The 55,326-nt window shown below is 61.8% G+C and carries 56 protein-coding genes (2 of these 56 only partly in view); 29 read left to right on the top strand and 27 right to left on the bottom strand.

All coding sequences use genetic code 11. The annotated features are described in order from the left end of the window. Both ACSSVC_RS31825 and ACSSVC_RS31820 read right to left on the bottom strand, forming a co-directional pair. A protein-coding gene (locus ACSSVC_RS31825) for a C13 family peptidase (RefSeq protein WP_346635661.1) crosses the window boundary here: on the bottom strand, nt 1-57 show its start. 1,662 nt of this gene lie to the left of the window's left edge; 57 of the gene's 1,719 nt are visible here — the first part of the coding sequence; the start codon lies at nt 55-57; the stop codon falls past the left edge of the window. Between the two features lie 103 nt (nt 58-160). Continuing rightward, nucleotides 161-616, bottom strand: coding sequence for a MaoC family dehydratase (locus ACSSVC_RS31820; protein WP_346635662.1), 456 nt, complete (start codon nt 614-616; stop codon nt 161-163). A gap of 179 nt (nt 617-795) precedes the next feature. Here ACSSVC_RS31820 and ACSSVC_RS31815 point away from each other — a divergent pair, with 179 nt between their 5' ends. From ACSSVC_RS31815 to ACSSVC_RS31805, 3 genes are read left to right on the top strand one after another with little or no spacing between them, the layout of a single operon-like run. Continuing rightward, the gene (locus ACSSVC_RS31815) at nt 796-1,158 is read left to right on the top strand and encodes a CidA/LrgA family protein (RefSeq protein ID WP_346635663.1); all 363 of its coding nucleotides are present in this window, start codon (nt 796-798) and stop codon (nt 1,156-1,158) included. After that, nucleotides 1,155-1,871 (top strand): LrgB family protein, encoded by a 717-nt coding sequence (locus tag ACSSVC_RS31810; protein WP_346635664.1) that lies wholly within the window; start codon nt 1,155-1,157, stop codon nt 1,869-1,871. The genes ACSSVC_RS31815 and ACSSVC_RS31810 overlap by 4 nt, the downstream gene beginning before the upstream one ends. A 10-nt stretch (nt 1,872-1,881) precedes the next feature. Further along, nucleotides 1,882-2,472, top strand: coding sequence for an LON peptidase substrate-binding domain-containing protein (locus ACSSVC_RS31805; protein ID WP_346635665.1), 591 nt, complete (start codon nt 1,882-1,884; stop codon nt 2,470-2,472). 43 nt (nt 2,473-2,515) lie between these two features. On the opposite strand, the gene ACSSVC_RS31800 is transcribed toward ACSSVC_RS31805, so the two are convergent. Both ACSSVC_RS31800 and ACSSVC_RS31795 read right to left on the bottom strand, forming a co-directional pair. Continuing rightward, nucleotides 2,516-3,832 (bottom strand): bifunctional DedA family/phosphatase PAP2 family protein, encoded by a 1,317-nt coding sequence (locus tag ACSSVC_RS31800; RefSeq protein WP_346635666.1) that lies wholly within the window; start codon nt 3,830-3,832, stop codon nt 2,516-2,518. Nucleotides 3,833-3,878: 46 nt separating this feature from the next. Beyond that, nucleotides 3,879-4,565: a DNA-3-methyladenine glycosylase gene (locus tag ACSSVC_RS31795; RefSeq protein ID WP_346635667.1), complete on the bottom strand. Its 687-nt coding sequence runs from the start codon at nt 4,563-4,565 to the stop codon at nt 3,879-3,881. A 175-nt stretch (nt 4,566-4,740) separates the two neighbouring features. Between ACSSVC_RS31795 and ACSSVC_RS31790 the strand changes: the two genes are divergently transcribed. The 13 genes from ACSSVC_RS31790 to ACSSVC_RS31730 all read left to right on the top strand — a co-directional run bounded on the left by ACSSVC_RS31790 (nt 4,741) and on the right by ACSSVC_RS31730 (nt 17,155). Further along, nucleotides 4,741-6,006, top strand: coding sequence for a glutamate-5-semialdehyde dehydrogenase (locus ACSSVC_RS31790; RefSeq protein ID WP_446440396.1), 1,266 nt, complete (start codon nt 4,741-4,743; stop codon nt 6,004-6,006). After that, on the top strand, nt 6,006-6,650 hold the full coding sequence (nadD, locus tag ACSSVC_RS31785; RefSeq protein WP_092309649.1) for a nicotinate-nucleotide adenylyltransferase: 645 nt from the start codon (nt 6,006-6,008) through the stop codon (nt 6,648-6,650). Before ACSSVC_RS31790 ends, nadD begins: the two co-directional genes overlap by 1 nt. Before the next feature lie 60 nt (nt 6,651-6,710). Beyond that, on the top strand, nt 6,711-7,133 hold the full coding sequence (rsfS, locus tag ACSSVC_RS31780) for a ribosome silencing factor (protein ID WP_404937739.1): 423 nt from the start codon (nt 6,711-6,713) through the stop codon (nt 7,131-7,133). Between the two features lie 9 nt (nt 7,134-7,142). After that, nucleotides 7,143-7,610 (top strand): 23S rRNA (pseudouridine(1915)-N(3))-methyltransferase RlmH, encoded by a 468-nt coding sequence (gene rlmH, locus ACSSVC_RS31775; protein ID WP_011063671.1) that lies wholly within the window; start codon nt 7,143-7,145, stop codon nt 7,608-7,610. A gap of 12 nt (nt 7,611-7,622) precedes the next feature. Continuing rightward, nucleotides 7,623-9,518 (top strand): penicillin-binding protein 2, encoded by a 1,896-nt coding sequence (gene mrdA / locus ACSSVC_RS31770; RefSeq protein ID WP_346635669.1) that lies wholly within the window; start codon nt 7,623-7,625, stop codon nt 9,516-9,518. Between the two features lie 31 nt (nt 9,519-9,549). After that, nucleotides 9,550-10,653 (top strand): rod shape-determining protein RodA, encoded by a 1,104-nt coding sequence (gene rodA, locus ACSSVC_RS31765; RefSeq protein WP_492612598.1) that lies wholly within the window; start codon nt 9,550-9,552, stop codon nt 10,651-10,653. A gap of 5 nt (nt 10,654-10,658) precedes the next feature. Beyond that, nucleotides 10,659-11,681, top strand: a complete 1,023-nt coding sequence (gene mltB, locus ACSSVC_RS31760; protein ID WP_185073441.1) for a lytic murein transglycosylase B — start codon at nt 10,659-10,661, stop codon at nt 11,679-11,681. Continuing rightward, the gene (locus ACSSVC_RS31755) at nt 11,681-12,682 is read left to right on the top strand and encodes a septal ring lytic transglycosylase RlpA family protein (protein ID WP_492611868.1); all 1,002 of its coding nucleotides are present in this window, start codon (nt 11,681-11,683) and stop codon (nt 12,680-12,682) included. Before mltB ends, ACSSVC_RS31755 begins: the two co-directional genes overlap by 1 nt. 177 nt (nt 12,683-12,859) lie before the next feature. Continuing rightward, nucleotides 12,860-14,017 carry a D-alanyl-D-alanine carboxypeptidase family protein gene (locus tag ACSSVC_RS31750; RefSeq protein ID WP_025129298.1) on the top strand — a complete coding sequence of 386 codons (1,158 nt, stop codon included), beginning with the start codon at nt 12,860-12,862 and terminating at the stop codon, nt 14,015-14,017. A gap of 81 nt (nt 14,018-14,098) precedes the next feature. After that, nucleotides 14,099-14,374, top strand: coding sequence for a DUF493 domain-containing protein (locus ACSSVC_RS31745; RefSeq protein ID WP_025129297.1), 276 nt, complete (start codon nt 14,099-14,101; stop codon nt 14,372-14,374). Continuing rightward, nucleotides 14,374-15,021, top strand: a complete 648-nt coding sequence (gene lipB / locus ACSSVC_RS31740; protein WP_123724387.1) for a lipoyl(octanoyl) transferase LipB — start codon at nt 14,374-14,376, stop codon at nt 15,019-15,021. Before ACSSVC_RS31745 ends, lipB begins: the two co-directional genes overlap by 1 nt. A 1-nt stretch (nt 15,022) precedes the next feature. Then, nucleotides 15,023-16,045 (top strand): lipoyl synthase, encoded by a 1,023-nt coding sequence (gene lipA / locus ACSSVC_RS31735; RefSeq protein ID WP_102865352.1) that lies wholly within the window; start codon nt 15,023-15,025, stop codon nt 16,043-16,045. A gap of 162 nt (nt 16,046-16,207) precedes the next feature. Then, the gene (locus tag ACSSVC_RS31730) at nt 16,208-17,155 is read left to right on the top strand and encodes a S66 peptidase family protein (protein WP_492611867.1); all 948 of its coding nucleotides are present in this window, start codon (nt 16,208-16,210) and stop codon (nt 17,153-17,155) included. Between the two features lie 43 nt (nt 17,156-17,198). Here the strand turns inward: ACSSVC_RS31730 and ACSSVC_RS31725 are convergent, their stop codons facing one another. The 5 genes from ACSSVC_RS31725 to leuS all read right to left on the bottom strand — a co-directional run bounded on the left by ACSSVC_RS31725 (nt 17,199) and on the right by leuS (nt 23,223). Continuing rightward, nucleotides 17,199-18,521, bottom strand: a complete 1,323-nt coding sequence (locus ACSSVC_RS31725) for a lytic murein transglycosylase (protein WP_446440397.1) — start codon at nt 18,519-18,521, stop codon at nt 17,199-17,201. Between the two features lie 63 nt (nt 18,522-18,584). Next, nucleotides 18,585-18,746: an alternative ribosome rescue factor ArfA gene (gene arfA, locus ACSSVC_RS31720; protein ID WP_007927093.1), complete on the bottom strand. Its 162-nt coding sequence runs from the start codon at nt 18,744-18,746 to the stop codon at nt 18,585-18,587. 98 nt (nt 18,747-18,844) lie between these two features. Beyond that, nucleotides 18,845-19,882 carry a DNA polymerase III subunit delta gene (gene holA, locus ACSSVC_RS31715; protein WP_115581007.1) on the bottom strand — a complete coding sequence of 346 codons (1,038 nt, stop codon included), beginning with the start codon at nt 19,880-19,882 and terminating at the stop codon, nt 18,845-18,847. A 39-nt stretch (nt 19,883-19,921) separates the two neighbouring features. Next, nucleotides 19,922-20,527: an LPS-assembly lipoprotein LptE gene (locus ACSSVC_RS31710; RefSeq protein WP_346635673.1), complete on the bottom strand. Its 606-nt coding sequence runs from the start codon at nt 20,525-20,527 to the stop codon at nt 19,922-19,924. 89 nt (nt 20,528-20,616) lie between these two features. Beyond that, nucleotides 20,617-23,223: a leucine--tRNA ligase gene (gene leuS / locus ACSSVC_RS31705; protein WP_492611866.1), complete on the bottom strand. Its 2,607-nt coding sequence runs from the start codon at nt 23,221-23,223 to the stop codon at nt 20,617-20,619. A gap of 260 nt (nt 23,224-23,483) precedes the next feature. Between leuS and ACSSVC_RS31700 the strand changes: the two genes are divergently transcribed. After that, entirely contained in the window at nt 23,484-23,804 is a 321-nt protein-coding gene (locus tag ACSSVC_RS31700; protein WP_346635675.1) for a hypothetical protein, read from the top strand. A gap of 125 nt (nt 23,805-23,929) precedes the next feature. After that, on the top strand, nt 23,930-24,691 hold the full coding sequence (locus ACSSVC_RS31695) for a YdcF family protein (protein ID WP_346635676.1): 762 nt from the start codon (nt 23,930-23,932) through the stop codon (nt 24,689-24,691). Nucleotides 24,692-24,736: 45 nt separating this feature from the next. Here ACSSVC_RS31695 and lnt read toward each other — a convergent pair whose 3' ends face one another. From lnt to miaB, 5 genes are all read right to left on the bottom strand, one after another. Continuing rightward, entirely contained in the window at nt 24,737-26,260 is a 1,524-nt protein-coding gene (gene lnt, locus ACSSVC_RS31690) for an apolipoprotein N-acyltransferase (RefSeq protein WP_404940110.1), read from the bottom strand. A 190-nt stretch (nt 26,261-26,450) separates the two neighbouring features. After that, complete coding sequence (locus tag ACSSVC_RS31685; protein WP_011063653.1) at nt 26,451-27,290, bottom strand: CorC family transporter; 840 nt, start codon at nt 27,288-27,290, stop codon at nt 26,451-26,453. A 45-nt stretch (nt 27,291-27,335) separates the two neighbouring features. Next, nucleotides 27,336-27,794: an rRNA maturation RNase YbeY gene (ybeY, locus tag ACSSVC_RS31680; protein WP_102865360.1), complete on the bottom strand. Its 459-nt coding sequence runs from the start codon at nt 27,792-27,794 to the stop codon at nt 27,336-27,338. Then, on the bottom strand, nt 27,787-28,806 hold the full coding sequence (locus ACSSVC_RS31675; protein ID WP_346635677.1) for a PhoH family protein: 1,020 nt from the start codon (nt 28,804-28,806) through the stop codon (nt 27,787-27,789). Before ACSSVC_RS31675 ends, ybeY begins: the two co-directional genes overlap by 8 nt. 200 nt (nt 28,807-29,006) lie before the next feature. Beyond that, nucleotides 29,007-30,335, bottom strand: coding sequence for a tRNA (N6-isopentenyl adenosine(37)-C2)-methylthiotransferase MiaB (gene miaB, locus ACSSVC_RS31670; RefSeq protein ID WP_221810687.1), 1,329 nt, complete (start codon nt 30,333-30,335; stop codon nt 29,007-29,009). Between the two features lie 134 nt (nt 30,336-30,469). Between miaB and ACSSVC_RS31665 the strand changes: the two genes are divergently transcribed. Then, entirely contained in the window at nt 30,470-30,796 is a 327-nt protein-coding gene (locus ACSSVC_RS31665; RefSeq protein ID WP_007927079.1) for a DUF1820 family protein, read from the top strand. Nucleotides 30,797-30,843: 47 nt separating this feature from the next. On the opposite strand, the gene ACSSVC_RS31660 is transcribed toward ACSSVC_RS31665, so the two are convergent. From ACSSVC_RS31660 to ACSSVC_RS31645, 4 genes are all read right to left on the bottom strand, one after another. Next, a complete protein-coding gene (locus tag ACSSVC_RS31660; protein ID WP_253127814.1) occupies nt 30,844-31,398 on the bottom strand; it encodes a tetratricopeptide repeat protein in 555 nt (184 codons plus the stop codon). A 220-nt stretch (nt 31,399-31,618) separates the two neighbouring features. Continuing rightward, complete coding sequence (gene hemL / locus ACSSVC_RS31655) at nt 31,619-32,902, bottom strand: glutamate-1-semialdehyde 2,1-aminomutase (protein WP_492611865.1); 1,284 nt, start codon at nt 32,900-32,902, stop codon at nt 31,619-31,621. 32 nt (nt 32,903-32,934) lie between these two features. After that, the gene (gene thiE / locus ACSSVC_RS31650; protein WP_346635679.1) at nt 32,935-33,558 is read right to left on the bottom strand and encodes a thiamine phosphate synthase; all 624 of its coding nucleotides are present in this window, start codon (nt 33,556-33,558) and stop codon (nt 32,935-32,937) included. Between the two features lie 18 nt (nt 33,559-33,576). Beyond that, the gene (locus ACSSVC_RS31645; RefSeq protein ID WP_042941299.1) at nt 33,577-34,374 is read right to left on the bottom strand and encodes a hydroxymethylpyrimidine/phosphomethylpyrimidine kinase; all 798 of its coding nucleotides are present in this window, start codon (nt 34,372-34,374) and stop codon (nt 33,577-33,579) included. Between the two features lie 290 nt (nt 34,375-34,664). Here ACSSVC_RS31645 and ACSSVC_RS31640 point away from each other — a divergent pair, with 290 nt between their 5' ends. The 4 genes from ACSSVC_RS31640 (at nt 34,665) to ACSSVC_RS31625 (ending at nt 41,078) form a co-directional block, all read left to right on the top strand. Further along, nucleotides 34,665-37,031 carry a hybrid sensor histidine kinase/response regulator gene (locus ACSSVC_RS31640; protein WP_492611864.1) on the top strand — a complete coding sequence of 789 codons (2,367 nt, stop codon included), beginning with the start codon at nt 34,665-34,667 and terminating at the stop codon, nt 37,029-37,031. A 74-nt stretch (nt 37,032-37,105) separates the two neighbouring features. After that, on the top strand, nt 37,106-38,758 hold the full coding sequence (locus ACSSVC_RS31635) for an acyl-CoA dehydrogenase family protein (protein WP_446440401.1): 1,653 nt from the start codon (nt 37,106-37,108) through the stop codon (nt 38,756-38,758). Nucleotides 38,759-38,892: 134 nt separating this feature from the next. Next, nucleotides 38,893-40,365, top strand: a complete 1,473-nt coding sequence (amn, locus tag ACSSVC_RS31630; protein WP_346635681.1) for an AMP nucleosidase — start codon at nt 38,893-38,895, stop codon at nt 40,363-40,365. A 146-nt stretch (nt 40,366-40,511) separates the two neighbouring features. Continuing rightward, complete coding sequence (locus ACSSVC_RS31625) at nt 40,512-41,078, top strand: pseudouridine synthase (protein WP_492612597.1); 567 nt, start codon at nt 40,512-40,514, stop codon at nt 41,076-41,078. Here ACSSVC_RS31625 and ACSSVC_RS31620 read toward each other — a convergent pair. After that, nucleotides 41,073-41,282 (bottom strand): DUF2788 domain-containing protein, encoded by a 210-nt coding sequence (locus ACSSVC_RS31620; RefSeq protein ID WP_003228500.1) that lies wholly within the window; start codon nt 41,280-41,282, stop codon nt 41,073-41,075. The genes ACSSVC_RS31625 and ACSSVC_RS31620 overlap by 6 nt on opposite strands. Nucleotides 41,283-41,386: 104 nt before the next feature. After that, on the bottom strand, nt 41,387-41,866 hold the full coding sequence (locus ACSSVC_RS31615; RefSeq protein ID WP_102865370.1) for an Lrp/AsnC family transcriptional regulator: 480 nt from the start codon (nt 41,864-41,866) through the stop codon (nt 41,387-41,389). A gap of 413 nt (nt 41,867-42,279) precedes the next feature. Here ACSSVC_RS31615 and ACSSVC_RS31610 point away from each other — a divergent pair, with 413 nt between their 5' ends. After that, a complete protein-coding gene (locus tag ACSSVC_RS31610) occupies nt 42,280-43,365 on the top strand; it encodes a DUF6515 family protein (RefSeq protein ID WP_346635682.1) in 1,086 nt (361 codons plus the stop codon). Here ACSSVC_RS31610 and ACSSVC_RS31605 read toward each other — a convergent pair. Together ACSSVC_RS31605 and ACSSVC_RS31600 are read right to left on the bottom strand one after the other, a co-directional pair. Next, the gene (locus tag ACSSVC_RS31605) at nt 43,359-44,255 is read right to left on the bottom strand and encodes a cation diffusion facilitator family transporter (RefSeq protein ID WP_346635683.1); all 897 of its coding nucleotides are present in this window, start codon (nt 44,253-44,255) and stop codon (nt 43,359-43,361) included. The two genes, ACSSVC_RS31610 and ACSSVC_RS31605, sit on opposite strands and share 7 nt — an antisense overlap. A gap of 27 nt (nt 44,256-44,282) precedes the next feature. Beyond that, nucleotides 44,283-44,702, bottom strand: a complete 420-nt coding sequence (locus ACSSVC_RS31600; RefSeq protein WP_102865373.1) for a polyribonucleotide nucleotidyltransferase — start codon at nt 44,700-44,702, stop codon at nt 44,283-44,285. 130 nt (nt 44,703-44,832) lie between these two features. Between ACSSVC_RS31600 and hrpB the strand changes: the two genes are divergently transcribed. Next, nucleotides 44,833-47,352 carry an ATP-dependent helicase HrpB gene (gene hrpB, locus ACSSVC_RS31595; RefSeq protein ID WP_492611863.1) on the top strand — a complete coding sequence of 840 codons (2,520 nt, stop codon included), beginning with the start codon at nt 44,833-44,835 and terminating at the stop codon, nt 47,350-47,352. 7 nt (nt 47,353-47,359) lie between these two features. Here the strand turns inward: hrpB and ACSSVC_RS31590 are convergent, their stop codons facing one another. Beyond that, nucleotides 47,360-48,436 (bottom strand): endonuclease/exonuclease/phosphatase family protein, encoded by a 1,077-nt coding sequence (locus ACSSVC_RS31590; protein WP_492611862.1) that lies wholly within the window; start codon nt 48,434-48,436, stop codon nt 47,360-47,362. Between the two features lie 87 nt (nt 48,437-48,523). Continuing rightward, entirely contained in the window at nt 48,524-49,186 is a 663-nt protein-coding gene (locus tag ACSSVC_RS31585; RefSeq protein ID WP_346635686.1) for a DUF7847 domain-containing protein, read from the bottom strand. A gap of 180 nt (nt 49,187-49,366) precedes the next feature. Between ACSSVC_RS31585 and ACSSVC_RS31580 the strand changes: the two genes are divergently transcribed. The 3 genes from ACSSVC_RS31580 to ACSSVC_RS31570 all read left to right on the top strand — a co-directional run bounded on the left by ACSSVC_RS31580 (nt 49,367) and on the right by ACSSVC_RS31570 (nt 51,396). Further along, nucleotides 49,367-50,140 carry a DUF2076 domain-containing protein gene (locus ACSSVC_RS31580; protein ID WP_492611861.1) on the top strand — a complete coding sequence of 258 codons (774 nt, stop codon included), beginning with the start codon at nt 49,367-49,369 and terminating at the stop codon, nt 50,138-50,140. 137 nt (nt 50,141-50,277) lie between these two features. Continuing rightward, nucleotides 50,278-50,757, top strand: a complete 480-nt coding sequence (locus ACSSVC_RS31575) for a LabA-like NYN domain-containing protein (protein WP_102882313.1) — start codon at nt 50,278-50,280, stop codon at nt 50,755-50,757. Between the two features lie 27 nt (nt 50,758-50,784). Further along, complete coding sequence (locus ACSSVC_RS31570) at nt 50,785-51,396, top strand: 3'-5' exonuclease (RefSeq protein WP_110596235.1); 612 nt, start codon at nt 50,785-50,787, stop codon at nt 51,394-51,396. 14 nt (nt 51,397-51,410) lie between these two features. Here ACSSVC_RS31570 and ACSSVC_RS31565 read toward each other — a convergent pair whose 3' ends face one another. Beyond that, entirely contained in the window at nt 51,411-51,863 is a 453-nt protein-coding gene (locus ACSSVC_RS31565) for an Lrp/AsnC family transcriptional regulator (RefSeq protein WP_346635688.1), read from the bottom strand. A 161-nt stretch (nt 51,864-52,024) separates the two neighbouring features. Here ACSSVC_RS31565 and yedA point away from each other — a divergent pair, with 161 nt between their 5' ends. Next, a complete protein-coding gene (yedA, locus tag ACSSVC_RS31560; RefSeq protein WP_404937730.1) occupies nt 52,025-52,933 on the top strand; it encodes a drug/metabolite exporter YedA in 909 nt (302 codons plus the stop codon). On the opposite strand, the gene ACSSVC_RS31555 is transcribed toward yedA, so the two are convergent. Together ACSSVC_RS31555 and ACSSVC_RS31550 are read right to left on the bottom strand one after the other, a co-directional pair. Continuing rightward, nucleotides 52,934-53,989 (bottom strand): alpha/beta hydrolase family protein, encoded by a 1,056-nt coding sequence (locus tag ACSSVC_RS31555; RefSeq protein ID WP_346635690.1) that lies wholly within the window; start codon nt 53,987-53,989, stop codon nt 52,934-52,936. It lies immediately after the preceding gene. 177 nt (nt 53,990-54,166) lie between these two features. Further along, nucleotides 54,167-55,326 carry the 3' end of a discoidin domain-containing protein gene (locus ACSSVC_RS31550; RefSeq protein WP_346635691.1) on the bottom strand. Its footprint extends 1,987 nt past the window's final position, so the window shows 1,160 of its 3,147 coding nt (coding positions 1,988-3,147); its start codon lies off the right edge, out of view; the stop codon is at nt 54,167-54,169.

Below are 55,326 nucleotides of genomic sequence, written 5' to 3'. Positions count from 1 at the left end.
GCCGTCTCCGCAAGCGCTGAGCAAGAGGGTCAAGACCAGGGGTACAAGTGGGCGCATAACGGGTTCCGGATAATTAGGGGACCGAGTATGCCGCAGCGGTGTGACTTATATATAGAGAGGTTGAGCGAAACAGCGTGAGCTGTTTCGCATCAGGGGCATTTCAGACGAAGCAGAGCGACAGCGGTTCAGCGATATAGGCAGGTTTTTCCTCGCCGTCGATCTCCAGGGTGGCAGTGGCCTTGAGCAGCCACTGGCCGGGTTTCTTCTCGGTGACGTCGGTCAGCTCGACCTTGAGACGCACCTTGGAGTCGACTTTCACCGGCTGGATGAAGCGCACGCTGTCCAGGCCATAGTTGACCACCATCTTCAGGCCTTCGGGCAGCACGAGGATGTCTTCCATCAGTTTGGGGATCAGCGACAGGGTCAGGAACCCGTGGGCGATGGTGGTGCCGAACGGGGTTTTCGCGGCCTTGGCCGGGTCCACGTGAATGAACTGGAAGTCGCCAGTGGCTTCGGCAAACAGGTTGATACGCTCCTGGTCAATGGTGAGCCACGCGGAACGTCCGAGTTCCTTCCCGACATAATCTTTGAGCTCTGCAACAGGAACATAGGGCATTGAGACTCTCCTTGGTTCAACGATTTTTTTAGTGTTAGACCCAGTGCTTTGTGGTCTGAAGTATCCACTTTAGATCATCATGGCGATCCTTCCCGGTAAACATCCATGCTTTTGGCGAATGCCGGTTCATAGCGCCTGCGTGCTTATAATGCGCCACGGGATCTGGCTGGAGAGGCGGTATGTTGTTACGCGGTTTGACATGGTTGGTGCTGTTCCAATTGCTCGGCACGGCGCTCAATCATCTGCTGTTACCCGTACTGCCAGGGCCGATCATCGGCCTGTTGCTGCTGCTGGTTTTTCTGGTGGTGCGTGGCGAAGTGGGCGAGCCGCTGAACCTGGCGGCCAGCAGTCTGTTGCGTTACCTGCCACTGCTGTTGGTGCCGCCTGCCGTCGGGGTGATGGTTTATGCCCGGGATATCGCCGCGGACTTCTGGGCAATCACCGGAGCGCTGGTGCTGTCGCTGGTGATCTCCATGGCTTTTGTCGGCGTGCTGATGCAGCGCCTGGTCAAGCGCCAGTCCCGCCGGGAGGACAGCCAATGAATGTCGATTGGCAGGGCGCCTGGGCGGCGGTGATTCACCATCCGCTGTTCGGTATCGGCATCACCCTGGGTGCCTATCAACTGGTGTTGGCAGCTTTTGAGAAAACTCGCTGGATGTTCCTGCAGCCGGTACTGGTGTCCATGCTGCTGGTGATTGGTGTGTTGCTTGGCTGTGGCTTGAGTTATGCCGAGTATCGCAAGAGCACCGAGATTCTGAGCATTCTGCTGGGCCCGGCCACTGTGGCCCTGGCAGTGCCCTTGTACCTCAACCTGCGGCGCATCCGCCAATTGTTCTGGCCGATATTGACTACGCTGGTGGTGGGCGGGGTGCTGGCCACCAGTCTGGGGGTGCTGTTGGGATGGTGGTTCGGTGCTGAGCACATGATCCTCATGACCATGGCGCCCAAGTCGGTGACCTCGCCGATCGCCATGCTGGTGGCCGAGCAGATTGGTGGCGTCGCGGCCCTGGCTGCGGTGTTCGTGCTGATTACCGGAGTGATCGGGGCGATTTTCGGCCCGAGCATCCTCAACCGCCTGGGCGTTCATGGGCCTGAGGCGCGAGGCATGGCCTTGGGCATGACCGCTCATGCGGTGGGCACCTCGGTGGCCTTGCAGGAGAGTGAGGAGTGCGGCGCCTTCGCGGCGCTGGCCATGAGTCTGATGGGCGTGGCCACGGCGGTACTGCTGCCGTTGGCGGTGTCTTTGCTGGTTTAAGGATTGATGTATGAGCCTAGCGCTGTTTCCCCTGAATACCGTGCTGTTCCCTGACTGCATCCTCGATCTGCAGATTTTCGAGGCGCGCTACCTGGACATGATTGGCCGCTGCATGAAGCAGGGCTGCGGCTTCGGGGTGGTGTGCATCCTGGAGGGTGAGGAGGTCGGTAGTGCCGCGTCGGGCTATGCCCTGGTGGGCTGCGAGGCACTGATTACCGACTTTCACCAGCAGGACAATGGGCTCCTGGGAATCAGGGTCAAGGGTGGTCGGCGTTTCCGCGTGCTCGAGAGCGAAGTGCAGAAAGACCAACTGACGGTGGCCCAGGTCCAGTGGCTGCCGGAGGCTGCGGAGCAACCACTGCAGGATGAGGACGCAGACCTGATCGCGCTGCTCAAGGCCCTGGCCGAGCATCCGATGGTGGAGGCCCTGGACATGGGCAGCGAGGCGGCGGGGCAGTTGTCCCTGGCTAATCAACTGGCCTACCTGCTGCCTTTTTCCGAACAGGACAAGATCGACCTGCTGCAACTGGATGACCCGCAGCAGCGTCTCGATGCCATCCAGCAACTGCTGGATGAGCTGCAAGGCGAACTCTTCGCCTGAGCCCTGAACCTCTAGCGGCGGCTACAGCTTGCCGCTTGCACTCTTAATAGGCATATCGCAGCAGGGCGTGAGGCAGATGCCGTGTCGCCATGAACCCGCACATCAACAGCATGACCGGCAGTAGCAGCCACCAGACCTTGGCCGACATCGGCTTGAGCGGGCCTTGCCATTGAATCAGGGTCAGGCTGGCGGCACAGACACAGGTTGCGAGCATGGCACCGGCGAGAATGTCAGTTGGCCAATGGGCACCCAGGTAGACCCGGGACAAGGCAATGGACGCCGCCGGCAGGCAGCCCAGCAACAGCCAGGTCAGGCGCATTCGTGGTGGCTGGCCACGGCCTGCCAGTACCGCCAGGGTCAGGAACAGGGCGAAGGAGCCAGAAGAGTGGCCGCTAGGCATACTGAAACTGGTGAGGGGCTCGGTCAGAACCTCGGGACGTACCCGTGCGAAAAACCATTTGCTGCCGGTGTTGGCCAGTGCAGTGCACATCAGGGTCGCGCCGGCGAATACGGCTTGGCGCCATTGGCGCAGGGCCAGGAGTAGCAGGGTCAGTACCGCGCTGATGATGAACATGGCGCGAAATTCGCCGATCTGGGTGACCATCACCATGATCTTGTCCAGGGTCGGGTTCCGGTGTTCCTGTACCAGGGCGATCAGGCCCTGGTCGAACTGCGTGAGATAGGGGTAGCCGATGAACAGCCCTGCCAGGATCAACAGGCTCAGGCCGGACATCAGCAGGGTCGCCCGGCGATGACGACGCAGGCTGCTGGCGACGCTCAAGCCGATCAGCACCGCGAGGCTGCCGACTACGACACCGGCTTGTGGCCAGAAGCCTTCGGGCAGCGGCAGGCGAATCGCCGCGCCAGTGGCCCAGCCTGGCAGCAGGTAAGCCACTGACCAGCCTGCTGCAGCCAAGAGGCTGACGGCGAAAAATCGTGCAAATGGCATGTCGAACATGCCGGCAACCATTGGCAGCATCGGCCGCAACGGGCCGATGAAGCGCCCTACCAACAGACTGGCGATGCCGTAACGCTGGAAATAGGCTTCGGCGCCGTTGATCCATTCCGGATGATGGCGCAGTCCTGGCAGGCGACGGATACTCTGGTGAAAGTGTCGCCCCAGCAGGTAGGACACCACGTCCCCGAGCAAGCCGCCGAACAACCCCAGGAGCAGGGTTTCTCCCAGTGACAGCGCGCCGTTGCCGGCCAGCACGGCAATCGCGAACAGCAGCACCGTTCCCGGAACGATCAGGCCGGCAATGGCCAGGCACTCCACGCAGGCCACAATAAATACGGCGGCGGCCAGCCATTGCGGGTTGCTGGTCAGCCAGGCGGTCACGCTGTCGAGCCATGGGCCCATAAATTCAACTCCATTGTCAGTGTCTGGCGGGTACGGGCTGCGGTAATCAGTCGAGGATCAGGTAGTCGCGACCTTCGACTTGGCCACGGCGCAGCGGGTTCCTTGTGCAGTGGGGTGCATAGGCGGCATCGACGAAGCGGTACATCAGGTGTTCGTCACGACCGTGGGGGATGCCCAGGCGCGTGGTCTGGATGATGTGCGGCACGGCGCTGCCGACGTCCTCGACGAAGAGGGTTTCGTGATCGAAGCGTTTTGCATCCCAGATCGGGACTTTCAAGCCCATGGCCTTGCACAGCAGGGTCTGGCCAGCGCAGAGCTTCTGCGAGGGGCGCGGGCGGCCACGGGCGTCCGGGTTGTTCAGCAGCATTTGCGCCAGGCTGGCCGGGCCGGAGACGGCGTCGACCCAGGGATAGGCGGACTTGATCAGTACCGCATTGCCAGGGCCCTGGGCGCTGAAGTTAAGCGAGTCGCCGCCGCGGGCGTAGTACATATAGATGTGCCCGCCATCGAGAAACAAAGCCTTACGTTTTTCTGTGTAGCCGAGGGAGGCGTGGCTGCCTTTTTCCTCGCAGTAATAGGCTTCGGTTTCGATAATGCGCGCGGACAACCACAGCTCGCCGACTTTATGGCGAATGACTTTGCCCAGCAGCTCACGGGCCAAGAGCTGAGCATCACGGTCGAAAAAGCCGTCAGGCAAGGCTTTGGGCAGGTTCGCAGAGGTCAGGATGGACATGGTGGCGAGGGTTATGGCGGAAAAAGTGACGTAATGGTAACAACTCCAGGCTTAATTCAGGCTGAAGCACGAGTATTTACACTCCATTTCGACCATCCGCCTGTGACCGCTGTCCGTGAACGGGCGCGACAGCTATAATCAGCCGCTTTCCTCTTTGCCAAGACCACACCAGACCATGACTGAGTCCGTTCTTGACTACATGACCCGTTTGGGTCGCGCTGCCCGCCAAGCTTCCCGGGTGATCGCCCGTGCCACCACTGCGCAGAAGAACCGTGCGCTGCTGGCGGCTGCCGATGCCCTGGACGCTGCGCGACCGGAACTGACCGCAGCCAACGAGCAGGACCTGGCAAACGGCCGGGCCAATGGTCTGGAACCCGCTCTGCTGGATCGTCTGGCGCTGACTCCCGCACGCATCGACGAAATGATCGAAGGCCTGCGTCAGGTGGCCAAACTGCCTGACCCCATCGGTGAAATCCGCGATATGCGCTACCTGCCTTCGGGCATTCAGGTGGGCAAGATGCGCGTGCCCCTGGGCGTGATCGGCATCATCTACGAGTCCCGTCCGAACGTGACCATCGATGCTGCCAGCCTGTGCCTGAAGTCCGGCAACGCCACTATCCTGCGGGGCGGTTCCGAGGCCATTCATTCCAACCGTGCCATTGCCACCTGCATTCAGCAGGGATTGGCGGCTGCCGATCTGCCGCCTCATGTGGTGCAAGTGGTGGAAACCACCGATCGTGCTGCGGTGGGCGCGCTGATCACCATGCCCGAGTTTGTCGACGTGATCGTGCCTCGTGGCGGCAAGAGCCTGATCGAGCGGGTCAGCCGCGATGCCAAGGTGCCGGTGATCAAGCACCTGGACGGCGTCTGTCATGTGTTCATCGACGTGGCGGCGGACCTGGACAAGGCGATTCGTATTGCCGATAACGCCAAGACCCAGCGCTACGCGCCGTGCAACACCATGGAAACCCTGCTGGTTCATGCCGCCATCGCTGACCGTGTGCTGCCGCCATTGGCTGCGATCTATCGCGACAAGGGCGTCGAGCTGCGTGGCTGCGAGCAAACCCGAGGAATTCTCGGCGCCGATGTGCTGCAAGCGACTGAAGAAGACTGGCGCACCGAGTACACCGCGCCGATCCTCTCGATCCGGGTGCTGGACAGCCTGGAGCAGGCGATCGAGCACATCAATACCTACGGTTCGCACCACACCGACTCCATCGTCACCGAGAACTTCAGTGACGCTCGGCGCTTCCTCAACGAAGTGGATTCCAGTTCGGTCATGGTCAACGCCTCTACGCGCTTTGCCGACGGTTTTGAATATGGCCTGGGGGCGGAGATCGGCATTTCCACCGACAAGCTGCACGCCCGTGGCCCGGTTGGGCTGGAAGGCTTGACCAGCGAGAAGTATGTGGTTTTCGGCGACGGTCACGTGCGCACTTGATGGGCAAACGTATCGGTCTGCTGGGCGGCACCTTCGATCCAGTGCATATCGGCCACTTGCGTGGTGCGCTGGAGGTGGCGGAATCCATGCAACTCGATGAGTTGCGCCTGACACCCAGTGCCAGGCCGCCTCATCGGGATACACCGCAGGTGTCGGCGCTCGATCGTCTGGCAATGGTCGAATGTGCGGTGGCGGGCGTTTCCCCCCTGGTGGTGGACGACCGTGAGCTGAAGCGGGACAAGCCGTCCTACACCATCGACACCCTGGAACAAATGCGGGCCGAGCTGGCCGCGGATGACCAGTTGTTTCTGTTACTGGGCTGGGACGCGTTTTGCGGCCTGCCCACCTGGCATCGTTGGGAAGAATTACTCCAGCATTGCCACATCCTGGTGCTGCAACGCCCGGATGCCGACAGCGAGCCACCGGATGCCTTGCGCAACCTGTTGGCGGCGCGCTCGGTGAGCGACCCACTGGCCCTGCAAGGGCCGGGGGGACACATTGCATTCGTCTGGCAGACGCCGCTTGCGGTGTCCGCCACCCAGATCCGTCAACTGCTGGCCAGCGGTAAGTCGGTACGTTTCCTGGTGCCTGACGCGGTCCTGGCCTATATCGATGCTCACGGACTTTACCGTGCGCCGAACTGAAGGAACGCTGCCGGCCTGTGCTGAGCGGCGCTCCAAACATACGAGCTGAACGAGTTTTATATGACTAACCAAGTAATGAAAGGCGAAGATCTGGTCAAGGTGGCTGTTGCCGCGCTGGAAGACGTCAAAGCCCAGGACATCCTGGTGATCGATGTTCGCGACAAGCAGAGCATCACTGACTACATGATCATCGCCACCGGTACCTCCAATCGCCAGATCAGCGCGATGCTGGAAAAGGTCCGCGAAATGGTCAAGGCCCAGGGCGTGCGCCCGTTGGGTGAAGAAGGCAAGGGCGACAGCGACTGGGTGCTGCTGGACCTGGACGACGTGATCGTGCACATGATGACCGCCTCGGCCCGCCAGTTCTACGACCTGGAGCGTCTGTGGCAGGGCGCCGAGCAGAGCCGCGCGGCTGACGGCAAGCACCACAGCCCGGAGCATGGTCACGAGCACTTCACCAAGCTCAACAAAGACCAGCAATAAGGGACGGCTGTGCGCCTGCGTCTGATCGCTGTCGGTTCACGCATGCCCAAGTGGGTGGAAGAGGGTTGGCACGAATATGCCAAGCGTCTGCCATCCGAGCTGGCGCTGGAACTGGTGGAAATTCCGCTTAATACCCGAGGCAAGAACGCCGACGTGGCTCGCTTCATCCGTCAGGAAGGCGAAGCCATGCTGGCCAAGGTCGGGCATAACGAGCGCATCGTCACTCTTGAGGTGCACGGCAAACCCTGGAGCACCGAGCAGTTGGCGGTGGAACTGGATCGCTGGCGCCTCGATTCGCGCACCGTGAATTTCATGGTCGGCGGCCCGGAAGGGCTGGCGCCGGAAGTCTGCGCGCGAGCGGATCAGCGCTGGTCGCTGTCGCCGCTGACCTTGCCGCACCCGCTGGTGCGGATTCTCATCGGTGAACAGCTGTATCGCGCCTGGACCGTGTTGTCCGGGCACCCTTACCACAAGTAGCCCGCGCCCCTAATGTCCCAGCCGATCCGTATCAAGGACCACGAAAAAGACGCCCGTCTGGTGCGTGGCCGGGTCGTGTTCGGCGCCATCATGGTGGTCTGCCTGATTGGCGTGCTGATTGCCCGGCTGTATTACCTGCAGGTGATCCAGTACGACTATCACTCCACGCTGTCGGAGAACAATCGGGTGCATGTGCAGCCGATTCCCCCGACTCGCGGACTTATTTTCGACCGTAATGGCGTGGTAGTGGCTGATAACCGGCCCAGCTTCAGCCTGAGCATGACCCGCGAACGTTCCGGTGACTGGCAGCAGGTCCTCGATGTGATTGTCGAGGTGCTGGAACTGACCCCTGAAGACCGGGTGCTGTTCGAAAAGCGCATGAAGCAGGGGCGGCGTCCCTTCGAGCCGGTGCCGATCCTCTTCGAGTTGACGGAAGAGCAGATTGCCCGCATTGCGGTGAACCAGTTCCGTTTGCCCGGGGTGGAGGTGGTTGCTCAACTGGTCCGGCATTACCCTCAGGGAGCGCATTTTGCGCACTCCGTGGGCTATATGGGACGGATCAACGAGAAAGAGCTGAAGTCCCTTGATCCGGTGAACTACAGCGGTACCCACCATATCGGCAAGACTGGCATCGAACGCTTCTATGAGCCGGAACTGCATGGGCAGGTGGGTTACGAAGAAGTTGAAACCAACGCCCGTGGTCGAGTGCTGCGGGTGCTCAAGCGCACCGACCCGATTCCCGGCAAGGACATTGTCCTGAGCCTGGATATCAAGTTGCAGGAGGCCGCGGAGCTGGCTCTGGGCGGCCGCCGCGGTGCGGTGGTGGCGCTGGACCCGAGCACCGGTGAAGTCCTGGCGATGGTCAGCCAGCCGAGTTTCGATCCGAACCTGTTCGTCACCGGTATCAGCTTCAAGGCTTACGCCGAATTGCGTGATTCCATTGATCGGCCGCTGTTCAACCGGGTGCTGCGCGGCCTGTATCCGCCGGGTTCGACCATCAAGCCGGCGGTGGCGATTGCCGGGTTGGACGCCGGGGTGGTGACGGCCTCGTCTCGCGTCTACGACCCGGGCTACTACCAACTGCCCAACTACGATCACAAGTACCGCAACTGGAACCGTACCGGTGACGGTTATGTCGACCTGGACACCGCGATCATGCGGTCCAACGACACCTATTTCTATGACCTGGCCCACAAGCTGGGGATCGATCGGCTCTCGGCCTACATGACCAAGTTCGGTATCGGCCAGAAGGTCTCACTGGACATGTTCGAGGAGTCTCCCGGGTTGATGCCGACCCGCGAGTGGAAGCGCGCCACCCGGCGTCAGGCCTGGTTCCCTGGAGAAACCCTGATTCTCGGGATCGGCCAGGGTTACATGCAGTCGACGCCGTTGCAGCTGGCCCAGGCTACCGCCCTGGTTGCCAGTAAAGGTAAGTGGAACCGGCCGCACCTGGCCAAGAGCATCGAAGGCGAGAAACCGGTGGATCACAACCCGATGCCGGACATCGTCCTGCGCGACCCGTCGGACTGGATGAAGGTCAATCACGGCATGCAGCAGGTGATGCACGGCGCCCGAGGCACTGCGCGCAAGGCCGCGGTCGGTTCGCAGTACCGGATCGCCGGCAAGAGCGGTACCGCCCAGGTGGTGGCGATCAAGCAGGGCGAGAAATACGACCGCTCCAAGGTTCAAGAGCGGCATCGCGACCACGCCCTGTTTGTCGGCTTCGCCCCGGCGGAAAATCCGAAGATCGTGGTCTCGGTCATGGTCGAGAACGGTGAGTCGGGCTCCGGTGTCGCGGCTCCCGTGGTGCGTCAGGTGATGGATGCCTGGCTTCTCGGCCAGGACGGCCAGCTCAAGCCTGAGTTCGCCAGCCCTATCAGCGCGGAGGCTACGGCCCGTGAAGAGTAATTTTGACCGCATCCTCTCCAGTGAGGATGTGATGCGCCGTCGCGCGACGTTGTTGCAGCGCCTGCATATCGACGGCCCGCTATTGGTGCTATTGCTGACCCTGGCCGCCGGCAGCCTGTTCGTGCTGTATTCGGCCAGTGGCAAGAGTTGGGACCTGCTGGCCAAGCAGGCCACGTCCTTCGGCATCGGCTTGGTGTCGATGATGGTCATCGCTCAATTCGAACCGCGTTTCATGGCGCGCTGGGTGCCCCTGGGCTACGTGTTCGGTGTGGTGTTGCTGGTGGTGGTGGACGTCATGGGTCACAACGCCATGGGCGCGACCCGCTGGATCAACATTCCTGGGGTGATTCGCTTCCAGCCGTCGGAGTTCATGAAGATCATCATGCCGGCGACCATCGCCTGGTACCTGTCCAAGCGCACCTTGCCGCCCAATCTCAAGCATGTGGGGATCAGCCTGGTATTGATCGGTATTCCATTCATCCTGATCGTACGCCAGCCGGACCTGGGCACCGCTCTGCTGATCCTGGCCGGTGGCACCTTCGTGCTGTTCATGGGCGGGTTGCGCTGGCGCTGGATTCTGAGTGTGCTGGCAGCCGCAGTACCGGTGGCGATCGCCATGTGGTTCTTCATCATGCATGACTACCAGAAACAGCGAATCCTGACTTTTCTCGACCCCGAGAGCGATCCTCTGGGCACGGGCTGGAACATTATCCAGTCCAAGGCGGCCATCGGTTCCGGCGGGGTTTTCGGCAAGGGCTGGCTGCTGGGTACGCAGTCGCACCTGGACTTTTTGCCGGAGAGCCACACTGACTTCATTATTGCGGTCATGGGCGAGGAGTTCGGTCTGGTGGGCATCTGCGCGCTGTTGCTGATCTACCTGCTGCTGATCGGGCGCGGGTTGGTGATCACTGCCCAGGCGCAGACCTTGTTCGGCAAGTTGCTCGCCGGCAGCCTGACCATGACGTTTTTTGTTTACGTTTTCGTCAACATCGGTATGGTCAGTGGCTTGTTGCCGGTAGTGGGGGTTCCGTTGCCGTTCATTAGCTACGGAGGAACTTCGCTGGTGACGCTACTGTCAGCGTTTGGGGTTTTGATGTCGATCCATACCCATCGCAAGTGGATCGCGCAGGTTTGATTAAGGTGAAGAATTCAATGCAAGTAATGCGTGGCTGGGCTGCTCGGCATGCGCCGTGGGTCGGTCTGGTAAGCATCCTTGGTGCAGCGCAACCCGCGTTCGCCGGTGATTACGAAGGTTCGCCGCAAGTGGCCGAATTCGTTGGCGAAATGACTCGGGACTATGGTTTCGCCGGGGAACAGCTGATGGGCGTGTTCCGCGAGGCCGAGCGCAAGCAATCGATTCTTGATGCCATCTCCCGGCCTGCCGAGCGGGTCAAGCAGTGGAAAGAATACCGGCCGATGTTCATTACCGACGCGCGCATTGCTCGCGGTGTGGATTTCTGGCGCCAGCATGAAGCGGTTCTGGCTCGCGCCGAGCAGGAATATGGCGTGCCGGCCCAGGTCATCGTGTCGATTATCGGCGTTGAGACCTTTTTTGGGCGTAATACCGGTAATTACCGGGTGATCGATGCTTTATCTACCCTGGGTTTCGATTATCCGCCCCGTGCCGAATTCTTCCGCAAGGAGCTGCGCGAGTTCCTGCTGCTGGCCCGTGAAGAGCAGCTCGATCCGCTGAGCCTCAAGGGCTCCTACGCAGGAGCCATGGGCCTGCCGCAGTTCATGCCGAGCAGTTTCCGCGCCTATGCGGTGGATTTCGACGGTGATGGCCACATCAATATCTGGACCAACCCGGACGATGCCATTGGCAGTGTCGCCAGTTACTTCAAGCGTCATGGCTGGGTGGCCGGTGAACCGGTGGTGAGTCGTGCCGATGTGCGTGGCGATCGCGTGGACGAAGGATTGACCACAGGGATCGAGCCGACCAAGACGGTCGGGGAGTTGCGGGCCCTGGGTTGGTCGAGTCATGATGCGCTGCGCGATGATATGCCGGTCACCGCTTTCCGTCTGGAAGGTGACAGTGGCCCGGAATACTGGATGGGCCTGAAGAACTTTTATGCGATCACTCGCTATAACCGCAGCGTGATGTATGCCATGGCCGTACATCAGTTGTCTGAACAGCTGGTCCAAGCACGGGGCGTCAAGTAATGCTGGCAATGCCAATCCACAAACCCCTGAAGCTGGTGGCTTTTGCCGCGTTGTCCTTGTTGTTGGTCAGTTGCTCGACGAGTCGCTCGCCGCAACAGAAGTCCTCGAGTGGCGTGCGTTCCATGCCTGGCCTGGACGTCAATCGCGCCCACAAGGATGGCGCACCCTGGTGGGACGTCGATGTCTCGCGCATTCCCGATGCGACCCCGACCCTGCACACCGGCCCGTACAAGGCCAATCCCTATACGGTGCTGGGCAAGACCTATTTCCCCATCCAGGAATCCAAGAACTACGTGGCCTCTGGCACGGCGTCTTGGTACGGTACCAAGTTCCATGGTCAGAATACCGCCAATGGCGAGGTCTATGACCTTTACGGCATGAGCGCTGCACACAAGACCCTGCCGTTGCCCAGTTACGTGAAGGTCACCAACCTGGACAACAATCGTAGCGTGATCCTGCGGGTCAACGATCGCGGTCCGTTCTACTCCGACCGCATCATCGACCTGTCCTACGCTGCGGCAAAGAAGCTCGGCTACGCCGAGACAGGCACCGCTCGGGTCAAGGTCGAAGGCATCGATCCGCAGCAATGGTGGGCCCAGCGTGGCCGTCCGGCGCCGTTGATGCTCAATGAGCCGCAAGTGGCGCAGAATAGCGCGCCGGTGATCACGGCTTCGGCCGGTGCTGTCGAACAATGGACGCCGCCGCCCCAGCAACACGCTGCCGCAGTGGTTCCCGTACAAGTGAAAAACACTGCTGCAGCGGCCTCTGGCCAGTATCTGCAGGTGGGCGCTTTCGCCAACCCGGACGCTGCCGAGTTGCTGCGGTCGAAATTGAGCGGAATGGTGAGCGCCCCGGTGTTCATCAGCTCGATCGTACGTAATCAGCAGACGCTGCATCGAGTGCGACTGGGGCCATTCGGCACGCCGGGTGAGGCTCAGCAAGCGCAGAACAGTGTGCGGCTGGCTAACCTTGGCCAGCCCAGCGTGGTCACTGCCGAGTAAGAAGATTGAAGGTCCGCTTGCGGTATTGGGGGGCGGACCCTGGTTGTTGGCTCGTCGAACAACAAAAGCCCGGCAAGGGTCAGTGAGTGAACAACTGAATACGCGACAGCCCTTTAGAAGGCTGTCTGAATTAGTTTTGCCCTCGGGCAAGTTTCCATTAGCAACTTCGAGAGACGGATGAACATCACCACCTTTGCCAAACGCCTGTGCCTGCTTGTCCCGCTGATCATCACGCCCGCCGCCTGGGCGGTCGAAGCGATGCCGTCGCCACCGCAACTGGCCGCCAAATCCTATGTGCTCATGGACGCCAGCAGCGGTAACGTGCTGGTGGAGAACAATGGTGACCAGCGCCTGCCGCCGGCCAGTCTGACCAAGCTGATGACAGCCTACATCGCGACCCTGGAAATCCGTCGCGGCCAGATCGGCGAGAACGATCCGGTGACCGTCAGCGAGAACGCCTGGCGTACCGGCGGGTCGCGGATGTTCATCAAGGTGGGTTCGCAAGTCACCGTCAGCGACTTGCTGCACGGCATCATCATTCAGTCCGGTAACGACGCCAGCGTTGCGGTTTCCGAGCACATTGCCGGCAGCGAAGACGCGTTTGCCGACATGATGAACAAGACGGCTACCGATCTGGGCATGAGCAACAGCCACTTCATGAACCCGACCGGTCTGCCGAACCCTGAGCACTACTCGTCGGCCCACGACATGGCCGTGCTGGCTCGCGCGATCATCCACGAAGACCCTGCCCACTATGCGATCTACTCGCAGAAGGAGTTCTTCTGGAACGGCATCAAGCAACCTAACCGTAACCTGCTGCTGTGGCGCGACAAGACTGTCGATGGTCTGAAAACCGGTCACACCGATGAAGCCGGCTATTGCATGGTGTCTTCGGCAGTACGTGATGGCATGCGTCTGATCGCCGTGGTGTTCGGCACCAACAGCGAACAGGCTCGTGCCGCCGAAACCCAGAAGCTGCTGACCTACGGTTTCCGTTTCTTCGAAACCCAGACCTTCTACCAGAAAGGCACCGAGCTGGCTCAGGCGCCGGTGTGGAAGGGCACCACTCATCAGGTCAAGGCCGGTCTGGCTGAAGATCTGACCATGACCATGCCTAAAGGCCAGTTGAAAAAGCTCGCCGCCAGCATGACCATGAACCCGCAACTGGTTGCGCCGATCGCCAAGGGCGACGTGATTGGTAAAGTCGAAGTGAAACTGGACGACAAGGTGGTGCACAGCGCTGACCTGATCGCCCTGGAAGCGGTCGACGAAGGTGGTATCTTCCGCCGCATGTGGGATAGCATCCGTCTATTCTTCTACGGCTTGTTCAACTGATATTGTCGACCCGCGTGGCCCTCGCTCTTAAGTAGAGTGGGGGTCATGTCCGTCGCCACGGCTTACGAGGCCGTTACTGCCATGACAGACACTGACGTTAAGTCGCACAAGATTGAATTCCCCGTCGATGACTATCCGATCAAGGTGATCGGTGACACGGTTGTCGGCTTCAAGGACACCGTGATCGAGATCCTTGCCAAGTACGCCACCCTGGACATCAAGTCCCTGGCCGAGCGTCAGAGTAGCAACGGCAAGTACACCACGGTACAACTGCACATCACCGCCACCGGTGAAGACCAACTGCGTGATATCAATAGTGCCCTGCGTGCTACCGGTGTCGTCCACATGGTGCTGTGATGCCGCAAACGCTGGGCTTTCGTGAGCTTGGCCTGATGGCTTACGAGCCGGTCTGGCATGCCATGCAGCGTTTTACCAATGAACGCGGCACCAGTGCACCGGACGAGGTCTGGCTGGTGCAGCATCCACAGGTATTCACTCAGGGCCAGGCGGGCAAGGCCGAGCACCTTTTGCTTCCGGGGGATATCCCGGTGGTGCAGGTGGATCGTGGCGGTCAGGTGACCTATCACGGGCCGGGCCAATTGGTCGCCTATCTGTTGCTGGACGTGCGCAGGCTGGGATTCGGTGTACGAGATCTAGTCAGTCGCATGGAACAGTGCCTGGTGGAGCTGCTGGCCAGTTATGGCGTAGCGGCAGCGGCCAAGCCCGATGCACCGGGTGTCTACGTCAATGGGGCGAAAATCGCTTCCCTGGGCCTGCGTATCCGTCACGGATGCTCCTTTCACGGTCTGGCCTTGAACGTGGATATGGATTTGCAGCCGTTTCGACGGATTAACCCCTGTGGTTATGCCGGGTTGGCGATGACCCAGCTAAGCGACCATGCAGGGCCGATTGAATTTGCCGAGGTAAGTGCCCGGCTGCGTGCGCAGCTCGTCAAACACCTCGACTATGCTGAGCAGACGACCCTAACGGGCGGAATCGACTGATATGACTACTGCGCAAGACGCTGTTCAAACCCTGATCCCGACGGTGGATGTCTCCGAGCGGGCGCCGCGTCCGAAAGTTGAAGCCGGCGTCAAATTGCGCGGTGCGGAAAAGGTTGCGCGCATTCCGGTGAAGATCATTCCGACCACCGAACTGCCGAAGAAACCGGACTGGATCCGGGTGCGGATTCCGGTATCCCCGGAAGTCGACCGGATCAAGCAACTGCTGCGCAAGCACAAACTGCACAGCGTCTGCGAAGAAGCATCCTGCCCGAACCTGGGCGAATGTTTCTCCGGCGGTACCGCGACCTTCATGATCATGGGCGACATCTGCACCCGTCGCTGCCCGTTCTGTGACGTTGGCCACGGCCGTCCGAAACCTCTGGATGTTGACGAGCCGATGAATCTGGCAGTGGCCATCGCCGACCTGCGCCTGAAGTATGTGGTGATCACTTCGGTGGACCGCGACGACCTGCGTGACGGCGGTGCTCAGCACTTTGCCGACTGCATTCGCGAGATCCGCAAGCTGTCGCCGAACGTACAGTTGGAAACCCTGGTGCCCGACTACCGCGGTCGCATGGATGTAGCCCTGGAAATCACCGCTGCCACGCCTCCGGATGTGTTCAACCACAACCTGGAAACCGTGCCGCGCCTGTACAAGGCTGCGCGTCCGGGCTCGGACTACCAGTGGTCGCTGACTTTGCTGCAGAAGTTCAAGCAACTGGTGCCCCATGTACCGACCAAGTCTGGCTTGATGCTGGGCCTGGGCGAAACCGACGACGAAGTCATCGAAGTCATGAAGCGCATGCGTGAGCACGACATCGATATGCTGACCCTTGGCCAGTACCTGCAGCCGTCCCGCAACCACTTGCCGGTTCAGCGCTTCGTGCACCCGGATACCTTCGCCTGGTTCGCCGAGGAAGGCTACAAGATGGGCTTCAAGAATGTCGCTTCGGGCCCGCTGGTACGTTCCTCGTATCACGCCGACGAACAAGCGAAACTGGCCCGAGAAGGCCTGGTTTCCTGATTTGCTGCCCGCAAGGCTTGGGTCTTGCGGGCAGTTTCCCGGCTCTTTCGAGCACCTCTTCCGTCTCAGTTGTTTTTTCGTCCACCCGGTCGCCTCCTCCTCTTCTGTTTAACGAGATTCATGGCTACTGTGCTTGAGTGAACTCACACAGGGAGAATCTGCATGCCCATCCAACCGACTGCTGCCCTTCATGCTCACCTGCCGGTGCCGGCACTGGCTGCGGAAGGCGTCATCGGCCTTATCGCCCCTGCCGGTCCCGCAGCGCTGGATACCGAAAAAGCCTTTCAATGGATGCGTTCCCGGGGTTATACGCTGCGGATTTTTCCCGGTGTAGGGCAGCAAGAGGGATACCTGGCCGGCAGCGACGAGGTGCGTCTCGATGACTTGCACAGCGCGTTTACCGATAGCGACATCGATGCCATTCTGTGCCTGCGCGGGGGTTACGGCAGCCCGCGTTTGCTGGACAAAATCGACTTTGAGTTGCTGCGGCGCAATCCAAAACCCTTTGTCGGCTACAGCGATATCACTGCCCTGCACCTGGCGATCAACCGCTATGCAGGGTTTGTGAGCTTTCACGGGCCGATGCTCAATGCCGACCTGCTAGGTGACAAGCAACCGCCAACCGAGGCGTGCTTTTTCAATCTGCTCCGGGGCCAGGTGAAGGCGGGCAGTCTGCTGCCCCATCCGGTGGCGTTCCCTTTGACCACCATCGAGCCGGGTATCGCCTTAGGCTCTTTGCTGGGCGGGAACTTGTCGATGATCGCCAGTACCCTCGGCACCCCGTATGAGATCAATACCGACGGCATCATCCTGTTCATTGAGGACGTCAACGAACCACTGTATCGCATAGATCGCCTGCTCAATCACCTGCGGCTGGCCGGCAAGTTGGACAGCTTGCGTGGCGTCTTGGTCGGGGATGTGGCCGGTGTGGACTTCAGCGCCTTGTGCCGCCTGCTCAAGCAGACTTTCGAGCCGCTGCGGATTCCAGTGCTGGCGGGATGGCGCAGTGGCCATTGTGACCCTAACCTGACTTTGCCCATGGGCGCTCTAGTCAGGTTGGACGCAGGGGCCAGGGAGCTGACCCTGGCGCAGGACGTGGTGTTCAAGTAGGGCTGGTCCTGGCGAAGGAAGAGCCCCTTCGCCAGTTCTGGGCTTAGCGGTTGCGCAGGCTGTCCAGCAACTTGTGAGTCGGGTAGCCATCTGCGGGCCAGCCCAGTGCTTGCTGGGCGCTACGAATGGCTTTGCGGGTGTTGGCTCCGATGATACCGTCGGGGTTGCCGGCGTCGTAGTTGTTGGTGCTGAGCAGGGTCTGGAGTTCGATGCGCTCGGAGCGGCTCAGAGGCAGGTCGTCCTTGGGCCAGTTGCCACTGATCAGACCGGCGCCGCCGAAGCGTTCGGACAGCAGGTTGACTGCCAGGGCGTAGGACGATGAGTTGTTGTACTTGAGCACCGCTCGGAAGTTATCCAGGATCAGGAACGCCGGCCCCCGATAACCCGCAGGCAGCAGTAAGGATGCGGACAATTGCTCAGAGCCGTAAGGCAGCGCCTTGCCATTGGCGGTTGTCATCCCCAGGCGCATCCACTCGGTCACGGTCTTGCGAGTGGAAGCATCGGCCAGGGCATAGTCGAAGCCGCTGTTGAGCTGGACTTCAACACCCCAGGGCTGGCCTTTTTGCCATCCTGAGCTCTGCAGATAGTGAGCGGTGGAAGCCAGGGCGTCAGCCGGGCTGTTCCAGATGTCGCGACGACCATCGCCGTCGAAGTCCACGGCGTGAGTGTTGTAGGTGGTCGGAATGAACTGGGTCTGGCCCATGGCGCCGGCCCAGGAGCCCAGCATCTTCTCTGGCTGGATGTCGCCGTGTTGAATGATCTGCAAGGCAGCAATCAGCTGACTGTTGGCAAAGGCCGGGCGTCGTCCTTCATACGCCAGGGTGGCCAGGGAGCGGATCACCGACTTGTTGCCCTGGAAGTCGCCGAAATTACTCTCCATGCCCCAGACGGCCACCAAGGCCTGGCGATCAACGCCATAGCGCTGTTCGATTCGTTGCAGGATGTCGCTGTATTGGACCAGCAGTGCCTGGCCCTTGCGTACCCGTACCGGCGACAGTGCGCCATCCAGGTATTCCCAGACGGGGCGGGTGAACTCCGGCTGGCTGCGGTCGGCCTTGATCACGCTCATGTCCGGGGTGACCCCAGCGAAGGCGCGGTCGAATACATCCGCGCGGACTCCGGCGCCCAAGGCTTCGGCGCGGAAGGCGTTCAACCATTCATCGAAGGTCTGAGTGGGCTGGATGTCCAGATTGTCGATGGCGAGTGGCGCGACAGTAGCAGGTGCGGCAAGGGGGGCTGCCTGGAGGTTGGGTAGCGGCTGGGCGTCGGCGGCAGTGGGTTTCTCCGCGCAGGCGACTAGCAGAACAAGGCTGGAGGCAGCGATCAGTTGGCGCATGTGCCAACGACGAAAAAGACAAAAGGGCATGCACAGGTCCAGAGAGAATAACAATCAGGTGCAGACCTTATCATGCCAACGGGGTTCAGGGCTTCAGGCGGCCAGAAAGTAAGAAGCCTCCCAGCTTTTAGACTGGAAGGCTTCGCGGCGGTAGCTGCCTTTGCCCTTGGCCGGGCGTTCCTGACGGCTGCGGAACAGTGGCTGGGCGATGATGGACTTGGCCTTGTTGGGGCCATGCTTGGATGGCTTGCTCATGGTGAATGCTCGCTTTTTCAGGAGGAAAAGTGTTGCGGCGCGAATCATCGGCCAGAGTGGCTCTGCTGTCTAGTGCAAGCAAAAGATTAGTGGCGCGATTATTCGGCAGGCAATGCCAGGCGTTGGCCGGCCATCAGCAGCGACAGACGGCTCAGGCTGCTCCAGGGCGAGCCGCTGGCTTGGCCCTTGATCTGTGCATCGATACGCTGGGCATCCAGGAGCAATTGGCCCCAACGTTGCGCCGAATAGCGCTGCAAGGCTTTGCTCATCAAGGGTTTGCGCTTGTCCCAGACAGGAGGGCGAGCCTGACTGAAGACCTTGTCCAGCGGTACGCCCTGACTGAATTGCAGTGCCAGGTTGGCCAGCAGTCGCAGTTCCCGGGACAGGGCCCAGAGAATGACCGGTGGTTCGACGCCTTCGCCTCGCAGTCCTTCAAGCATGCGTAAAGCATGAGCGGCCTCGCCGTTGAGAATCGCATCCACCAGCCCAAACACGTCGAAGCGAGCACTATCGGCCACGGCGGCCTGTACCGTTTCGACGGTGATCTGCCCGCCTTCGGCCATCAGCTTGAGCTTTTCGATTTCCTGGGCGGCCGCCAGCAGGTTGCCTTCTACCCGGGCGGCGATCAGTTCCACGGCGTCCTGGCTGGCGGACAGGCCGGCCTGGGACAGGCGCTGGCGAATCCACTGTGGAAGCTGGTTGGCGTCCACTGGCCAGATCTGCACGAACTGAGTCTGGGCACCTTCGACCAGGGCCTTGCCCCACTTGGTCTTCTGCGCGCTGCCATCGAGCTTGGGCAGGCTGATCAACAGCACCGTGTCTTCGGCCGGACGCGAGCAGTATTCGATCAGTGCTGCCGCGCCCTTGTCCCCAGGCTTGCCCGAAGGCAAGCGCAACTCCAGCAGGCGCTTTTCTGCGAACAGCGACATGCTGGCCCCTGCTTGCAGCAGGGTGCCCCAGTCGAAGCTGGCATCGGCGCTGAAGACCTGGCGCTCGTCGAACCCCTGCTGGCGTACGGCAGAGCGAATGGCGTCGGCGGCTTCCTGGCACAGCAAGGGATCGTCGCCGCTGATCACGTAGACCGGCGCTAGAGTGCCTTGCAGGTGTTTGCCGAGTTGGGCGGGAGCGAGTTTCATAGGCGGGGGCCAGAGGGGCGCCTGAGCGCCCCGCAAGGCTTACTGGTTCGGCAGTTCCAAGGGAGACTGTTGCGGAGTTTCCGCCTCAGCCTTGCGTGCAGCTTCCAGGGCCTCGGCTTCTGCCTTGGCTTTGGCCTCGGCGGTAGCCTGCAGTTGAGCAAGCTGTTCCGGGGTCAGCAGTTGCAGACGGATCAGCATCCGCTGAATCAGGTCGCGACGCATTTCCTTGCGGGTTTCAGACGATTCCTGATCCGAGCCAGTGATGTTGTTGCCGTCGTGCAGGAAGACTTTCTGCACTTCCAGCTTGTCATTGAGCAGGCGCAGGTTGTCATGAGTCAGGATCTCGTACCTGAGCGTTGTGCTGATCTCGTATTCGGCCGAGCTGCCACCGCCGGTGTAGCTGAGCGTGCGCTGGGAGTTTTCTTCATTCAGCAGCACCAGCTTGTAGGGCGCGCCGGCATGGACCCGTACGCCACTGTTTTCCAGTTGCTGCTGGAGCATTTTCACGGTGGTGCCGTAGGCGTCACGAGCACTCAGGTCGAGCTCCTTGATGGTCAGCTCCTGGGTTCCCGTGCCGCGCAACTGGAAGCCACAGGCGCTCAGCAGTACAGCCAGGCCCATCACCAGCAGGTTACGTTTGATCATGTATTGCTCCCCTTGAAACCATATGGGCCAACCTTGTGGCCCTGAAGGTTTTGTTCGGCGCCCGGTCCCGGACCGGGCGCCTGATCCAATTAGCTGGCGACGATGTTGACCAGTTTGCCAGGCACCACGATGACCTTGCGGATGGTCAGACCTTCGGTGAAGCGCAGCACGTTCTCGTTGCTGCGCGCCGCGGCCTCGACTTCTTCACGGCTGGCGCTGGCCGGCATGTCGATCTGGCCGCGCAGCTTGCCGTTGACCTGGATGACCAGTTGCAGGCTGTCCTGAACCAGTGCGCTTTCGTCCAATACCGGCCAGCCGGCGTCGATCACCGGGTCGGCGTGACCCAGGCGATTCCACAGTTCGTGGCTGATGTGCGGAGTGATCGGCGCCAGCAGCAAGGTCACGGTTTCCAGACCTTCCTGAACCAGTGCGCGATCCTGCTCGGTACCTTGTGGGGCTTTTTCCAACACGTTCATCAGCGTCATCACCTGGGCGATGGCGGTGTTGAATTTGTGGTTCTGGCCCACGTCGTGGCTGGCCTGCTTGATGGCTTGGTGGATCGAGCGGCGAATGGCTTTCTGCTCGTCGTTCAGGGTGGCGATATCCAGTGTGCCCGGCAGGCCCTGGGTGACGTGGGCTTGAGCCAGACGCCAGACGCGCTTGAGGAAACGGTGCGAGCCTTCAACGCCGGAGTCCGACCATTCGGCACTCATGTCAGGTGGCGAAGCGAACATCATGAACAGGCGGCAGGTGTCTGCGCCGAACTGGTCAATCATCGACTGTGGGTCGACGCCGTTGTTCTTCGACTTGGCCATCTTCTCGGTGCCGCCGATTTCCACCGGCAGGCCGTCCGCGATCAGCTTGGCGCTGATGACCTTGGCCTTGCTGTCGCGTTCGAGTTCGACGTCCGCCGGGTTGAACCAGGTGTAGGCACCGTTGGCTTCGCGACGGTAGTAGGTCTCGGCGATCACCATGCCTTGGGTCAGCAGGTTCTTGAATGGCTCGTTGGAGCTCACCAGGCCTTCGTCACGCATCAGTTTGTGGAAGAAGCGCGCGTAGAGCAGGTGCAGGATGGCGTGTTCGATACCGCCGATGTACTGGTCCACTGGCAGCCAATGGTCGGCAGCCGATTTTTCCACCAGGCCGCCTTCATAGTGCGGCGAGGCGTAGCGGGCGTAGTACCACGACGATTCGACGAAGGTGTCCATGGTGTCGGTTTCACGCTTGGCCGGTGCGCCGCATTTCGGGCAACTGCACTCGTAGAACTCGGGCATGCGTGCCAGGGGCGAACCGGCGCCGTCCGGCACCACATCTTCCGGCAACACGACCGGCAATTGGTCTTCCGGCACCGGCACATCGCCGCAGCTGTCGCAGTGGATGATCGGGATCGGGCAGCCCCAGTAACGCTGACGGCTGATGCCCCAGTCCCGCAGGCGGAACTGGGTGCGCGATTGGCCGAGGTTCTTCTTCAACAGGGCCACTTCGATTGCGTCGAACGCGCCAGGGAAGTCCAGGCCGTTGAATTCGCCGGAATTGATCAGTTCACCGTGTTCGCCGTAAGCATCCTGCCATGGAGCAGGGGTCTCATCGCCGGCACTGGTGCGCACCACGGCCTTGATCGGCAGGCTGTACTTGCTGGCGAATTCGAAGTCGCGCTCATCGTGGGCCGGCACCGCCATTACTGCGCCATCGCCATAGTGCATCAGCACGTAGTTGGCGACCCAGACCGGGAGCTTCTCGCCAGTCAGTGGGTGCTCGACGAACAGCGAGGTCGGCAGACCTTTTTTCTCCTGGGTCGCCATGTCGGCTTCGGCAACGCTGCCGCCTTTGCATTCGGCAATGAATGCTTGCAGCTCGGGGTTGTTCCGGGCGGCCAGGGTGGCCAGCGGGTGTTCGGCCGCGACGGCGACGTAAGTCGCGCCCATCAGGGTGTCCGGACGGGTGGTAAAGACTTTCAGGGTGCCGGTTTCACCGATCGACGCCTGGTCGTAGGGGAACTGCACTTCCATGCCACGGGACTTGCCGATCCAGTTGCGTTGCATGGTCTTAACCTGCTCGGGCCAGCCCGGCAGCTCGTCGAGACTCTCCAGCAGCTCATCCGCGTAAGCAGTGATCTTGAAGTAGTACATCGGAATTTCGCGCTTCTCGATCAGCGCGCCGGAGCGCCAGCCGCGGCCATCGATTACCTGTTCGTTGGCCAGGACGGTCTGGTCGACCGGGTCCCAGTTCACGGTGCCGTTCTTACGGTAGATCACGCCTTTTTCGAACAGGCGGGTGAACAGCCACTGTTCCCAGCGGTAGTAGTCCGGCTTGCAGGTGGTGACCTCACGAGACCAATCCACCGCCAGGCCCAGGCTGCGCAGCTGGGTCTTCATGTAGGCGATGTTTTCGTAGGTCCATTTGGCTGGTGCGACGTTGTTCTTCATCGCAGCGTTTTCCGCCGGCATGCCGAAGGCGTCCCAACCCATGGGTTGCAGGACGTTCTTGCCTTGCATGCGCTGGTAGCGGGAAATCACGTCGCCGATGGTGTAGTTGCGCACGTGCCCCATGTGTAGCTTGCCGCTGGGGTAAGGGAACATCGATAGGCAGTAGTAAGTTTCCTTGCCTGGCTGTTCACTGACTTCAAAGGACTTTTGCTCATCCCAAAACGACTGGGCGGCGGCTTCGATTTCACGGGGCTGATAGTGTTCGTGCATGGCTACTTTTGTACTGAATAGGGGTGGCCTAATCCTCTTCAACGCAACCTCGGGTGGTGATGGCGCCAAATACGGCGTTTTTCAGTGCCCGGTGGAGCTGGAAGTGGAGTTACAGGAAGCGCCGTAGCATACATGACCGCACTCTGCGGAGGGAAACCCTGATTGTTCGCGCGGGCCGTTGGTCGCGGCGGCGCGTCGCTTTCAGCTGTCCGACTAAGCTCAAAAAGGGGAGTGATTCTTATCTTCGATGAGGTGAACGGATGCTTGAATCGCAGCGAAAAGTAACAGAACCGCAGGTGTATGAAAGGCTGCTGAATCGACTGGCTCTGGCCCTGGATGCGGCAAAAACTGCGGATCGATTGCGCAATGAACGGCCGGCCGAGTTGGAGTTGCGGGGGTTGAGCCCTGCTGAGTTCGAATTGATCAGGGTCTACCTGGCCCGCAGTCAGCATGAAATGCAGGTCAATGTATCGAGCAGTCTGCAACACCAGGAAATGCCCCGTTCGGCCAAGGTCATTTGGTTGAAGGATCAGGCGCCCCACAGGGATTCGGTAAACGTCCGGTCCCAGCAGTTCAAGTAGGTCCCGAGCCCTTTATTGGGTTGAGCGAGGTCGTGTCCGAGGACCTCGAAAGCAAAAGTGCCTGGCAGCGGTTGTTGCCGCATGGGTATCCCCATTAGGCTTCGAGCATCTTTTGGAGATGCTCGATGCCTTTTCGCTATTTCATCAAACAGTTACTGCTGCCGCCCGGCATTCTCTTGCTGTTGCTTCTGCTCGCCTGGAGCCTGCGTCGTTCCAGGCCTCGATTGGCGCGAGGGTGCTTTGTTCTGGGGTTGGGTGGCTTCTGGTTGATGAGCCTGCCGGTAATGGTGGAGTGGGGAGCTCGTGGGCTTGAACGGTTACCGCCCTTGCCACAGAGTCAATGGGCCAGCCTGGCAGAGCAGGCGGATGCGATCGTAGTCCTGGGTTCCGGCCGTGAGCGGGGTGACCCGGCTTGGGGTTCTGACCAGCCCACCGGCGTGGGTTTGGAGCGCGAGCGTTATGCTGCTCGGCTGGCCAAGGCTTCCGGATTGCCCCTGTTGACCAGTGGCGGCCTGCATTACGGCACGCCGCCCACCGAGGCTGCACTGATGGCCGAATCACTGCTCAATGACTTTGGTGTGCACGTGCGTTGGCAGGAAGGTCGCAGCCGCACCACATGGGAAAACGCCCAGTTCAGCGCCGAAGTCTTGCAGCCATTGGGTATCAAGCGCGTGGTGGTAGTGACCCAGGCCTGGCACATGCCCCGTTCCGTCTGGAGTTTTGAGCGCGCAGGATTTGTCGTAGTGCCGGCACCGGTAGGTTTTCTGGGGGTGGACAACGCCCGCCCGTTGGGAGGCTGGATGCCGGAGTTCAAGTCGATCTGGCAGAGCGGCCAGTTGCTGAACGAGGCGGTGGGCCAGTTAGGCTATCGCCTCTTTTATCGCTGATCACCGCGCCGACTCCAACAGGAGCCGGCTTGCGGGCGACGGTTTCTAGACGGTCTTGGCAATACGGCTGGCCAGCAAGGCCCAGCCAAACAGCAGGGCGCAGAGCACTGCCAGCGGCCATGAGCGCCACTGCAAGTACGGCGTTAGGTTGTGCATGGGCACCACTTCGCCATAGAGAATGCCACGCTCGAACTGTGGAATCTGCACGGTGATCTTGCCGAACGGATCGATCAGCCCGGTGACTCCGTTATTGGTGGCGCGGATCATCCAGCGCCCGGCTTCCAGGGCGCGCATCTGAGCCATCTGCAAATGCTGCAGAGGGCCGATGGAGGTGCCGAACCAGGTGTCGTTGCTGATGGTCAGCAGTAGGTCGCTGCGGGCCGAGAGGCCGGCGGCGAACTCAGGGTAGACCACTTCGTAGCAAATGAACGGCGCAATCCGATACCCCTTGGCTTGCAGCAGTGGCTGGTCGGCCGGACCGCGGGCAAAGTCCGACATCGGCAGGTTGAAGAAGTCGATCAGGCCGCGCAGCAGCTCTTGCAGGGGCACGTACTCGCCAAAGGGCACCAGTTTCTGTTTCAGGTAGGTGCCGTCGCCTTCGCCGGTTACGGTGATGCCGTTGAAGTAGCGTTTTTCATGGTGCACCAACTGGCGCACCGGAACTCCGGTAATCAGCGCTGAATGACGATCGGCGGCAAAGTTGCCCATCATCGTCAGGTAGCCCTCGGCTGACTCCTTGAGCACCGGGACGGCGGTTTCCGGCCAGACCAGCAAGTCCACGCGCTTGCTGCTGAAACTCATGTCGCGGTACAGGGCCAACTGGGCATTGAGCTCGGCCGGGTCCCATTTCATGCTTTGTTCGATATTGCCCTGGATGGCGGCGACCGAAAGCGGATCACCCGAAGGGCTGGTCCAGGCGTGACCTTTGAGTGCCAGGCCAACTACCCAGGGCGCAGCCAGCAGCAACAGGCCGGCGGCGATAAACCCCTTGCGTCCGGCCTTGATCAGGCGCGGCAGGTTGTAGAGCAACGCAGCGGTCAACGCCAGGGAGAAGGAAATCAGCCAGATGCCGCCCACAGGTGCGAGTCCTGCCAGGGGACCGTCGAGCTGGCTGTAGCCGGAGTAGAGCCAGGGGAAGCCGGTGAGGAACCAGCCGCGAAACGCTTCCTGTCCCAGCCACAGGGCGGCGAATGCCAGAGCGTCCGCCAGAGGGGCTTCGTTGCGCCGCAGCCAGCGGGCCCAAAGCCAGGCGGGCAGGGCGAAAAACCAGGCAATGGCGGCGATGAAGGCCAGCATCAGCAGGCCGGCAAGCAGCGCGGACGCACCGCCGTAGGTGTGGATGCTGACGTAGATCCAGCTGGTGCCGGCGCCGAACAGGCCGAAACCGAAGCACCAGCCACGGCCCAGAGCCTGGCGGGGCGTGAGCTCCCGCAGACCGGCATAGAACAGTCCCACTGCCAGCAGCGCCAGGGGCCAGATGTCGTAGGGCGCCAAGGCCAGGGTGGTGATGGCGCCGGCTGCAACGGCCAGCAGGTTGCCGGGCCAGCCGGGTCGGGTTGAGCGCTGCAAGAGGCGTTTCATCAGCTCTTTCCTGTTTCGCACCGGGCGGGGCGCGAGGAGATGGGGTGGGTGGATTCAGATGAGTGGCGAACCCTGCGGCGCTGTTTGACAGTCCGCCCCCGAGATCTGTCGTCCCGGGGCCTGGTGGTTGGCCTTGGGACGATGATTCTGTGCGGGGGAGGGCTGATGACCCTTGTCCCTAGCGGGAGATGGGGGTCAGGCGCAGCAGATGAATCCGCCGGCTGTCGGCGTTGAGCACGCGGAAGCGATAGGCGCCGATTTCAGTGATTTCGTTGCGTTTTGGCAAGTGGCCGAAAGCACTCATCACCAGGCCGCCGACGGTATCGAATTCGTCATCGGAGAAGTCGCTGTCGAAAAACTCGTTGAAGTTCTCGATCGGCGTCAGCGCCTTGATCAGGAAGTCGCCGCTGGGAAGCGGTTTGATGTAACTGTCTTCCTCGACGTCGTGCTCGTCCTCGATGTCGCCGACGATCTGTTCCAGCACGTCTTCGATGGTCACCAGGCCTGCCACTCCGCCGTATTCGTCGATGACGATGGCCATGTGGTTGTGGTTGGCGCGGAACTCGCGCAGCAGCACGTTCAGGCGCTTGGACTCGGGGACGAAGGTCGCCGGGCGCAGCAGATCCTTGATGTTGAAGCTGTCGCCGTTCTCCTTGAGGATCAGCGGCAGCAGGTCCTTGGCCAGCAGGACGCCCATCACGTCGTCATGGCTTTCACCGATCACCGGGTAGCGCGAGTGCGCCGAATCGATGACCGCAGGCAGGAACTCCCGTGGTGTCTGGGTCGCCTTGATGCTGATCATCTGCGAGCGCGGAACCATGATGTCCCGGACTTGCAGGTCAGCTACCTGGATGGCGCCTTCGACGATGGCCAGCGCTTCGCTGTCCAGCAATTTGTTCTGATGGGCTTCGCGCAGCAGCTCCAGCAGCTCCTGGCGGTTTTTCGGCTCATGGGCAAAAGCCTGGGTCAGTTTGCCCAGCCATGACTTTTGCCCGTTGCTCGATCGATCTTCGCTCATAGCGATTGCTCTGAATCCTTGGTTATTACAGGTGGATGTTGTTGATCAGCTTTCGTCGTCTGCATAAGGGTCGGGATGACCCAGTTCAGCAAGCAACGTTCGTTCCAGCGCTTCCATTTCTTCGGCTTCGTCATCATCTATATGGTCGTAACCCAACAGATGCAAGCAGCCGTGAATGACCAGATGGGCCCAATGGGCCTTAAGTTCCTTGCCTTGTTCGGCGGCCTCGCGTTCGACCACCGCAATGCAGATCACTAAATCCCCCAGCAAAGGGATATCCAGCAGCTCATCTGGCACGTCGGCAGGAAATGACAACACATTGGTTGCGTAATCTTTGTGACGCCAGGTGTGATTCAGCTCACGGCCTTCGTCTTCGTCCACCAGGCGGATGGTCAGTTCCGAGTCGGCCGTGCGCTGGCGCAGGGCCAGCTCGCACCACTGGCGGAACTCTTCATCGCTGGGGGCCGGCTGCTGGCTGGCGCGTTGCAGGTCAAGCTCAAGCATCGCGGCGGTTGCCCCTGTCGGCGGAAGCCTTGGCGGCCTCATCGTCGGCTCGCAGCTCGAAGCGCTCATAGGCTTCGACAATGCGTTGCACCAGTGGATGGCGCACCACGTCCTTGGGCATGAAGTGAGTGAAGCTGATGCCGGGTACATCCTTGAGCACGTTGATCACTTGGGCCAGGCCCGATTTGGTGCCCTTGGGTAGGTCGACCTGGGTGATGTCGCCGGTGATCACTGCGGTGGAGCCGAAACCGATCCGGGTGAGGAACATTTTCATCTGTTCCACGGTGGTGTTCTGACTTTCGTCGAGGATGATGAAACTGTTGTTCAGGGTCCGGCCGCGCATGTAGGCCAGGGGCGCGATCTCGATGACTTGGCGCTCGATCAACTTGGCCACTTGTTCGAAACCGAGCATTTCATACAGCGCGTCATATAGCGGGCGCAGGTACGGGTCGATTTTTTGTGCCAGATCGCCGGGCAGGAAGCCGAGCTTCTCGCCCGCTTCCACGGCTGGCCGCACCAACAGGATGCGCCGCACTTGCTCACGCTCCAGGGCATCTACGGCGCAGGCCACGGCGAGGTAGGTCTTGCCGGTACCGGCCGGGCCAATGCCGAAGTTGATGTCATTGCCGAGAATTTCTTTCACATAGCGCTGCTGATTCAGGCCGCGAGGGCGAATCATGCCCTTCTTGGTGCGCAGGGCTACGGCGGCATCGGCCACCGATGGGTTGTCCAACTCTTCCACGGCGGATTCCTGGAGGAACAGGTGCACCAGGTCCGGCGATAGCTCGGTGCCCTTGGTTTCCCGGTAGAGACGGCGCAGAAGATTTTCCGCGGAGGTGGTGTGCTTGGGTTCGCCGATCAGTTCGAACTGATTGCCGCGGTTGCGGATCTCGATCGTCAGGCGCTGCTCGATCAAGCGCAAATGCTCGTCGAATTGCCCGCACAGATTGGCGAAGCGGCGAGCCTCGAAGGGCTCGAGGATGAAACGATGAGGTTCTATGGGTGCGTTCAAGGTCGTTTTTTAGCCGCCCAACGGCAATTAAGATGAATTCAAGGATAACGCCAGCGGCCTGGGTGCGAAAGCTCTTATACGGAGCAATGGCCGGTGGTGCTTTCTTCGTGGGAGCCGACTTGTCGGCGAAGGTGCTCTTGAGGGGCTCTTCGCTGGCAAGCCGGCTCCTACACAAGCCAGTGCCTACATAAGTTCAGTTCTTACGATAACAGCGAGCCGCGCAGCGAATGGGGCTGCGCCGAGTCAATGTGCACGTCGGCGAACTGGCCGATCAGTGTGGGATTGTCGCAACGGAAGTTGACGATCCGGTTGTTCTCGGTACGGCCCTGCAATTCGCCAGGGTCTTTCTTGGAGTAATCGGTGACCAGAATACGTTGGGTCGAGCCGACCATTTGTCGGCTGATCTCGAACCCTTGCTGGTTCAGGCGATGCTGCAGCGCATTCAGGCGCTCCTTCTTCAGCGCTTCCGGTGTGTCGTCGGCCAGGTCGGCGGCGGGGGTGCCTGGGCGCTGGCTGTAGACAAAGGAGTAGGAGAAGTCGAAACCTACGTCCTCGATCAGCTTCATGGTCTGCTGGAAGTCTTTCTCTGTCTCGCCCGGGAAGCCGACGATGAAGTCCGAACTGATGCAGATGCCCGGAACTGCCGCCCGTAGCTTGCGCAGTTTGGATTTGTATTCCAGAGCCGTGTGGTTGCGTTTCATCGCCGCCAGAATGCGGTCCGAGCCCGATTGCACCGGCAGGTGCAGGTGTTTCACCAGCTCTGGTACTTCGGCATGAGCCTGGATCAGGCTGTCGGAGAATTCCAGAGGGTGCGATGTGGTGTAGCGAATTCGTTCGATACCATCGACCGCGGCGACTACGCGGATCAGCTCGGCCAGGTCCGCCATACGTCCGTCGTGGGTCTGACCCCGGTAGCCGTTGACGTTCTGGCCCAGCAAGGTGACTTCACGAACACCGTTTTCCGCCAGGTGGATGATCTCGGCGATCACGTCGTCAAATGGGCGGCTGACTTCTTCGCCGCGGGTATAGGGCACCACGCAGAAGGTGCAGTACTTGCTGCAGCCTTCCATCACCGAAACATAGGCGCTGGGGCCGTCGATGCGCGGCTCGGGCAGGTGGTCGAATTTTTCGATTTCCGGGAACGAGACATCCACTTGCGGCAGCTTGGTGGCGCGGGCGACGTCGATCATTTCCGGCAGGCGGTGCAGCGTCTGCGGGCCGAAGACCACGTCCACATAGGGCGCCCGATCACGGATGGCTGCGCCTTCCTGACTGGCCACGCAACCCCCGACGGCGATCACCATGTCCGGGTTGGCCAGCTTCAGCTCGCGCCAGCGCCCCAGTTGGGAGTACACCCGGTCCTGGGCGCGTTCGCGAATGGAGCAGGTATTGAGCAGGATGACGTCAGCGTCTTCGGCACGAGCGGTGACTTCCAGGGCCTGATGTTCACCCAGCAGATCCACCATGCGCGAGCTGTCGTACTCGTTCATCTGGCAGCCGTGGGTTTCGATGTAAAGCTTCTTGGCCATGGACCTCGGTCTCACGTGATTCAAAGAACCGCGCATTATAGGGTCCATGCCCACAGGTTCCTAGCGTTGCGCATCGGGTAGCTATGCTATAGTTCGCGCCCTATTTTTGTCCCCCGATGTGTTGCCCGCCCACCATGACCAAACGTGAAGCCCCAATCTATAAGGTGATTTTCCTCAACCAGGGCCAGGTGTTCGAAATGTACGCCAAGCAGATCTATCAAAGTGATCTGTGGGGTTTCCTGGAAGTGGAAGAGTTCGTCTTTGGCGAGCGCACGCAAGTGGTCGTCGATCCGAGTGAAGAAAAGCTCAAGGCTCAGTTCGAAGGCGTTGTGCGCAGTTTTGTGCCGATGCATTCGATTGTGCGTATCGACGAAGTGGAGCGCCTGGGCACGCCGAAGATCAGCGAAGCCCGTGGCGTGAGCAACGTCATGCCGTTCCCAATGCCAATGCCCGAAAAATAAGCCTGGTTTGCGTAGGAGTCGGCTTGCCGGCGAATGGCGCCAAGGTGTTACGGCAGTGGCGAGAAAGGCGAACGCCCATCGGCGCTCTGCAGTTCCATCAGGTACTTGCGGAAAATCTGTCCCAGCACCTGGGTCGCGACTTCCAGTTCGTCACGCTGCATGTGCTCGGCGACTTCGTCGGCGGTGTCCAGGGCGTCTTCGGCACCGTTGACCGCAGCCATCTTCAGCACGATGTAGGCTTGAACGTTGTTGGCGGGCACGCCTTCGCCGTGGAAGAACATGGTGCCGAGCTTGAATTGCGCCTGAGCGTGGCCTTGCAAGGAGGCCTTTTCGAAATAGCTCAGGGCTTGATTGAGGTCTCGCGGCGCGCCTTTGCCCTCGTAGTAGAACTCACCCAACTCGTATTGCGCCTGTGCATCCCCTTCATCGGCGGCTTTCTGGCACGCGGCTAGCGCCTCGGCCTGTTCCTGTGCCTGGGGATCGAGGGTGCAGCGACCCATCGCTGGGATCAACAACGAGTTGCCGCCTGCTTGTGCGTGCGCGAGCAGGGGCTGAAGGAGCAACAGGCAGCCCAATGTCAGGGCGCGGCCGGTGCGGTTCATGGGAATCGACTTACCTCTGAGGGGCGCGCGGACCCGGCGAGGGGTCCAATAAGCGCGCATTATGAAATAAGCAGGGCCAACCTTACAAAGTCTTTACTCGTTTTTCTGCTGCGTGGCCGCGATATCCGCCGGTTTGCTGAGTATTTCCCCCTTTGCCAAGGGAAAGTTCGAGTAAAGCACGAAGCTGGCATGGTTGATCACCACGCCAGCCTTACAGCGCTTACTTCAAGGCGGCAAATGCGCGTTCTGCTGCATCCAAAGTCAGTTGCAGCTCGGCCTCGCCGTGGGCGATCGAGGTGAAACCGGCTTCGAAGGCACTTGGCGCCAGGTAAACACCGCCTTCCAGCATCAGGTGGAAGAAGCGCTTGAACAGGTTGGCATTGCTGGCCATCACGTCGTCGAAGGTGACGATGTCGTCGGCGCCACTGAAGTACAGGCCGAACATGCCGCCGGCCTGAGTGGTGACGAACGGAATGCCCGCGGCATCGGCGCGTTGCTGCAAGCCTTCGAGCAAGCGGCTGGTGTAGTCGCTCAGTTCGGCGTGGAAGCCCGGGCGGCTGATCAGACGCAGGGTGGTCAGGCCGGCAGCCATGGCCAGCGGGTTGCCGGAGAGGGTGCCTGCCTGGTAGACCGGACCCAGGGGCGCGATATGTTCCATGATCTTGCGCTTGCCGCCGAAGCAGCCCACCGGCATGCCGCCGCCGATGATCTTGCCGAAGGTGGACAAGTCTGGAGTCACACCGTAATGGGCCTGGGCGCCGCCGAGAGCGACACGGAACCCCGTCATCACTTCGTCGAAGATCAGCACTACGCCGTGTTGGTCGCAGAGGGAGCGCAGCCCCTCGAGGAAGCCTGGCGCCGGTGGTACACAATTCATGTTGCCGGCCACTGGCTCGACGATGATGCAGGCCACTTCCTGGCCTACTTCAGCCAGCATCTTTTGCACTGCGGCGATGTCGTTGAAGGGCAGGGTCAGGGTGTGTTTGGCGAAAGCCGCAGGTACACCGGCAGAGCTGGGGACGCCCTGAGTCAGAGCGCCGGAACCGGCCTTGACCAGCAGGCTGTCGGAGTGGCCGTGGTAGCAGCCTTCGAACTTGATGATGCTATCGCGGCCGGTAAAGCCCCGGGCCAGGCGAATTGCGCTCATGGTGGCTTCGGTGCCGGAGCTGACCATGCGCACCATTTCCATGGAGGGAACGATGGAGCACACCAGATCGGCCATTTCGGTTTCCATGGCGGTGGGGGCGCCGTAGGACAGGCCATGCTCCAGCTGCTTACGTACCGCGTCCAGCACGTCCGGGTGACTGTGGCCGAGAATCATCGGGCCCCAGGAGCCGACATAGTCGACATAGCGCTTGTCGTCTTCGTCAGTGACGTAGGCACCTTCGGCGTGCTTGAAGAACAGCGGGGTGCCGCCCACGCTCTTGAAGGCGCGGACCGGCGAGTTGACGCCACCAGGGATGTGTTTCTGGGCGTTGGCAAACAGGGTTTCGGAACGGGACATGATCGGGCTCTCAAAAATCGGCAGTGGGCTATTCAAAGATTAAACAGGGCGTTAAAGGCGCGGGCGCGGCGTGTCACTTCTGCAGCGCTCTCGGCGCCGAACAGGCCGTGGACCACCGCCAGCAGATCAGCGCCGTGGCTCACCAGGGGGGCGGCGTTTTCCAGGGTGATGCCGCCAATCACGCAAATCGGCAGATGCAGGCTGGCCCGGGCCTGATCCAGCAACTCCAGGCTGGCAGTGGGCGCGCCGGGTTTGGTGGTTGAGTTGAAGAAGCGGCCGAAGGCGACATAACTGGCGCCTTCCTTGGCCGCTTGCTCGGCCAGCGGCAACTGGTCATGGCAGGTGGAGCCGATGATTGCCTGGCGCCCCAGCAGGGCGCGGGCCGGCGTCAGGGGGCCGTCGGTCTGGCCCAGGTGCACGCCGGCACCGATGCGTGCCGCCAGCTCGGCGTCATCGTTGATGATCAGGCGGGTCTTGTAGCGTTCGCACAGGGTCAGCAGGGTTTCAGCTTCCCGCAGGCGGCGGGCCTGGTCGTCGCTTTTATCGCGGTACTGCAACAGGGTGACGCCGCCTTCCAGCGCCGCCTCCACGTACTTCAGGAACTTGCCGGCCAACAGCTGGCTGTCGGTGATGGCGTACAGACCACGTAGTTTCATTGAGCGGGCCTCATGACATTACGAGCAGAAATCCAACGGCAAGCGGCGCGGCACGAACTGGCCACGGCCCAGTTGCTCGGCGTCGCGCAGGGTGCGCCAGGTGTAATCCAGGGCAGACTTCACCGCACTGGCCAAGTGTTCGCCTTGTGCCAGGCGCCCGGCCAGGGCACTGGCCAGGGTACAACCGGAGCCGTGGTAGCTGCCGGGCAGGCGCTGGCAGGTGTACGTCTCGCGCAGGCCGTCGCGGCTGTACAGACGATTGTGCACTTCGTGTTCATCGCCATGGCCGCCGGTAATCAGCAGGTGCTTGACGAACGGCAGGAGTTTTTCGGCGCATTGGTCGGCGCTGCCTTCGGGCAGTTCCGCAAGAATTCGGGCTTCGGGAAGGTTGGGAGTGGCAATGGTGGCCAGGGGCAGTAGGCGTTCGCGCATGGCGTAGCCCACTTCATCCTTGCCCAGTCGGCCGCCGCCGCCGGCGCGCAGCACCGGATCGCACACCAGGGGCAGGTGCGGGTGCGCCTGGAGCAGTTCGACCACGGTGTCGACCATCTCCAGGGAGCCCAGCATGCCCAGCTTGACCGCGGCGACAGTGGAGTCGTTGAGCACGGCATTGGCTTGGGCCAATACCCACTCGCGATCCAGAACGCGAAAATCGCTGACGTTGACGGTGTCTTGCACGGTCAGGGCGGTGACAGCCGGAGCTGCGTGACAACCCTGAGCCAGCAGGGCTTCGATATCTGCCTGCAAGCCGGCGCCACCACTAGGGTCGTGGCCGGAGAGACAGAGGACAACGGGGCGAGAGCTGTAGATATTCATGGGCGGCGAGCTTACCACCAAACGCTTTTTTTCGCGGCGCCTGGCGCGCAATGCAAGTTGTCGCTTTGCCGTGTCCGACCTTCTTGACCGATGCAACAGCTCTAGCCCGCTGGATTGCGCTGAAAGGCCCGTTCTAGAGCCTTTAGACTAAAATTTTCAATGGTGTTCATTGGCCATCAGCGGCTATGCTAGAGTGCATTCAAACCAATAACAGGTCATGCCGGTCTTGCGTCTGCTCAAGGGAAATGGGGGACTTCCTGACACCACCGGACAAGCCACGCTGGGGCTTTATGCGCTATTTGCTGATGTTGCTGTTGAGCTTGCCGATGCTGGCTGGCGCCGTCGAGTTCGACGAGTTCACTCAACGCCTGCCCTTGGGCCGAGTGATGCAAGTACTCGAAGACGTGGGTGGCGAAGCGACAATTGCCGATGTCAGTTCGGGGCCTCTGGCTGAGCACTTCAAACCCCACGATAAAGATACCCTCAATGCCGGCTATTCACGTTCGGCCTTCTGGCTGAAGATCGACCTCCAATATCACCCCGGCAATCCCACGGCGCAGCGCAACTGGTTGCTGGAGCTGGCCTATCCGCCCCTGGACCACCTGGACCTGTACGTCCCCGATGAAACCGGTGGTTTTCGTCTGGCGGAGCGCACCGGCGATGCCTTGCCGTTCGACAGTCGGCAGATCCGCCAGAACAACTACCTGTTCAACCTGAATTTCTCCCCCCATGAACACAAGACCCTGTATCTGCGCCTGGCCAGTGAAGGTTCGATCCAGGCACCGCTGAGCCTCTGGTCCAACACGGCCTACCTCGAGGCGCAGCCAGTGCGCCTCTACGTGCTGGGGCTGATCTACGGGGTGTTGCTGGGCATGCTGGTGTACAACCTGTTCATCTACCTCAGCGTGCGCGATACCAGCTACCTCTACTACATCGTCTACATCGCATCGTTCGGTCTCTATCAACTGTCGGTCAACGGTGCCGCAGTGGAGTACTTCTGGCCCAACAGTCCATGGTGGGCCAATGCGGCGACACCGTTCTTCATCGGTGCCGCAGGACTGTTCGGCAGTCAGTTCGCTCGCAGTTTCCTGCAGACCTCCCGGCACAGTCCCTGGGTTGATCGCGTGTTGCTGGCGCTGATGGCTTTTGGGGCGCTGGTCATGGCCTTGTCACTGATGACCAGCTACGCCCTGGCCTTGCGCCTGGCCACCACTCTGGCGCTGCTGTTTACCGTGGTGATCTATGTGGCGGGGATCGTCGCCTGGTGTCGCGGATTGCGGGTGGCGCGTTACTTCATCATTGCCTGGTCGGCCTTTTTGTTTGGAGGGGTGATCAACACTTTGATGGTGCTGGGTTACCTGCCGAACGTATTCCTGACCATGTACGCCAGCCAGATCGGCTCGGCGATCGAGGTGGCGCTGCTGTCCCTGGCTCTGGCCGACCGGATCAATTCGATGCGCGAGCAACAGGCCCAGACTCTGCTTGAGGCCGGGCAGAAGCTTGAAGTGCTGAACCAGCAATTGGCTCACAGCAACCGTCTCAAGGACGAGTTCCTGGCCACCCTGACCCACGAGCTGCGCACGCCGATGAACGGTGTCATTGGCTCGCTTGAACTGATGCAGACCCTGGAACTGGACCCAGAGATGGAGCAGTACCAGCAGACCGCCGCTGGCTCGGCGCGGGACATGATGCGCATGGTCAACGGCATCCTCACCCTGACCGAACTGCAAGCCGGCAAGCTCAGCGCCCAGCGCCAACCGTTCAGCCTGCGTTCGTTGCTGAGTGCACTGCAAACCCAGTTCGGCGCCAGCGCTGCGGCCAAGTCCCTGTCCTTTCAGGTCGACCTCAGCGCCGGGTTGCCCGACCGCTTGCAGGGGGATCGCTGCAAGCTCAGCCATTGCCTGGAGTGCCTGCTGGAAAACGCCGTCAAGTTCACCCATTCCGGTGGCGTGGTGTTACGGGTGGTCACCCGGTCTGTTTCGACCGAGCGGGTGAGTCTGAGCTTTGAGGTGATCGACAGCGGGATAGGTTTCGTCAATCTGGACGAGGCAACGCTGTATCAGCGTTTCTTCCAGCTTGACGGCTCCATGACGCGTGAATACGGCGGATTGGGCATCGGCCTGGCGATCTGCCGGCAATTGGTGGACTTGCTGGGCGGGCAGTTGACCCATGAGTCCACGCCTGGCCAGGGCAGTTGTTTCCGCTTGCTGGTGGAGTTCGATGCCCAGGAGCCGATTCCTCGGGCGCCGGTAACCCTTCATCGGCGTGCGCCCCAGGACTGTACCGTGCTGTTGATGGACGATAACGACGTTGATCAACTTGTGGTACGAGGCATGCTGCTCAAGCTGGGATACCGAGTGCGCACCGTTGGCAGCCCCACGGATGCGCTGCAACTGCTGGGGCGTGAACTCGTCAGCGCGGTGCTGATCGATGGCCAGATCACTGCAGCGCAACTGGGGGCATTTCGTCTTCAGGCCCAGGCAATGCCCGGATACGCCCACCTGCCCATCTTGCTGGCCTGCGTTCCTGGTACTGAAGGTTGTGCGGCGACAGCAGGGGCCGACTGTCTTGGCAAACCGGTGAAATTCGAGGCACTGCAAGCGGCGCTGTTGAAGTGGGTACTTTGTGTTGAGCAGGGCGAAAGTGCCGACATTTAGGCGGATATGCCACTTTGTTCGGGGTGGAGCGGGTGCTTAACTGGGGTCTTGGCACACCCTGAAGGAGTCCTGCAATGAACCTCCACCAGTTCGCTGAAACCCACGAAGTCACCAACCAGCCGCCCGCCCTGGACGGCGCCAACCTCTATCGGATCGACCTGCCGCTGCAGCAATGGATGCGGCGCTTCGATGCCGGCTGGGCCGAATCCCGGGTCGACGCCTATGGCGCCCTGGCGGGTGGTCCGTTGATGGAGGCGGGGTTCCTGGCCAATCAGAACAAGCCGGTATTTTCCAGTCACGACCGCTTTGGTCACCGGATCGATCTGGTGGAGTTTCACCCGGCGTATCACCAGTTGATGCAGGCGGCCATCGAGGGCGGGCTGACCTCTCTGCCCTGGACCGAAGCACAAGCGGGCGCTCATGTAGCCCGCGCCGCCATGACCTATCTGCACAGTCAGGCCGAGGCTGGCAGCGGTTGCCCGTTGACCATGACGTTTGCCTGCGTGCCGGCGCTGAAACTGCAGCCGGACATCGCCGAGCAGTGGCTGCCGAAGATCCTCGCCACCCAGTACGACCCGCGTAATGTTGGCATGCAGCACAAGACCGGGCTGACGATTGGCATGGCCATGACCGAGAAGCAGGGCGGGACCGACGTTCGCGCCAACACCACCCGAGCCTATCCGGTGGGGGCTCCGGGGCCGGGGCAGGCTTATGAACTGGTGGGACACAAGTGGTTCTGCTCGGCGCCAATGTGCGATGCCTTCCTGACCCTGGCTCAGACCGACAAGGGCCTGACCTGTTTCCTCCTGCCCCGTCATCGCCCGGATGACAGCCGCAACCAGTTCTATATCCAGCGCTTGAAGAACAAGCTGGGCAACCACTCCAATGCTTCCAGCGAAGTGGAGTTTCGTGGCGCTCTGGCCTGGATGATCGGTGAAGAAGGGCGCGGCGTACCCACCATTATCGAAATGGTCGCCATGACGCGCTTCGACTGCATGGTCGGCTCCAGTTCGCTGATGCGCCAGGCCTTGACCCAGGCCAGCCATCATTGTGCCCATCGCAGCGTCGGCGGGCGGGTGCTTAGTGAGCAGCCGCTGATGCAGAACGTGCTGGCCGACCTGGCCTTGGAAAGTGAAGCGGCCCTGGCCTTGAGCATGCGCATGGGACGAGCCTTGGATCATCAGGACGATGCCCAGGAAGCGAAGTTCTCTCGGCTAGTGACGGCAGTGGGCAAGTATTGGATCTGCAAGCGCGCCCCGGCCATGATCAACGAGGCCGCCGAATGCATGGGTGGCGCCGGATATGTCGAAGACAGCATCCTGCCGCGGCTGTACCGCGAGGCGCCGGTGAACTCCACCTGGGAGGGCTCCGGTAACGTGCAATGTCTGGATGTGTTGCGAGCCCTGTCGAAAGAACCCGGGGTGCTGGATGTGTTGTTTGCCGAGCTGGGGGATGGGCATGGCGAGCGGCGTCTGGCGGCGCATATTGCGGCGCTCAAGGACAGCTTCAAGGACACCGGCGACATCCAGTACCGGGCCCGCCAACTGACCGAGGACATTGCCCTGGGTCTGCAGGCCAAGCTGTTGCTGGAGGCTGGTAACGAGGTGGTCAGCGACGCCTTTATCGCCAGCCGTCTTGGGGGGCAGAGCGGTCGGGTCTACGGCACCTTGCCTCGCGGGTTGGACGTGGCCGCCATTGTTGCCCGCTCCACGCCTCAAGGCTTCTGACCTTTTGTAGGAGCCGGCTTGCCGGCGAAGAGGCCTTGCCGCCGCGATCGTCGGCACGCCGGCTCCTACAACTCCGCTGTTCCCGTGGGACGGTGTTGCAGGCAAGATGAACGCCTGCAAGATCAGAACACAGGATGCTTATCGTGACCGAAGCTTTTATTGTCGTTCAAACCGCCGAGCAAGCCGTGGATCGGCTTGCCGCTTTGCATGAGCGGGCCACCACGGCGCTGAGCCAGGCGCTCAAGCGTTACCTCAAGGACCGGGTCGAGCCGGATGCCGCGCAAAGAGCGCTGTTTCGCTACCCCGAACTGCGCCTGACCTACCAGTGCCACGGCGAAGTCCCGCAGACCACCCGAGCCTATGCCAAGGTTCAGCTGCCGGGCACCTACAGTATTACCGTCACTCATCCCGCCGCCTTCCGTAACTACCTGCTCGAGCAGTTGGTCCCCCTGATGCACGACTTCACCGTCACGGTGGAAGTGGGCGTCAGCGAACAGAACATCCCCTATCCCTACGTGGTGGAGCAAGGCGACGAGCTGGCCGGTTCCGGTGTGACGGCTGCGGCGCTGGCCCGGGTGTTCCCCAGCACCGACCTGTCGGCTGCCACCGACGGTATCGCCGATGGCCTCTACGACTGGGAAAACACTCACCCGCTGCCGTTGGCGCTGTTCGATGCGGCGCGGGTCGATTTCTCTCTGCGGCGCCTGGTGCATTACACCGGCAGCGACTGGCGTCATGTGCAGCCGTGGATCCTGTTGACCAACTATCACCGTTATGTCGACCAGTTCATCGTCCATGGCCTGGAGCAACTGCGCAGCGATCCGCGTTTTGTGCGCATGGTCCTGCCGGGCAACGTGATCATTGAAAAGAGCATGGATCACGGCGAGGCTTCGGCAATCGCCGCCGGTGTGGTCTGGCATCGTTACCAGATGCCGGCGTATCACCTGCAGGCCAGCGATGGCCACGGTGTGACCCTGGTGAATATCGGCGTCGGCCCGTCCAATGCCAAGAACATCACCGACCACTTGGCGGTGCTGCGCCCTCATTGCTGGCTGATGATTGGCCACTGCGGCGGGCTGCGGCAGTCCCAGACCATCGGCGATTACGTCCTTGCTCACGCCTACATGCGTCGCGACGGCATTCTTGATCGCGTGGTGCCGCCGAACATTCCGATCCCGGCCCTGGCCGAGGTCCAGCTGGCGTTGCAGCAAGCGGCGGCCAATGTCACCGGGGAAAAGGGCGAGCAACTGAAGAAGCGCCTGCGCACCGGCACGGTCCTGACTTACGACGATCGCAACTGGGAGTTGCGCTGGGCCGAGGAGCGTCCGTTGATCAACCTGTCCCGGGCCGTGGCGGTGGACATGGAAAGCGGCACTATCGCGGCCCAGGGTTATCGCCTGCGGGTGCCCTACGGCACCTTGCTGTGTGTCTCGGACAAACCCCTGCACAGCGAGATCAAGTTGCCGGGGGCGGCCAATGCCTTCTACGAGCGGGCGGTCAGCCAGCATTTGAAGATCGGTATCGAAGCCGTGGACCTGATGCGCAGTGAGCTCAACTCCCTGCACTCGCGCAAACTGCGCAGCTTCGACGAGCCGCCTTTCCGCTAAGCGTTTAATCCATGGCCATTTGGCGATCAGGCCACTAGCATTGTCGGTCCTGATCGCTGAATGTTCCTGATCCCATGTCCCGTCCGTCCCGTTCTGCTTCCCGTCGCCCTGGCGCGAAGCCGTTTTCCGTTTCTCCCTCCAAGCGCGTGGCCAAGGCGCCACCGGCCGAGCCGAAGCTGATCCTGTTCAACAAGCCTTTCGACGTGCTGACCCAGTTCAGCGATGGCGAGGGACGAGCGACGCTCAAGGATTTCATCGCCATTCCCGGGGTCTACCCGGCCGGGCGCCTGGACCGCGATAGCGAAGGGTTGCTGCTGTTGACCAATGACGGGCAGTTGCAGGCGCGAATCGCCGATCCCAAGCACAAGTTGGCCAAGACGTATTGGGTGCAGGTTGAAGGCGAACCCTGCGCTGAGCAGTTACAGCGCCTGCGTGACGGGGTGGTGTTGAACGACGGCATGACCCTGCCGGCCGAGGCACGGCAGCTGGAAGAACCAGAGCTGTGGCCGCGCAATCCGCCAGTGCGCTTTCGCAAGAGCGTGCCCACCAGTTGGCTGGAGTTGGTGATTCGAGAAGGGCGCAATCGCCAGGTGCGGCGCATGACCGCGGCCGTCGGCCTGCCGACCTTGCGACTGGTGCGGGTCAGGATTGGCGACTGGACCCTGGATGGCCTGGATCAGGGCCAGTGGAAGGAGGTGCCGGCGCGCTTATAGAGCGCCGGACTCGATCAGGCCGATCACCACACTCTTGATGATGAAGGCGGCTACGCCCAGGCCCAGCACGAAGAACAGGATAAAGGAGCCGAAGCGTCCGGCTTTGGACTTCTTGGCCAGGTCCCAGACGATGAAACCCATGAATATGATCAGGATGCTGACCAGACCGGTCATCATCCACTCTTCGAATACTGCTGGGTCCATCGATCATCTCCATTGCAGACAGGGCAAAAAATGCCGGGCGAGTATACGCCAAGGGATACTGGCCGAGCATTGATCTGCCTGCGTTACGTCGCCACAGCCGCTTTTCAGCTGCGCAGATGGGTCAGGGGCAGTTCGGTGCTGTTGAGCACCTGATTGAGCACGAAACTGGAGCGCACACTGGTCACGCCGTCGATGCGGGTCAGGTGGCCCAGCAGCAACTTCTGGTAGTGATCCATGTCCGGCACCACCACCTTGAGCTGGTAGTCGGCGTCCACACCGGTCACCAGGCTGCACTCCAGTACCTGGGGCAGGCTGCGGATGGCCGCTTCGAAATTCTCGAAGCGTTCCGGTGTGTGCCGGTCCATGCCGATCAGTACGTAGGCGGTGAGGCTCAGGCCGAGCATCTTGCGGTCCAGCAGGGCGACCTGGCGGGAAATATAACCGTCGTCTTCCAGTTGCTTGACCCGGCGCGAGCAGGGCGAGGGCGACAGTCCGATGCGCTCGGCCAGTTCCTGGTTGGAGATGCGGGCATCGCGTTGCAATTCGGCCAAAATACTCAGGTCATAGCGGTCGAGTTTGCTCATCAATCAGGCCTTTGTCATAAGTATTGCGTTTAATTATCTATCTTGAGTTAAAAATTGCGCAAGAGGTGTTTTTGCAAGCAATCTTCGCAATCCTCTGTCGCCGGCCCAGGCCTATTCTTATCACCAGAATCACTGCCCGGACATAGAGTCCACTGCGGCCCGCCGAATCAGGCCTGCCGCGGCCGCCAACCCCACAGGGTTGATCCGGCCCCCGGGCTACACCCTGTCCAGAAGACGGAGTGAGGTGAGCCGGCGCCAAAAGCGTCGAGCACGGACAAAATCTCAAAGGGTGGCCGACGGGCCGCCCTTTTTTATTGCCTGCGAAATAAGTCTCGTGACTGATAATCTGCTGCAGAACCGCTCCAGGCTTTTTCAGTCTGATGTACAGGCCCCAATCCGCAGTGAGGAATAGCATGAAGTCGCGCATCTGGCGTTTGGCAGGTGTTGGTGTGTTGTGCGTGAGCGTCAGCGCGCAAGTGCTCGCCGATGAGCGAGACGAGAGACGCCCACCCCAGCAGGGAGCGCCTTCGGGCGGGCAGCGTGAGCATGCCCCCGAAGGGCGTGGCGAGGGTAATCAGGGCCGTCCGGCGAACTCGCCCGAACGTGCGCAACCTGCCCCGCAGCAGCCGCGTGGGCAGAATGAAATCATTCGTGGCGATAACAGCCGGCAGTTCGAACACAACGGCCAGAATCCGGGTGGGCAGTGGCAAAACCGCCCCCAGCATGATCCCAATCAGCAGGGGCGACCGGCTCCTCAGCAGCCGCAGCCTGCCCCAGGACTGCCCATCCAGAGCCGGCCCGATACCGTGCGCCAGACCCAGGAGCCCCAGCGCGGCTATTACCAGGACATTCCCCGGCGCAACGATTACAACCAGCATTGGCAGGCCGGTGGTCCAGGCTCGCGCCCCGACAATGGTCGCCCCAACGACTATCGCTGGCCGGGTCGTCCCGACGGGCATGGCAACGGCTGGGGGCCTGGTCCGCAATATCGCCCAGGCTACGTGATTGATCGTTTCCCCGAGCGCAACTACCGGGTGCCATACCGTGGTCAGGATTACTTTTTCTCGGGGGGCTACTGGTATCGCCCACAAGGTCCGCGGTATGTGGTGGTGCGCCCGCCTTATGGGATTCGAGTGGCCTATCTGCCCGACTATGCCCGGGAAGTGTGGATCGGCAGCGCGCTATTCTTCCTCGCCGCCGGGGCCTATTACACCTATGAAGCCAACACCCAGCAGTATGTCGTGGTGGAGCCGCCGGTAGCGGCGCCGCCGCCCAGTCAGCCCAGTGGCAATGGCTATGATGTGCTGGCGTACCCGGTCAACGGCCAGTCGCCGCAGCAGATCGATCAGGATCGCTACGACTGCTATCGCTGGGCGGTGCAGCAGAGTGGTTTCGATCCGGCCAGCGCGACCTATCAGCCGGCCCCGGAAGTGGTTCAGGCCTACCGTCAGGCCCAGGGCAACTGCCTGAGCTCGCGGGGCTACCAGGTCACTTACTGAGCCCTGGCGGCCTCGACCACTTCCTGTGGGTCGGCGTGTACCAGCACTTCGGCCCGCGGGTACGCCTGCTGGATCGCCTCGGCAGCCTGATCGCTGATGCCATGGGCTACCGAGAGGGTCAGGTCGCCAGGCAGTTCCAGATGCAGTTGGACGAACCAGTGGCTGCCGGAAATTCGCGTGCGCAGGTCGTGGGCACCCAGCACGCCGGGCACACTGCAGGCCAGTTCCAGCATGTGCTGGCTGACATCGGCGGGCAGTTCCTCGTCCATCAGCACCGAGAAGCTTTCCCGGGCGATCTGGATCGCGCTCCAGAGAATGTAGACAGCGATCCCCAGGCCGAACCAGGCGTCCACCTGATGCCAGCCGAAGGCCGCCAATACCAGGGCCAGGAGGATGCTGCCATTGAGCAACAGGTCGGAGCGGTAGTGCAGTGAATCGGCCCGTACCGCGTTGGAACCGGTTTCGCGGATCACCCGATGCTGCAGGCTCAGCAGCGCCACGGTCAGCACCAATGACAACCCGATCACCCCGATGCTCAGCCAGGGCGCGCCCACAGGTTCAGGATTCTGCAGCCGCTCGAATGCCTGAAACGCAATCAGCACCGCACTGCCGGCGATGAACAGCGCCTGGGCCATGCCCGCGAGAGACTCCGCCTTGCCGTGGCCGTAGCGGTGATCGTCATCGGCCGGGCGCAGGGCGTAGTGCACCGCCAGCAGGTTGAGCAGCGAGGTGAAGCCGTCGAGCACGGAGTCGGTCAGCCCCGCCAGCATGCTCACCGAGCCGCTGAGCCACCAGGCGATGGCCTTGGTCACAATCAGGATGCCTGCCACCGTGACCGAGGCGCGGGTGGCCAGGCGCAGGAGGCGAGCGTGTTCCGGGTTGCCAATCATCGACGGCGGGTTCCTTGAGTGTGGGGATCAGGCCGCAGGTTGCAGGCCGTACAAGGCCAATTGCTGCACGCTGCCCTTGTGCTGGATCAGGCGCGGGTCATCCAGAGGGAAGCTGCCCCCCAGTTCGCTTTCCAGAATGGCCTGCAGTTTGCGGTTGTCGACTTTACCGTCGGCGCCAATGGCCTGCTGGAGTTTTTCCGGCGCGATTTGTGCGGTCTTGCCCGGCTCCAGGTAAATCGCCCCGGTGGCGAAGTCGACGCCAAAGGCGATCAGCCCAGGGATCACATAGAACAGCAGGCCCACGGCATCGAGCACCACCACCACTGGATCGATCTTGCCGTCGATCTGGCCGCGGCGGTCGGGAAAGAAGATCGAGCCGCAGGCGGTGAGTTGGGTCAGCAGGGTGGTCACCAGAACGCCGCCAATGACACGGTGGGGAATACGCATGGATATCTCCTGGTAAATATGCAGACAAAGCGAAATGGAGCGGGGCATTGAGTCTTGTCGATCAGCACTCAGACCATGATTAACCCCAGGCAGTTCGCCGTTATACTCGCGCCTCTGTTTTGGAGCCAGCATGAATTCTTTGCCAATTGATGAAGTTTTGCCTGCACTGCGCGAAGCCTTGGCGGCGCGCCATGAAGCGGTGCTCGAAGCCCCGCCCGGTGCCGGCAAGACCACCCGCGTGCCTCTGGCGCTTCTGGATCAGGACTGGCTGGCCGGACAGACCATCCTCATGCTCGAGCCCCGGCGCTTGGCGGCCCGGGCTGCGGCAGAGCGCCTGGCCAGCGAACTGGGGGAGAAAGTCGGTGAAACCGTGGGTTACCGCATCCGCCTGGACAGTAAGGTCGGCCCGCGGACCCGTATCGAAGTGGTCACCGAAGGCATCCTCACCCGACGCCTGCAGGACGACCCAGCCCTGGAAGGGGTTGGCCTGCTGATATTCGACGAGTTTCACGAGCGCAGCCTGGATGCCGATCTGGCCCTGGCCCTGAGCCTCAATGGCCGGGAACTGTTTCGTGACGAACAGCCCCTGAAGATTCTGTTGATGTCGGCGACCCTGGAGGGCGAGCGCTTGTCCGCGTTGCTGGACGACGCGCCGATCCTGCGCAGTGAGGGGCGCATGTTCCCGGTGACCCAGCGCTGGGGCCGGCCTTTCCAGCTCGGTGAGTTCATCGAGCCGCGGGTGGTACAGACCATTCTTGAAGCCATCAACGATGAAAGCGGCAGCCTGCTGGTGTTCCTCCCTGGGCAGGCCGAGATTCGTCGAGTGCATCAGCAGTTGGCCGAGTCCTTGGGGCAACGCAGCGAGATCCTGCTCTGCCCACTGCACGGCGAGCTGGACCTGGCCGCTCAGCGCGCCGCCATCGACCCGGCACCGGCGGGCCAGCGCAAAGTGGTGCTGGCCACCAACATTGCCGAAACCAGCCTGACCATCAATGGCGTGCGGGTGGTGGTGGACGCCGGGCTGGCCAGAGTGCCGCGCTTCGATCCCGGCAGCGGCATGACCCGTCTCGACACTCAGCGCATTTCCCGGGCCAGTGCCACCCAGCGCGCCGGGCGGGCAGGGCGCCTGGAGCCCGGCGTGTGCTATCGCTTGTGGTCGGCGGATCAGCAGGAACAACTGGCCGCCTATGCCGGCGCGGAGATCCTTCAGGCTGACCTGGCCGGCCTGGCCCTGCAACTGGCGCGCTGGGGCGTGACCCCGAATCAGCTGGCCTGGCTGGACCCGCCTCCCAGCGCCGCTTATGCACAGGCTCAGGACCTGTTACTGCGCCTGGGAGCGCTCAACGACGACGGCACGCTGACCCGCCATGGCCAGGCCATGGCCGAGTTGCCGGCCCATCCGCGCATTGCCCACTTGCTGTTGCGCGGCCAGTCCCTGGGGCTGGCGCAGATGGCCTGCGACGTCGCGGCCCTGCTGGGGGAGCGGGATATTTTGCGCGGTGCCGGCGCCGACCTGTACAGCCGCCTGGTGCTGCTTTCCGGGGAGGAGCGCGCAGCCCGTGGTGCACAGGGTGGCGTCCAGCGTGCGCGGCAACTGGCGCGGCAGTACCGTGGCTACCTGCGAGGGCAGTCCGAGGCAGCCGTCGCCGATCCCGAGCATCCGCGCTGGCTGGGTGCCTTGCTGGCCCTGGCCTATCCCGACCGGGTAGCCCAGCAGCGCCGTCCCGGTGGCGCCGAGTATCGACTGGCCAACGGTCGTGCGGCGCTGTTCAGCGAAACCGACAACCTGATGAAACAGCCCTGGCTGGTGATCGCCGACCTGGGCAGCCGCCAGGGCCAGCGTGAGGAGCGCATCTACCTGGCAGCGGATTTTGATCCGAGCCTGTTCGATACGGTGCTGGCAGAGCAGGTGCGCAACGTCGACCAGCTGGATTGGGACGAGCGCGAAGGCGTGCTGCGGGCCGAGCGTCAACGCAAGGTCGGCGAGCTGGTACTCAGCCGTGAACCGCTCACCGGCCTGGACGAGTCGGCCCGTAGCCGGGCCCTGGTCAACCTGGTGCGGCGCAAGGGCCTGGAACTGCTGCCCTGGACCCCGGAGCTGCGCCAGTGGCAGGCTCGGGTGACCCTGCTGCGGCAGCTGGATCTGGCGGACAAGGGCGAGAGCCAATGGCCGGATGTCAGCGATGGCGCCTTGCTCGCAGGGCTGGAGCAGTGGCTACAGCCCTACTTGGGCAAGGTGTCGCGACTCAGCCACTTTGCCAACCTGGAGCTGGCCGGCATCGTCCACAACCTGTTGCCCTGGCCGCTGCCCCAGCGTCTGGACGAGCTGGCTCCGCATCATCTGACAGTGCCCTCGGGTTCCTCGATCCGACTGGACTACAGCGAGCAGCCGCCGATTCTGGCGGTGCGCCTGCAGGAGCTGTTTGGTCTGTCGGACACCCCGCGGATTGCCGGTGGCCGGCAAGCGGTCAAGCTGCACTTGCTGTCGCCGGCGCGGCGTCCGGTGCAGGTCACCCAGGATCTGGCGAACTTCTGGCGCAGCACTTACGCCGAGGTGAAGAAGGATCTCAAGGGCCGCTACCCCAAGCATTACTGGCCGGACGATCCGCTGATCGCCGAGGCCACGGCGCGGATCAAACCCCGCAAGTAGAGCGGGGTTACAACGCCGGCAACAGGAAGCGTGCAAGCACCGGCAGGTGGTCGGAGATGCGTTGGGTGTCGTCTTGACGTACTCGGGATTCAACCCGTTTCAGCCGTGGGCTGTAGAACAGGTAGTCCACCGTGCGATCCGGGCTGTCGAGGCTCGGGTCGTTGGGGTAGTGGGTCAGCCAGCGAGCACGATCGACGCCACTGGCCTGTGTGTTGCTGGGGATCATCGGGTACTTGTCCCACAGCAGGTGCAGTGGGCTGTCAGCGTTGTAGGGCGCGCGCTGTTCTTCGCTCAGGCGTTGGTACTGGCCCAGGGGTAGCAGGTTGAAATCGCCGCCAATCAGCCACGGGGTGCCGCGGCTCTCCAGTTTGTCCAGCACCTTGGCAATGGCCACCATCTGCTTCTGCTGAGTGTCATCGGCGCGCTGCGCACGTTCCAGATGGGTGTTCAGCACCACCAACTGGCCGCCATCGCTCAGGGGCAGGTAGCTCAGCAGCAGAGCGTCCTTGGGCTGGAACTGCCGGCTGATGAGCGGGCGCGGGGCAACCGGCAGTTGCAAGCGTTCGGCGTGATCGATGCGGTAGCGGCTGAGGGTCACCAGTTGCCGGCCGACGCTGCCGAAGATGTGCAGGGAGGGCACGAAATCCGCCTTCCAGTCGTAAGCCTGGGTGCTGCAGGGGTAGAGGTCGGCGACCCGCTCCTGCAGCAGTTTGAGTTGATCCTGGTAGGCGCTGGCCTTGGCGCCGTTGTCCACTTCCTGCAGCAGCACCAGATCCGGCTGTTCGTCGCGGATGACCCGGGCCACTTCGTCGAGGCTGAAGGCCATGTCTTCCAGGGTCGGACGTTCGTCCTCGCCCCGGGCCTGGTCGTTCCAGAACACGTAACGCTTGCCCGCCAGGTACTGCAGGTTCCAGGTCATGACCTTGAGTGCCTGGCCCGGCACCAGCGGCGTGGCCTGGGCACTGCAACTGACCGTCAGGGTTTCCTTGGGCTGTGGGCGCCAGGTCAGGCTGTAGATCAGGCCGGTCAGCACCAGGCCGATCAGTAGCAGGCTCAACAGGGTGATGCGCAGTAGACGGGTCATCGGCTCGGCTTATGGCGTTGCAGGATGGGCCGGAGCATAACCGAGTGCGCGGCCGTCACCCAAGGGGTAGAGCGGCCGCAAGGTGAATCAGCGTTTGTCCGGCTGCTCGCTGATCAGCATGAACAGGCGGAACAGCACCACGCTGGTGAACAGCTGCAGGAAGCTGTAGGCGCTGTCGATGGCCAGGGACAGGATCGGGTTGTGCGGTTCGGGATACGCGGCTTCGCTCGCCCCCTTGAGCAGCCACAAAGGTGCCATGACCGCCAGGATGCACAACAGGATGCGCAGGAAGTGTCCGCGGCTCAGGCGCAAGCTTTCCTTGATGGCCGCCAGGGGCGCCTGGCCTTTGAGCACCAGCAGGTATTCGGCGAATGCCAGCACCACCATCAGCCACAGCCCAGGCAGGAAATACAGCGACAGCCCCAGCAGAATCAACAGCGTGCTGACCGCGGTCAGCAGGGCGAAGCGCGGCCACAGGCTCAGGGCCATGGCCCAAAGATCACGGTTGCGGGGCGATTCCCCCCGGGTGCGGGCGTCGAGAAACAGGATCAGCGCGCCGGTATACAACGGATACAGCAACAGTCCCACCACCACGCTGGAGCCAGGAAAGGCATTCTCGCCCAGGGCGCTGCTGACGCCCTGTTGCAGCAGCGCTTCGAGAATCACCAGGGGCAGGCACAGCTGTGCGATCCGGCCGAGGTTGCGCTGGAAGAAATACAGGGAGTCGCGGAGAACATCTAACGGATTCATCGATGGGGATCGCAGTTGACGAAGCGGTTGAACACTTTAACCGAAGCAGGCCCCCCGGGAGCAAACGTAAACCTTGAGTAAAGACCATTGAAACTCGTCGCCCCAGCCCCATAACTGGTGCGTACCGCGGCCCTATGGGGGCACGGACCAGATTTTTACCGGCAATCTAAAGAGGTCGCCATGAACAGCGAAGAGCAAACCCTGATCGATGGACTGTTTTCACGGTTGCAACAAGCCGAGACGGACTCAGCTCCACGTGACGCCCAGGCCGAAGCGCGGATCAAGGAACACCTGATCCGCCAGCCTGCGGCCGGGTATTTCATGACCCAGGCGATCCTGGTGCAGGAGGCTGCCCTCAAGAGCCTCGACGAGCAGAACAAACAACTGAGCCAGCAAGTGCAGCAGTTGCAGGCCGAACTGCAACAGGCCCGTTCCCAGGCCGCCGCTGCGGCTTCAGCTCCGGCGGCGAGTGGCGGCTTCCTGTCGAGCATCTTCGGGGGTTCCCGCGAGCCGCAACCGGCTCCCGCGCAGGCCCCGAGTGTGGCGCCGTCCTCGGGCGGTGGCTGGCGTGAGCCATCCCGCTCGTCCTTCGGCGCGCCCCCGCAGCAGAATTTCGGCGCCCCGCAGCAGAGCTATGCGCCGCAACCGGCACCGGCGGCGGCCGGCAGCAGCTTCCTCGGTGGGGCCTTGAAAACCGCAGCCGGCGTGGCGGGCGGGGTGATGCTGGCCCAGGGCATCAGCAGCCTGTTCCACAGCAACCAGCAGCCTCAGGAAGTCGTCGAAGTCATCAAGGAAGAACCGGCGCCGGCGAGCGACAACAGCGGCTGGGGCAATGACGATCAGCGGATGGCCAACAACGACTCCTGGGGCAACAACGACCAGGGCGGCTTCAGCAACGCCGACTACGACAACGACGACAGCTCGTTCTTCTCCGACGACGATTCCTTCGTCTGACGCTCCGTCGGTCCGGGGCAGGCGCCTGCCCCGGACCGATTATTCGCGGAACATTCCTTGTGACTGGCATACTGGGCGACTTTTCGGGTCTTGAGCCCCGTTCCAGCCCTTGCGCTGCTGCGCCATGAGGATTAGCGGTGAAGAAAATCGCTGTGTTCGCCGACGTCCAGAACCTCTATTACACCGTCCGCCAAGCCTATGGTTGTCACTTCAACTACGCGGCGCTGTGGGCGGATATCAGTAAGGAGGGGCAGATCGTCGAAGCCTATGCCTATGCCATCGATCGCGGTGACAGCAAGCAGCAGCAGTTTCAGCAGATCCTGCGCAACCTGGGCTTCACGGTAAAACTCAAACCCTACATTCAGCGCAGCGACGGCTCGGCCAAGGGCGACTGGGACGTGGGCATCACCATCGACATCATGGATGCCGCCGCCCAGGTCGACGAAGTGGTGCTGGCCTCCGGCGACGGCGACTTCGACCTGCTGCTCGAGCGCATCATCCACAAGCACGGGGTCAGCGCGGTGGCCTATGGCGTGCCGGGCCTGACTGCCAATTCGCTGATTCGCGCGGCCACGCGCTATGTGCCGATCGAAGGCGCCTTGCTGCTGAAAAGCTGATCAATTTTTATACGGAGCTGCACAGGTTTGGAACGTATTGCCGTCATCGACTTTGAAACCACCGGGATCTCCCCGAGCAGCAGTTGCCGGGCCACGGAAATCGCCGTGGTGATCCTAGAACAGGGGCGCATCGTCGAGCGTTACCAGAGCCTGATGAACGCTGGCGTGCGGGTGCCGGGCTTTATCGAACAACTGACGGGCATCAGCAATGCCATGCTGCGCAGCGCCCCGCCGGCGGAGCAGGTGATGAACGAGGTCAACGAGTTCGTCGGCACCACGCCGTTGCTGGCGCACAACGCGGCGTTCGACCAGAAGTTCTGGGATTTTGAGCTAGGGCGGATCAAGCGTACCCGTCTGCAGAATTTTGCCTGTTCCTTGTTGCTGGCCCGGCGCCTGATGCCCGCGGCTCCGAACCACAAGCTGGGCACCCTGACCTCGTTTGCCGGCTTGCCCCACACCGGTCAGGCTCACCGAGCCATGGCCGATGCGGAAATGGCCGCCAACCTGGTGGCGCACCTGGCCGGCGAGCTACGCCACAAGCATGGCTTGCGTGAACTGTCCCACGACTTCCTCTGCAAGTTGCAGAAGGTCCCAGCCGCCAAGATTCCCGAGCACCTCAAGCGCCAGCGCGGTTTCTGAGGGGCCGGTCCGGCTCACTTGCCATTGTTTTCCAGTTGCCCCAGGGGGACACGCCGTTCGATGGCGCTGGAAAGCACGATGGAGGTCTTGCTGAAACCGAACTGGGCCACGCGGTTGATCAGTTCCTCCAGCTCCGGCATCGAGCCCACGGCAGCTTGCATGATCACGCAAGGGTCCCCCGTCACCCGATGACACTCGGTGAGCTGGGGGATCTTGATCAGTTCGTCATAGTTCTTCTGGTTGCCGTGCTGGGCCAGACGCAACTCGATCACGCACTGGATCGGTAGCCCCACCTTGGCCATGTCGACCTTGGCCTGATAGCCGGTAATCACCCCGCTGGCTTCGAGCTTGGCCACGCGCTCGGCCACTGCCGGTGCCGATAGGTTGACCTTGCGCGCCAGATCGGCATAACTCGCTCGGCCGTTTTCCAGCAAGCTGGCCAGGAGCATACGATCATATTTGTCCATGGAAGGCCTCTGTTAGGTACGACTTTCGAAAGCACGGCATATAGCCCTGAACTCCATGTTTTGGAAAGTGTACTGCCGTTATAAACAGGTTTTGTAACTTAAATTCCCTGCAGCGGCTTTTTAGAATAGTGCTCCCCCTGCCTGTCTCCGAGCTGCCTCCCATGCCTGGCCAAAGCCGTTTTCCGTTGCCGTTGATCGCCGCCTTTTTTGCTCTGTACGTGATCTGGGGTTCGACCTATCTGGTGATCCGTATCGGCGTCGAATACTGGCCACCGCTGATGCTCGGCGGTGTGCGTTTCATCATCGCCGGCAGCCTGATGTATGCCTTCCTGCGCTGGCGCGGCGTCCCGGCACCGACCTGGGCGCAGTGGAAGGCCGCGGGGATTATCGGCGTGTTGCTGCTGAGCTGCGGCAACGGTGCGGTAACGCTGGCCGAACATTCCGGGGTGACCTCCGGAGTGGCGGCGCTGGCGGTGGCCACGGTGCCTTTGTTCACCTTGCTCTGCGGCTATTTCTGGGGCGCACGCAACACGCGTCTGGAGTGGGCCGGGATCATCCTCGGGATGATCGGTATCGGCATGCTCAACCTCGGTTCCAACCTGCAATCGAGTCCGCTGGGCGCCGCCTTGCTGCTGTTCGCCGCAGCAGCCTGGGCCTTTGGTTCGGTGTTGAGCAGGCACCTCCCGCTGCCTCAGGGGGCCATGGCCAGCGCTGCAGAAATGCTCGTCGGTGGCGTGGTGTTGATGATCGGCAGTGTCTTGAGCGGCGAGCATCTGGACGCCATGCCGCCGCTGGAAGGCTGGCTGGCCCTGGCCTACCTGGCTGGTTTCGGTTCGATCATCGCCTTCAACGCCTACATGTACCTGCTCAAGCACGTACGCCCGGCAGCGGCCACCAGCTACGCCTATGTCAACCCGGCGGTAGCGGTGCTGCTGGGCATTGTCTTCGTGGGTGAAACCATCGGCATCGAGGAAGCCATGGCCATGCTGGTGATCATCAGCGCCGTGGTGCTGATCGGCTTGCCGCAATGGCGCAAGCCCAAGGCCGTGGTCCAGGAAGAGACGGCCTGATCACTGTTCAAGCGACTGGCCGGCAAGGCTCCGGTCGAGAAAACCGCCGATGACCTGGGTCACTTGCTGGTGAATCGCTTCGCGGCTGCGGCCGTTGCCGTCCCGGCAGATAATTTCATCCTCGGGGGCGTGCTCCTTGAGCAGAGCCGTGGCGCCTGGCTTGCAGATCTGCATGAAGCTGAAGTGGCTGGCATCGTCGATCACCAGCAGGCTTGAAGTGGCTGGCGCCCGGTTGGCCTGCAGATAGCCCGATTCCAGCGCCACCGGCATTCCAGCAATATCGACCCCGGCCCCCAGGATCAGGGTCGGCGTTTGCACCGCTGACAGGCTTTCGGGGGTAAACCCGCGGACCAGCCCCGGGTCCAGGGAAACGACCGCCTTGACTCGCGGGTCGCGCAGATCGGCGCCCAGGGGGCCTTGATTCTGCGGGGTAATTCCCAGTTCCGGTGCCAGCCCGCACAGGCGCGGGTTGGGATGCAGCCGACATTCTTCAAGGTAGCGTTGCGCGCTATAGCGGGAGCCGGCCAGCGCGGTGACTGTCCAGCCGCCCAGGGAATGGCCGATGGCGGCAATGCGTTGCGGGTCGACGGTGCCGGCCAAGGTGTTGTCGCTGGTGAGCCGGTCGATGACCCGGCTCAAGTCGTGCGGGCGTTCCCAGAGTTTGGCGGCTTCTGCGGGGCGCTGGTCGAAAGAGGTGGTGCCCGGATGATCGGGGGCCGCGACTATATAGCCCTGGTCGACCAGGCTGGATACCAGCCAACTCAGATTGCGCCAATTGCCGCGATAGCCATGGGATAGCACCACCAACGGATGTGCGGAGCCGGTAGGAGCGGCATCCTTGATGCTCGTCAGGCCCTGGAAGACCGGGTTGTCAGCAGATGTCAGCAGCGGGGCGGTGTTGGCGGTGGGGTACCAGAGGGCGACATGCAGGGGGCGCTGCTGGCTTGCGTCCGCCAGCGTCACTTCACGAAAACCGATGAGTTCGGCGGCCTGCGCCTGGGGCAGGGAAAGTGCAAGGCCCGCTAGCATCCATGCGGACAGGACAAGGTTGCGCATCAACGTCTCCATAGGCAAAGCATCGGTGTTCTGCCAGTGGGGGGGCGCGCAATGGGGGAGCAAGCGGCGATCAGCGGCAGAGAGTTGGCGACGACTGATGGCCGCCGCCGACTCTTTTACCTGAGAATGCCGGGTAAAGTCGACCGGATCGCAGCGCTACCGGTCAACCTTGTTGCCTCAGTTGCAGGTGCCGGCGTCACGCCAGACCTTGCCGCTGCCTTCTCCGCCGACAGTGGCGGCGCTAGGTTCATTGCCGCTGGTCCACCAGCGGGCGATATAGAAACGCCCCTTGTGACTGACCTTGTCATTGGCCCAGTAGGTGCCTTTGGGACTCCAGGCGCCCTGGCAGCCGGTTGGGGTTTCAACCTTGTCCGCCTGCACTGTCACGCTGTGGTCGCGGCTGACGGTATGGCTGCCGTTGCCCAGGTCCAGGGTGAAACGGTAGCTGACGTCCTTATCGCTTTTGGGGGCGACAAAGGTCAGTTTCGACCCTGAGGCCTGGAAGGCCACGCTGGGCGTCACGCTCCACTTGTAGCTCAGGGCGAGGCCGGCCGGATCACTGGAGCCTGCGGCGTCGAGGGTGACCGACTCGCCGGCTTTGGCCTGGGCGGCACCGGCGATGTGGGCCACCGGCGGCTTGACCACTGCCGGAGTCTCGGCCAAGACCTTGACCTGATGCTCACGGGTTGCACTGTGCTTGCCGTTGTTCACTGTCAGGCTGACGTTGTAGATGACGTCCTGATCGGCTTTGGGGGCGACGAACTTCATCAGCGTGCCTGCTGCGTCGAAACCGACGCTGGGGCTGATTTTCCAGCTGTAGCTCAGCTTGAGGCCGGCCGGGTCACTGGACGCCGTGGCATTGAGGTAAACCATCTCACCCGGCTTGGCCTCAGAGGCACCGCCGATGATGGCGACCGGCGGCTTGATCTCCTCCACTGGCGGTTCGGTCGGTTTCTCGCCACCGCTCTGGCAGGGGCCGAGGTCACGCCAGACTTTGCCAGCGCCATCAGGCCCTGTGAAGGACGGATTGCCCGGCTCGCTGCCCGATGTCCACCAACGAGCCTGGTACTGACGACCTTTCCACTGCACTACATCATTGGTGACGTAGGTGTTGCCGACTTTCCACTCCGGCTTGCAACTGGTGGTGACGGCCTTGCCCTTGATCAGCACTTCGTGGGTCCGGGTGCTGCTCTGTTTGCCGTTGCTCAAGGTCAGGGTGAAGTAGTAACGGGTGTCCTCCTGCAGTTCTGGAGCGGTAAAGCTGATACGAGCACCGTCGAAGCTGAAATCCAGCTTGGGCGAGGCTTGCCAGGCGAAACTCAAGGCATTGCCTTGCG

This window comes from Pseudomonas sp. E1BtOHC1 (genome assembly GCF_058744285.1).
Note: the sequence above shows the minus strand (reverse complement) of the source record. Positions and strands in the feature narration are given on the sequence as shown.

Excerpts from the sequence above, each read along its gene's own strand:
- ACSSVC_RS31635 (WP_446440401.1), top strand. The coding sequence starts at position 37,106 with ATGAACCTCCACCAGTTCGCTGAAACCCACGAAGTCACCAACCAGCCG.
- ACSSVC_RS31620 (WP_003228500.1), bottom strand. The coding sequence starts at position 41,282 with ATGGACCCAGCAGTATTCGAAGAGTGGATGATGACCGGTCTGGTCAGC.
- lipA (WP_102865352.1), top strand. The coding sequence starts at position 15,023 with ATGACTACTGCGCAAGACGCTGTTCAAACCCTGATCCCGACGGTGGAT.
- ACSSVC_RS31580 (WP_492611861.1), top strand. The coding sequence starts at position 49,367 with ATGAACAGCGAAGAGCAAACCCTGATCGATGGACTGTTTTCACGGTTG.
- arfA (WP_007927093.1), bottom strand. The coding sequence starts at position 18,746 with ATGAGCAAGCCATCCAAGCATGGCCCCAACAAGGCCAAGTCCATCATC.
- ACSSVC_RS31615 (WP_102865370.1), bottom strand. The coding sequence starts at position 41,866 with ATGAGCAAACTCGACCGCTATGACCTGAGTATTTTGGCCGAATTGCAA.
- amn (WP_346635681.1), top strand. The coding sequence starts at position 38,893 with ATGCTTATCGTGACCGAAGCTTTTATTGTCGTTCAAACCGCCGAGCAA.
- ACSSVC_RS31815 (WP_346635663.1), top strand. The coding sequence starts at position 796 with ATGTTGTTACGCGGTTTGACATGGTTGGTGCTGTTCCAATTGCTCGGC.
- ACSSVC_RS31610 (WP_346635682.1), top strand. The coding sequence starts at position 42,280 with ATGAAGTCGCGCATCTGGCGTTTGGCAGGTGTTGGTGTGTTGTGCGTG.
- ACSSVC_RS31685 (WP_011063653.1), bottom strand. The coding sequence starts at position 27,290 with ATGAGCGAAGATCGATCGAGCAACGGGCAAAAGTCATGGCTGGGCAAA.
- ACSSVC_RS31555 (WP_346635690.1), bottom strand. The coding sequence starts at position 53,989 with ATGCGCAACCTTGTCCTGTCCGCATGGATGCTAGCGGGCCTTGCACTT.
- ACSSVC_RS31640 (WP_492611864.1), top strand. The coding sequence starts at position 34,665 with ATGCGCTATTTGCTGATGTTGCTGTTGAGCTTGCCGATGCTGGCTGGC.
- hemL (WP_492611865.1), bottom strand. The coding sequence starts at position 32,902 with ATGTCCCGTTCCGAAACCCTGTTTGCCAACGCCCAGAAACACATCCCT.
- leuS (WP_492611866.1), bottom strand. The coding sequence starts at position 23,223 with ATGCACGAACACTATCAGCCCCGTGAAATCGAAGCCGCCGCCCAGTCG.
- nadD (WP_092309649.1), top strand. The coding sequence starts at position 6,006 with ATGGGCAAACGTATCGGTCTGCTGGGCGGCACCTTCGATCCAGTGCAT.
- ACSSVC_RS31755 (WP_492611868.1), top strand. The coding sequence starts at position 11,681 with ATGCTGGCAATGCCAATCCACAAACCCCTGAAGCTGGTGGCTTTTGCC.
- lipB (WP_123724387.1), top strand. The coding sequence starts at position 14,374 with ATGCCGCAAACGCTGGGCTTTCGTGAGCTTGGCCTGATGGCTTACGAG.
- ACSSVC_RS31790 (WP_446440396.1), top strand. The coding sequence starts at position 4,741 with ATGACTGAGTCCGTTCTTGACTACATGACCCGTTTGGGTCGCGCTGCC.
- ybeY (WP_102865360.1), bottom strand. The coding sequence starts at position 27,794 with ATGCTTGAGCTTGACCTGCAACGCGCCAGCCAGCAGCCGGCCCCCAGC.
- ACSSVC_RS31585 (WP_346635686.1), bottom strand. The coding sequence starts at position 49,186 with ATGAATCCGTTAGATGTTCTCCGCGACTCCCTGTATTTCTTCCAGCGC.
- ACSSVC_RS31700 (WP_346635675.1), top strand. The coding sequence starts at position 23,484 with ATGCTTGAATCGCAGCGAAAAGTAACAGAACCGCAGGTGTATGAAAGG.
- holA (WP_115581007.1), bottom strand. The coding sequence starts at position 19,882 with ATGAAACTCGCTCCCGCCCAACTCGGCAAACACCTGCAAGGCACTCTA.
- ACSSVC_RS31645 (WP_042941299.1), bottom strand. The coding sequence starts at position 34,374 with ATGAATATCTACAGCTCTCGCCCCGTTGTCCTCTGTCTCTCCGGCCAC.
- thiE (WP_346635679.1), bottom strand. The coding sequence starts at position 33,558 with ATGAAACTACGTGGTCTGTACGCCATCACCGACAGCCAGCTGTTGGCC.
- rodA (WP_492612598.1), top strand. The coding sequence starts at position 9,550 with ATGCGCCGTCGCGCGACGTTGTTGCAGCGCCTGCATATCGACGGCCCG.
- mrdA (WP_346635669.1), top strand. The coding sequence starts at position 7,623 with ATGTCCCAGCCGATCCGTATCAAGGACCACGAAAAAGACGCCCGTCTG.
- ACSSVC_RS31730 (WP_492611867.1), top strand. The coding sequence starts at position 16,208 with ATGCCCATCCAACCGACTGCTGCCCTTCATGCTCACCTGCCGGTGCCG.
- ACSSVC_RS31810 (WP_346635664.1), top strand. The coding sequence starts at position 1,155 with ATGAATGTCGATTGGCAGGGCGCCTGGGCGGCGGTGATTCACCATCCG.
- ACSSVC_RS31805 (WP_346635665.1), top strand. The coding sequence starts at position 1,882 with ATGAGCCTAGCGCTGTTTCCCCTGAATACCGTGCTGTTCCCTGACTGC.
- ACSSVC_RS31745 (WP_025129297.1), top strand. The coding sequence starts at position 14,099 with ATGACAGACACTGACGTTAAGTCGCACAAGATTGAATTCCCCGTCGAT.
- rsfS (WP_404937739.1), top strand. The coding sequence starts at position 6,711 with ATGACTAACCAAGTAATGAAAGGCGAAGATCTGGTCAAGGTGGCTGTT.
- miaB (WP_221810687.1), bottom strand. The coding sequence starts at position 30,335 with ATGGCCAAGAAGCTTTACATCGAAACCCACGGCTGCCAGATGAACGAG.
- ACSSVC_RS31800 (WP_346635666.1), bottom strand. The coding sequence starts at position 3,832 with ATGGGCCCATGGCTCGACAGCGTGACCGCCTGGCTGACCAGCAACCCG.
- ACSSVC_RS31600 (WP_102865373.1), bottom strand. The coding sequence starts at position 44,702 with ATGCGTATTCCCCACCGTGTCATTGGCGGCGTTCTGGTGACCACCCTG.
- ACSSVC_RS31725 (WP_446440397.1), bottom strand. The coding sequence starts at position 18,521 with ATGCCCTTTTGTCTTTTTCGTCGTTGGCACATGCGCCAACTGATCGCT.
- ACSSVC_RS31565 (WP_346635688.1), bottom strand. The coding sequence starts at position 51,863 with ATGGACAAATATGATCGTATGCTCCTGGCCAGCTTGCTGGAAAACGGC.
- ACSSVC_RS31660 (WP_253127814.1), bottom strand. The coding sequence starts at position 31,398 with ATGAACCGCACCGGCCGCGCCCTGACATTGGGCTGCCTGTTGCTCCTT.
- yedA (WP_404937730.1), top strand. The coding sequence starts at position 52,025 with ATGCCTGGCCAAAGCCGTTTTCCGTTGCCGTTGATCGCCGCCTTTTTT.
- ACSSVC_RS31820 (WP_346635662.1), bottom strand. The coding sequence starts at position 616 with ATGCCCTATGTTCCTGTTGCAGAGCTCAAAGATTATGTCGGGAAGGAA.
- ACSSVC_RS31795 (WP_346635667.1), bottom strand. The coding sequence starts at position 4,565 with ATGTCCATCCTGACCTCTGCGAACCTGCCCAAAGCCTTGCCTGACGGC.
- ACSSVC_RS31695 (WP_346635676.1), top strand. The coding sequence starts at position 23,930 with ATGCCTTTTCGCTATTTCATCAAACAGTTACTGCTGCCGCCCGGCATT.
- ACSSVC_RS31605 (WP_346635683.1), bottom strand. The coding sequence starts at position 44,255 with ATGATTGGCAACCCGGAACACGCTCGCCTCCTGCGCCTGGCCACCCGC.
- hrpB (WP_492611863.1), top strand. The coding sequence starts at position 44,833 with ATGAATTCTTTGCCAATTGATGAAGTTTTGCCTGCACTGCGCGAAGCC.
- ACSSVC_RS31590 (WP_492611862.1), bottom strand. The coding sequence starts at position 48,436 with ATGACCCGTCTACTGCGCATCACCCTGTTGAGCCTGCTACTGATCGGC.
- ACSSVC_RS31710 (WP_346635673.1), bottom strand. The coding sequence starts at position 20,527 with ATGATCAAACGTAACCTGCTGGTGATGGGCCTGGCTGTACTGCTGAGC.
- ACSSVC_RS31750 (WP_025129298.1), top strand. The coding sequence starts at position 12,860 with ATGAACATCACCACCTTTGCCAAACGCCTGTGCCTGCTTGTCCCGCTG.
- ACSSVC_RS31665 (WP_007927079.1), top strand. The coding sequence starts at position 30,470 with ATGACCAAACGTGAAGCCCCAATCTATAAGGTGATTTTCCTCAACCAG.